The 57,671-nt window shown below is 60.1% G+C and carries 47 protein-coding genes and 7 pseudogenes (2 of these 54 running past the window's edge); 35 read left to right on the top strand and 19 right to left on the bottom strand.

The features are described from left to right. A protein-coding gene (locus WOC76_RS01655; RefSeq protein WP_341390108.1) for a PHA/PHB synthase family protein crosses the window boundary here: on the bottom strand, positions 1–1,661 show its 5' portion. The gene continues 133 nt to the left of window position 1, outside the view; the window shows 1,661 of its 1,794 coding nt (coding positions 1–1,661); it begins with the start codon at positions 1,659–1,661; the stop codon falls past the left edge of the window. Between the two features lie 249 nt (positions 1,662–1,910). On the opposite strand from WOC76_RS01655, the gene WOC76_RS01650 reads away from it, so the two are divergent. Then, a complete protein-coding gene (locus tag WOC76_RS01650) occupies positions 1,911–3,305 on the top strand; it encodes an MmgE/PrpD family protein (RefSeq protein WP_341102442.1) in 1,395 nt (464 codons plus the stop codon). Then, the gene (locus tag WOC76_RS01645; RefSeq protein ID WP_341102440.1) at positions 3,302–4,126 is read left to right on the top strand and encodes a phosphosulfolactate synthase; all 825 of its coding nucleotides are present in this window, start codon (positions 3,302–3,304) and stop codon (positions 4,124–4,126) included. Before WOC76_RS01650 ends, WOC76_RS01645 begins: the two co-directional genes overlap by 4 nt. Before the next feature lie 336 nt (positions 4,127–4,462). Here the strand turns inward: WOC76_RS01645 and WOC76_RS01640 are convergent, their stop codons facing one another. Continuing rightward, entirely contained in the window at positions 4,463–5,482 is a 1,020-nt protein-coding gene (locus WOC76_RS01640) for an AI-2E family transporter (RefSeq protein ID WP_341102437.1), read from the bottom strand. A 265-nt stretch (positions 5,483–5,747) separates the two neighbouring features. On the opposite strand from WOC76_RS01640, the gene WOC76_RS01635 reads away from it, so the two are divergent. The 6 genes from WOC76_RS01635 (at position 5,748) to WOC76_RS01610 (ending at position 10,196) form a co-directional block, all read left to right on the top strand. After that, on the top strand, positions 5,748–6,380 hold the full coding sequence (locus tag WOC76_RS01635) for a hypothetical protein (protein WP_341102434.1): 633 nt from the start codon (positions 5,748–5,750) through the stop codon (positions 6,378–6,380). A gap of 10 nt (positions 6,381–6,390) precedes the next feature. Beyond that, complete coding sequence (locus WOC76_RS01630) at positions 6,391–7,092, top strand: hypothetical protein (protein ID WP_341102432.1); 702 nt, start codon at positions 6,391–6,393, stop codon at positions 7,090–7,092. Positions 7,093–7,155: 63 nt separating this feature from the next. Beyond that, positions 7,156–7,800 (top strand): hypothetical protein, encoded by a 645-nt coding sequence (locus tag WOC76_RS01625; RefSeq protein WP_341102429.1) that lies wholly within the window; start codon positions 7,156–7,158, stop codon positions 7,798–7,800. A gap of 178 nt (positions 7,801–7,978) precedes the next feature. Further along, positions 7,979–9,136: a glycosyltransferase gene (locus WOC76_RS01620; protein ID WP_341102426.1), complete on the top strand. Its 1,158-nt coding sequence runs from the start codon at positions 7,979–7,981 to the stop codon at positions 9,134–9,136. Further along, complete coding sequence (locus tag WOC76_RS01615) at positions 9,133–9,606, top strand: AI-2E family transporter (RefSeq protein ID WP_341102424.1); 474 nt, start codon at positions 9,133–9,135, stop codon at positions 9,604–9,606. Before WOC76_RS01620 ends, WOC76_RS01615 begins: the two co-directional genes overlap by 4 nt. Further along, positions 9,603–10,196 (top strand): AI-2E family transporter, encoded by a 594-nt coding sequence (locus tag WOC76_RS01610; protein WP_341102421.1) that lies wholly within the window; start codon positions 9,603–9,605, stop codon positions 10,194–10,196. Before WOC76_RS01615 ends, WOC76_RS01610 begins: the two co-directional genes overlap by 4 nt. A gap of 17 nt (positions 10,197–10,213) precedes the next feature. Here WOC76_RS01610 and WOC76_RS01605 read toward each other — a convergent pair. Continuing rightward, positions 10,214–10,840, bottom strand: a pseudogene (locus WOC76_RS01605) (transposase); the annotation flags it as partial. A gap of 140 nt (positions 10,841–10,980) precedes the next feature. Beyond that, positions 10,981–11,202 (bottom strand): annotated as a pseudogene (locus tag WOC76_RS01600) (transposase domain-containing protein); the annotation flags it as partial. A 337-nt stretch (positions 11,203–11,539) separates the two neighbouring features. Between WOC76_RS01600 and WOC76_RS01595 the strand changes: the two are divergent. Both WOC76_RS01595 and WOC76_RS01590 read left to right on the top strand, forming a co-directional pair. Continuing rightward, entirely contained in the window at positions 11,540–11,689 is a 150-nt protein-coding gene (locus tag WOC76_RS01595; protein ID WP_341102418.1) for a hypothetical protein, read from the top strand. After that, positions 11,676–11,885 (top strand): annotated as a pseudogene (locus WOC76_RS01590) (recombinase family protein); the annotation flags it as partial. The gene WOC76_RS01595 and the pseudogene WOC76_RS01590, both read left to right, overlap by 14 nt. A 239-nt stretch (positions 11,886–12,124) precedes the next feature. On the opposite strand, the gene WOC76_RS01585 reads toward WOC76_RS01590, so the two are convergent. Beyond that, positions 12,125–12,469: a hypothetical protein gene (locus WOC76_RS01585; RefSeq protein WP_341431240.1), complete on the bottom strand. Its 345-nt coding sequence runs from the start codon at positions 12,467–12,469 to the stop codon at positions 12,125–12,127. 231 nt (positions 12,470–12,700) lie between these two features. Between WOC76_RS01585 and WOC76_RS01580 the strand changes: the two are divergent. The 3 genes and pseudogenes from WOC76_RS01580 to WOC76_RS01570 all read left to right on the top strand — a co-directional run. Continuing rightward, positions 12,701–13,473, top strand: a pseudogene (locus tag WOC76_RS01580) (IS630 family transposase); the annotation flags it as partial. A gap of 633 nt (positions 13,474–14,106) precedes the next feature. Then, complete coding sequence (locus WOC76_RS01575) at positions 14,107–14,772, top strand: hypothetical protein (RefSeq protein WP_341102413.1); 666 nt, start codon at positions 14,107–14,109, stop codon at positions 14,770–14,772. A gap of 381 nt (positions 14,773–15,153) precedes the next feature. After that, entirely contained in the window at positions 15,154–16,422 is a 1,269-nt protein-coding gene (locus WOC76_RS01570) for a family 1 glycosylhydrolase (protein ID WP_445928450.1), read from the top strand. Between the two features lie 50 nt (positions 16,423–16,472). On the opposite strand, the gene hpnK is transcribed toward WOC76_RS01570, so the two are convergent. Beyond that, positions 16,473–17,360 carry a hopanoid biosynthesis-associated protein HpnK gene (hpnK, locus tag WOC76_RS24200; protein WP_445928449.1) on the bottom strand — a complete coding sequence of 296 codons (888 nt, stop codon included), beginning with the start codon at positions 17,358–17,360 and terminating at the stop codon, positions 16,473–16,475. Positions 17,361–18,122: 762 nt separating this feature from the next. On the opposite strand from hpnK, the gene WOC76_RS01560 reads away from it, so the two are divergent. The 5 genes from WOC76_RS01560 (at position 18,123) to WOC76_RS01540 (ending at position 25,625) form a co-directional block, all read left to right on the top strand. Then, a complete protein-coding gene (locus WOC76_RS01560) occupies positions 18,123–20,366 on the top strand; it encodes an acyl-CoA dehydrogenase (protein WP_341389964.1) in 2,244 nt (747 codons plus the stop codon). After that, complete coding sequence (locus tag WOC76_RS01555; protein ID WP_341431245.1) at positions 20,363–21,646, top strand: acetyl-CoA C-acetyltransferase; 1,284 nt, start codon at positions 20,363–20,365, stop codon at positions 21,644–21,646. Before WOC76_RS01560 ends, WOC76_RS01555 begins: the two co-directional genes overlap by 4 nt. Before the next feature lie 13 nt (positions 21,647–21,659). Then, positions 21,660–23,762, top strand: a complete 2,103-nt coding sequence (locus tag WOC76_RS01550) for a 3-hydroxyacyl-CoA dehydrogenase NAD-binding domain-containing protein (RefSeq protein WP_341431238.1) — start codon at positions 21,660–21,662, stop codon at positions 23,760–23,762. A 264-nt stretch (positions 23,763–24,026) separates the two neighbouring features. Continuing rightward, entirely contained in the window at positions 24,027–24,695 is a 669-nt protein-coding gene (locus WOC76_RS01545; RefSeq protein WP_341102398.1) for an FAD-binding oxidoreductase, read from the top strand. A gap of 132 nt (positions 24,696–24,827) precedes the next feature. Beyond that, positions 24,828–25,625: an FAD-binding oxidoreductase gene (locus WOC76_RS01540; RefSeq protein ID WP_341102394.1), complete on the top strand. Its 798-nt coding sequence runs from the start codon at positions 24,828–24,830 to the stop codon at positions 25,623–25,625. A gap of 110 nt (positions 25,626–25,735) precedes the next feature. Here the strand turns inward: WOC76_RS01540 and WOC76_RS01535 are convergent, their stop codons facing one another. After that, positions 25,736–26,848 carry an IS5 family transposase gene (locus WOC76_RS01535; RefSeq protein ID WP_341102391.1) on the bottom strand — a complete coding sequence of 371 codons (1,113 nt, stop codon included), beginning with the start codon at positions 26,846–26,848 and terminating at the stop codon, positions 25,736–25,738. Here WOC76_RS01535 and WOC76_RS24195 point away from each other — a divergent pair. From WOC76_RS24195 to WOC76_RS01525, 3 genes are all read left to right on the top strand, one after another. Continuing rightward, complete coding sequence (locus WOC76_RS24195) at positions 26,811–27,416, top strand: 4Fe-4S dicluster domain-containing protein (protein WP_445928452.1); 606 nt, start codon at positions 26,811–26,813, stop codon at positions 27,414–27,416. The two genes, WOC76_RS01535 and WOC76_RS24195, sit on opposite strands and share 38 nt — an antisense overlap. Before the next feature lie 35 nt (positions 27,417–27,451). Next, a protein-coding gene (locus WOC76_RS01530; RefSeq protein WP_445928448.1) for an IS5 family transposase occupies positions 27,452–28,290 on the top strand; the annotation gives its coding sequence in 2 pieces (ribosomal slippage) (positions 27,452–27,863 and positions 27,863–28,290; 840 coding nt in all). A gap of 28 nt (positions 28,291–28,318) precedes the next feature. After that, positions 28,319–28,897 (top strand): (Fe-S)-binding protein, encoded by a 579-nt coding sequence (locus WOC76_RS01525; protein WP_341103012.1) that lies wholly within the window; start codon positions 28,319–28,321, stop codon positions 28,895–28,897. A gap of 46 nt (positions 28,898–28,943) precedes the next feature. Here the strand turns inward: WOC76_RS01525 and WOC76_RS01520 are convergent. Next, a pseudogene (locus WOC76_RS01520) lies at positions 28,944–30,236 on the bottom strand (IS701 family transposase). Between the two features lie 157 nt (positions 30,237–30,393). On the opposite strand from WOC76_RS01520, the gene WOC76_RS01515 reads away from it, so the two are divergent. Beyond that, positions 30,394–31,563 (top strand): IS110 family transposase, encoded by a 1,170-nt coding sequence (locus WOC76_RS01515; RefSeq protein ID WP_341103009.1) that lies wholly within the window; start codon positions 30,394–30,396, stop codon positions 31,561–31,563. Positions 31,564–32,162: 599 nt separating this feature from the next. On the opposite strand, the gene WOC76_RS01510 is transcribed toward WOC76_RS01515, so the two are convergent. After that, positions 32,163–33,347, bottom strand: coding sequence for an IS91 family transposase (locus WOC76_RS01510; protein WP_341103007.1), 1,185 nt, complete (start codon positions 33,345–33,347; stop codon positions 32,163–32,165). A gap of 6 nt (positions 33,348–33,353) precedes the next feature. Then, positions 33,354–34,204 (bottom strand): annotated as a pseudogene (locus WOC76_RS01505) (site-specific integrase). 404 nt (positions 34,205–34,608) lie between these two features. Here WOC76_RS01505 and smbP point away from each other — a divergent pair. Continuing rightward, a complete protein-coding gene (gene smbP / locus WOC76_RS01500; RefSeq protein WP_341103005.1) occupies positions 34,609–34,947 on the top strand; it encodes a small metal-binding protein SmbP in 339 nt (112 codons plus the stop codon). A gap of 414 nt (positions 34,948–35,361) precedes the next feature. Then, positions 35,362–36,471, top strand: a complete 1,110-nt coding sequence (locus WOC76_RS01495; protein WP_341389970.1) for an IS5 family transposase — start codon at positions 35,362–35,364, stop codon at positions 36,469–36,471. A 423-nt stretch (positions 36,472–36,894) separates the two neighbouring features. Here the strand turns inward: WOC76_RS01495 and WOC76_RS01490 are convergent, their stop codons facing one another. The 7 genes from WOC76_RS01490 to WOC76_RS01460 form a co-directional block, all read right to left on the bottom strand. Beyond that, the gene (locus tag WOC76_RS01490; protein WP_341103004.1) at positions 36,895–38,103 is read right to left on the bottom strand and encodes an NnrS family protein; all 1,209 of its coding nucleotides are present in this window, start codon (positions 38,101–38,103) and stop codon (positions 36,895–36,897) included. Between the two features lie 368 nt (positions 38,104–38,471). Beyond that, a complete protein-coding gene (locus WOC76_RS01485) occupies positions 38,472–40,034 on the bottom strand; it encodes a SulP family inorganic anion transporter (protein WP_341103002.1) in 1,563 nt (520 codons plus the stop codon). A gap of 27 nt (positions 40,035–40,061) precedes the next feature. Next, entirely contained in the window at positions 40,062–40,718 is a 657-nt protein-coding gene (locus tag WOC76_RS01480) for a carbonic anhydrase (RefSeq protein ID WP_341103000.1), read from the bottom strand. A gap of 439 nt (positions 40,719–41,157) precedes the next feature. Beyond that, positions 41,158–42,783 (bottom strand): sensor histidine kinase, encoded by a 1,626-nt coding sequence (locus tag WOC76_RS01475; protein ID WP_341102998.1) that lies wholly within the window; start codon positions 42,781–42,783, stop codon positions 41,158–41,160. A 318-nt stretch (positions 42,784–43,101) separates the two neighbouring features. Further along, positions 43,102–43,338 (bottom strand): thioredoxin family protein, encoded by a 237-nt coding sequence (locus WOC76_RS01470; protein WP_341102996.1) that lies wholly within the window; start codon positions 43,336–43,338, stop codon positions 43,102–43,104. Between the two features lie 6 nt (positions 43,339–43,344). Beyond that, positions 43,345–44,103 carry a MarR family winged helix-turn-helix transcriptional regulator gene (locus tag WOC76_RS01465; RefSeq protein WP_341431236.1) on the bottom strand — a complete coding sequence of 253 codons (759 nt, stop codon included), beginning with the start codon at positions 44,101–44,103 and terminating at the stop codon, positions 43,345–43,347. A gap of 122 nt (positions 44,104–44,225) precedes the next feature. Next, positions 44,226–45,137, bottom strand: coding sequence for a LysR family transcriptional regulator (locus WOC76_RS01460; RefSeq protein WP_341102992.1), 912 nt, complete (start codon positions 45,135–45,137; stop codon positions 44,226–44,228). 187 nt (positions 45,138–45,324) lie between these two features. On the opposite strand from WOC76_RS01460, the gene WOC76_RS01455 reads away from it, so the two are divergent. From WOC76_RS01455 to WOC76_RS24190, 8 genes are all read left to right on the top strand, one after another. Further along, on the top strand, positions 45,325–46,911 hold the full coding sequence (locus WOC76_RS01455) for a DHA2 family efflux MFS transporter permease subunit (protein WP_341102990.1): 1,587 nt from the start codon (positions 45,325–45,327) through the stop codon (positions 46,909–46,911). 316 nt (positions 46,912–47,227) lie between these two features. Beyond that, on the top strand, positions 47,228–47,479 hold the full coding sequence (locus WOC76_RS01450; protein ID WP_341102988.1) for a hypothetical protein: 252 nt from the start codon (positions 47,228–47,230) through the stop codon (positions 47,477–47,479). A gap of 203 nt (positions 47,480–47,682) precedes the next feature. Continuing rightward, positions 47,683–48,969 carry a 5-aminolevulinate synthase gene (hemA, locus tag WOC76_RS01445; protein ID WP_341102986.1) on the top strand — a complete coding sequence of 429 codons (1,287 nt, stop codon included), beginning with the start codon at positions 47,683–47,685 and terminating at the stop codon, positions 48,967–48,969. A 413-nt stretch (positions 48,970–49,382) separates the two neighbouring features. After that, on the top strand, positions 49,383–50,075 hold the full coding sequence (locus tag WOC76_RS01440) for an RNA polymerase sigma factor (RefSeq protein ID WP_341389978.1): 693 nt from the start codon (positions 49,383–49,385) through the stop codon (positions 50,073–50,075). A 22-nt stretch (positions 50,076–50,097) separates the two neighbouring features. After that, complete coding sequence (locus tag WOC76_RS01435; protein WP_341431235.1) at positions 50,098–50,346, top strand: hypothetical protein; 249 nt, start codon at positions 50,098–50,100, stop codon at positions 50,344–50,346. 85 nt (positions 50,347–50,431) lie between these two features. Next, a complete protein-coding gene (locus WOC76_RS01430) occupies positions 50,432–50,797 on the top strand; it encodes a group I truncated hemoglobin (RefSeq protein ID WP_341431244.1) in 366 nt (121 codons plus the stop codon). Positions 50,798–50,807: 10 nt separating this feature from the next. Continuing rightward, positions 50,808–51,776 (top strand): 2Fe-2S iron-sulfur cluster binding domain-containing protein, encoded by a 969-nt coding sequence (locus tag WOC76_RS01425; RefSeq protein ID WP_341102982.1) that lies wholly within the window; start codon positions 50,808–50,810, stop codon positions 51,774–51,776. A gap of 291 nt (positions 51,777–52,067) precedes the next feature. Next, complete coding sequence (locus WOC76_RS24190) at positions 52,068–52,634, top strand: HPP family protein (protein WP_445730572.1); 567 nt, start codon at positions 52,068–52,070, stop codon at positions 52,632–52,634. A 286-nt stretch (positions 52,635–52,920) separates the two neighbouring features. On the opposite strand, the gene mscL is transcribed toward WOC76_RS24190, so the two are convergent. After that, the gene (gene mscL, locus WOC76_RS01420; RefSeq protein WP_341102980.1) at positions 52,921–53,346 is read right to left on the bottom strand and encodes a large conductance mechanosensitive channel protein MscL; all 426 of its coding nucleotides are present in this window, start codon (positions 53,344–53,346) and stop codon (positions 52,921–52,923) included. A gap of 527 nt (positions 53,347–53,873) precedes the next feature. Here mscL and WOC76_RS01415 point away from each other — a divergent pair. Further along, entirely contained in the window at positions 53,874–54,125 is a 252-nt protein-coding gene (locus WOC76_RS01415) for a general stress protein (protein ID WP_341102978.1), read from the top strand. 344 nt (positions 54,126–54,469) lie between these two features. Here WOC76_RS01415 and WOC76_RS01410 read toward each other — a convergent pair whose 3' ends face one another. Then, complete coding sequence (locus WOC76_RS01410; protein WP_341431234.1) at positions 54,470–55,963, bottom strand: NAD(P)H-dependent oxidoreductase; 1,494 nt, start codon at positions 55,961–55,963, stop codon at positions 54,470–54,472. 197 nt (positions 55,964–56,160) lie between these two features. Between WOC76_RS01410 and WOC76_RS24185 the strand changes: the two are divergent. Both WOC76_RS24185 and WOC76_RS01395 read left to right on the top strand, forming a co-directional pair. After that, positions 56,161–57,134, top strand: a pseudogene (locus tag WOC76_RS24185) (LysR family transcriptional regulator). Between the two features lie 262 nt (positions 57,135–57,396). Then, on the top strand, positions 57,397–57,671 hold the 5' portion of the coding sequence (locus WOC76_RS01395; RefSeq protein WP_341102973.1) for a DMT family transporter. Its footprint extends 229 nt past the window's final position; the window shows 275 of its 504 coding nt (coding positions 1–275); it begins with the start codon at positions 57,397–57,399; its stop codon lies off the right edge, out of view.

Raw genomic sequence — 57,671 nt, 5'->3', positions numbered from 1 at the left:
GCGCCCTCTCTCGTCGCGGCGGCCTCCTGCCACGCATCCGGATCGATATAGTTTTGCCGCTCCTTATGGGTCGCAATTTGGTAATGCCGTCGAGGGTGGCCGGGCGGACTGACGATGCCGGCGTTGTGACCGCCATTCGACAAGACAAACGTTACGTCGGCGTCCGTAAGCATTTGTATTTTATAAACGGAACGCCAGGGTGCGATGTGATCAGACACGGTGCTCACTGCGAAGATTGGCGTGCGAATGTCGCGCAGAGAGATTGGATGGCCTTCGATCACGAAGCGACCCTCGGCGAGGTCATTATCGAGGAAGAGATTGCGTAGATACTCCGAGTGCATTCGATAGGGCAGGCGCGTCGGATCGGCGTTCCAAGCCATTAAGTCGACCATGCCCGGCCGCTCGCCCAGCATGTAGCTCCGAATGATCGCAGACCAAATCAGGTCGTTTGATCGGAGAAACTGAAAGGCGCCAGCAAGCTGCTTGGTGTCTAGGTAGCCGTTCTCGGCCATCATGTCTTCAAGGAGGCTGACTTGCGCCTCGTCAATGAACAACATGAGCTCGCCCGCCTCCGTGAAATCCACCTGCGCGGCAAAGAGGGTGATGCTGCGGATGCGACGGTCGCCCGTCCGCGCCATCGCCGCCGCCGCAAGCGCGAGCAAGGTTCCGCCAAGACAATAGCCGACGCAATGGACCCGCGCGGGAGTGATCTCCCCAATCGCCTTCATCGCAGCCATCAGCCCCAGGCGCCGGTAGTCGTCGAGCCCTAGATCGCGGTCTTCTTTCCCGGGGTTTTTCCAGGAAATCATAAACACGGTATATCCGTGCGAGACGAGATATCGGACAAGAGAGTTTTCGGGCGAGAGGTCCAGAATGTAATATTTCATGATCCATGCCGGCACGATCAAGATGGGTTCGGGATGGACTTCCTCCGTCATCGGCGCATATTGGATCAGTTCGATAAGCCGGTTGCGGTAAATCACCTTCCCCGGCGTCACGGCGACATCGCGTCCAACCTCGAACGCCTCGGACCCGGCCGGCTTGTCTCCGGCGGCGAAGCTCCTGGCGTCCTCCAAGAAATTCAGCGCGCCGCGCCAGAAGTTGCTCCCGCCATGATGGATCGTCGCGTCGATGACGTCAGGGTTCGCGAAGGGAAAGTTCGTCGGCGACATCACGTCCAGGATCTGGCGCGCGAGGAAAGAAAGGACGTCCTCGTGATGCTCGGAGACGCCGTAGACGTTCGTCATTGCCTTATGCCACCACTGCTGGGTCAGCAAAAAGCTTTGCTGGAACAGGTTGAACGGCCAATGTCGCCAGCCTTCGCCGGCGAATCGTCGGTCCTGTGGCAAGGGATCGATGCAGAACGCGGCGCCCGGGTCGATCGAGGCGCGCAGGCAATATTCGCTCAATCGAATCCATTGCCGTAAGGCTCTTTCGCTCAACTCGACCTGCTTGTCCGGCGAGAGCAAGAGGTGCAACGCCCAGTCGGTATAGGTTTGGATGAGCGCGGCGGGCGATATGCCCATGGTCGATTGCGCGATGGCCGCGTGAAAAGGTCGATCGAAGGAGAAAGGCTTGCGCTGCTCGGAGCGCAATGCAACCTGGCTCGACGGCAAACGCCTCTTTGCCTCCTTTAATTCCCAGGACGAAGGGCGGCGCATGTCTTGGGCCGTCACGGAAGAATTTATTCCAACGTTTTCGCCGACCCCGATTTCATCGCTTCGATGCGGCACGATCCATGCTCCGGCTTCACATTCGGTTTTTGCTTAACTGGAGGGTGACTCGTCGCGTGGAGAGATATCTTCCAAGCACTGCTCGCTAGAACACGCCCCTCGCCGTCCTAAATAGCGTCCCATCCATGCGAGTGGACAAGCTCAAAGCCATTTTATCAGCCTGGGAGGTGTCCGTCGGTGACCGAAGCTGGCGAACTTGCAGCCTTCGTCGAACGCGCGCAATTCAGCGACCTTAGCAATAAGGCAATCGCGCAGCTCAAGATACGCGTCCTCGACACCGTCGGCGTTGCTGTCGGGGCGCTCGGCGCGGCGCCCTTGCGGGCGATCCGCGACTTGACCGACAAGCTTGGCGGTTCGCCGCTTGCGACGCTGATCGGCGGCGGGATGACGGCGCCCGACCGAGCGGCTTTCTACAACGGCGCGCTCAGCCGCTATCTCGATTTCATGGACAGCTACATCGCCAGAGGCGAAACCTGCCATCCGTCGGATAATCTCGCGGCTGTGATGGCCGCCGGCGAAATGGCGCGCGCAAGCGGCGCCGAATTTCTGACCGCGCTGGCGATCGCCTACCAAATTCAAACACGCCTGAGCGACGTGGCCCCGGTGCGTCAGAAAGGCTTCGACCATACGACGCAAGGCGCCTATGCGGCGGCGGCAGGGGTCGCCAAGGCGTTGCGTCTGCCGCGCAATCAAATTGCGAACGCTATCGCCATCAGCGGCGCAGCCAATATTGCTCTCAGAGTCACGCGTACCGGGGCCTTGTCGAATTGGAAGGGGCTCGCTTATCCGAACATGGCCATGGCGGCGACCCACGCCGCGCTCCTCGCGGCCCATGGCGTCACCGGGCCGCGGGCTGTCTTCGAAGGAAACAAGGGCTTCAAGGAGACGATCAGCGGACCCTTCGAGATCCGTTGGCTCGAGGAAGATCTCGAAAACGTCAGACAAACGGCGCTGAAGAAGCACAACGCCGAGATCCATGCGCAAACCGCCATCGAGGCGGTGCTCGACCTTCGCGCCCCGCCCGGCTTCCACGCAGACGCCATAAAAGCCGTAAGGCTCGAAACCTTCGCCGTCGCCTATCAGATCATCGGCGGTGGCGAGGAGGGCGACCGGCATGCCGTCGGCACGAAGGAGGAGGCCGACCATAGTCTCCCCTATCTGCTCGCTGTCGCGCTCATCGACGGTAGGGTGCAGCCAGAGCAGTTTGAGCGGACGCGCATCGTCGCGCCGGATGTGCAACGGCTGCTGCGCAAGGTGACCGTGACGCCCGTTCCCGCCTTGTCGGCCCTGTTTCCCGCAAGGCTTCCCGCCCGGCTTGAGATCGAATTCGCGGACGGCGCGAGGCTGCGCGCGTCGCGCGACGATTATCGCGGTTACAACACCGATCCCTTCGACTGGGCCGACGCGCGCGCAAAGTTCGATTTCCTGGTGAAACCGTTCGCTCCACCACAATGGGCGGAAGAAGTCGTCGGTGTCGTTCATGGCCTCGACGAGCGGCCCCTCGACGATCTCACGAAGCTCCTGGCCTGCGCTGGCGCGGCCACCCTCCCGCAAAATGGTGAGCCATCATGACGGAAACGACCTTCTCCTTCATTCCGCGCGCCGCCCGCTCCGAAAAACCCCGGAAAACTGGCCTGACGGAAATTCGCGGGCCTTACTACAGCGCCTATGGGCCGCGCCATCTCGCCGATGTGCTCGAGACCATGGGCGCTTGGGTCGACGGCGTCAAATATGCGGGCGGCTCGTTCGCGCTCATGCCCCCTGAGGCCGTAAAGGCGATCAACAAGGTCGCCCATGATCACGAAGTCTACGTCTCGAGCGGGGGATGGATCGAGAATGTCCTGCGTTTCGGGCCGGAGGCAGTCGCCCACTACATCGAAGAGGCGAAGACACTTGGCTTTGACATAATTGAAATCTCGGCGGGCTTCATCAGCCTGCCAATGGACAGCATGTTGCGGCTCGTCGAGGCGGTCAAGAAGGCCGGATTGAAAGCGAAGCCGGAACTCGGGATTCAGTTCGGCGCGGGCGGCGCGACCGCGGCGGCCGAACTTGAAGCCGAGGGGACGAAAGACGTCGGCTGGCTGATCGCCCAGGGCAGAGCGCTGCTCGCCGCGGGCGCGGACATCCTCATGATCGAGAGCGAAGGCATCACCGAGAGCGTTACAGCTTGGCGCACGGGCGTGGCGGCCGCGATCATCGAGCAACTCGGACTCGATAAGGTGATGTTCGAAGCCGCAGATCCGCCTGTCTTCGAGTGGTACGTCAAGAACTACGGCAATGAGGTGAATCTCTTCGTGGACCACAGTCAGATCGTCCAGCTCGAGGCGCTTCGGTCCGGGATATGGGGAACCAAAAGCACCTGGGGGCGGATCCAGAATATTGGGCTTGTCTGATTGACAGCCAGCCGCTATATGCCTCCACCCTTCGAGGCTAAAATCACGCGAGCTTTAACATTCGCTTGCTCGTTAAGGCGTGAATGATTATGGCGCAAAACAGCCCTATTTGGTAACGGCGCGCGCAACGACGATACGACGAAGGTCGGCCACAAAATAAATTGAAAGTCCAATCGAATCGTATCCTGAAATCGACACCGTTGACGCTTGTGTTGGACAGCCGCGGAAAAAGCCGCGGTAGAAAGTCGCGCGCCGTTGCGACCCAAACCCATCCAAGGACCAGCCGCTGGACGCGTCATCATCACAAGAAACCGCGCGCCTCCCGATGAGGCTACGTCATTTTTCGCCGGGAAGCGACGTCCGCTCTCCGAGCATGTCGCGCACGTAAAGCTTACTGACGAGCACGAAGAGGATCACGGTGATCGGCGCCGCGAAGATTGCGCCGATCCACCCGAACAGCGCCGTTATCGTTGCAATGCTCAGCAGCATCACGGCAGGGGGGATATAGGTCATTTGCCTCTGGATCAGGGGCATGACCAGCTGGCCTTCGGCCTGGTGGATGAGAAGATAGGCGACGATCGTCCAGATGACTGCGGGAACATTCACCGTGACCGCGACCAGTATGGCCGGCAACGCCGAGAGGATCGGGCCGAGATAAGGAATGAACTCCAGGACGCCGGCAATTACGCCGAGCGCGAGCGGGGAGGGAAGCCCGATGAGCAGAACGGCCGTGCCGGTAAGAGCGCCGATAATGAACATTTGAACGAGCTGGCCAAGTAGCCAGAGGCGCAGCCCGTCCCCGAGGTGATCGAGGATGTCGTTCATTTGGTTCCGCCAGCCATGGGGAGAGAGCTTGAATATTCCCGCGCGATAGAGCGAGGGCTGCGCGGCGAGATAGACGCCAGCGAAAATCGTCACCAGAATCGCCAGGAAAAACGTCGCGCTGACGCGAAAAACGCCGCCGACAAGCTGGCCGACCGGAACATTTGCATTTTCAAGATGACGCATGATCGTCTGGCCGAAAGGCGACCCTTGCATTGCCGCCACGGCGCTGTGCCTCGCGTCCTCGATCCGGCCGAGCACCACGTCGAGATCAGAGATCACGCCGGAGCCGAACAGATAGCCGGCGCCGCCAATGACGCTGACGATCAGCAGTCCGGAGAGCATGAGCGCGAGGCTGTACGGGAGCTTTATCTTGCGGAACGGAGCCGCGCCCAAGCTCAACAGTGTGGCGACCAGCAAGGCGCCAACCGTGATCAAAATCACGTCGAAGAGATACCAGACCAGAACCGGCGCAAGCGCCAGGCAGATGAATATCGCCGCGCGTTTTTTAAATTCTGTGGCCGTCGTCGTCATCCCAGCAGCCTGATGCTCTGACTTGTTCGCGGCCCGCCACTTGCTGTGAACCTTTTCGTCGCGGGCCGGTTCCACGCGCACCGCTGCGCGCGAACGTTGCCGAACGTCAAGAGCGCTGCTCGGGGTCGTGTAGGCAGACTGCGCAATTGGAACCAATATTTTCCACCCGCCGCCTCGCTTGCCAGTGGGATTCATGGTCCCACACTAGTGATCAGCCGTTCCACGATGGGCCGGCGTCGCGCCCATTGGCAATGGAGTGAAGCCTATGTCTATCACCTTCCGCGAAACCCGATCATATAAGGGAGCGGCTGGGGTCGGGCTGTTGGACGCAGCGGCCGGCGTTGCGACGGTGGTCCTTGCGATCTGCGGCCTTGCGGGCGTTTATCCGCCGATACTGACGTCAGCCGCCGTGGTAGTGTTGGGCGTGGAGCTGGTCGCCCGCTCCGGGATGATCATATCGGGCATTTCCTTGGCGGCCAGGGACCCCAATGCGGATCTCGCCCTAGTGAGCGAATATGGCGGCGGCCTCGCGGCGCTGTTGCTGGCTGGCTTCGGGGGCGTCACCCTCGGGATTCTCGCGCTTCTCGGCATTGCCCCGCAAATTTCGGCGGCGGTCGCCGTCATCGCCTTCGGCGTCGCCTTCGTTTTGAGCAACGGCAGCGGTTCGCTTCTGCTCGACGCGGGTTCGGCGGAAGGGGCTGCCTCTGAGGAAAGCGTGCCGGCGATCGCCGGACTAGCGTCGCTCGTGCTCGGCGTTCTGGCGCTCGTGCAGATGGACAAGATGGCGAGCAGCCTCTCGCTCATTCTCGTGGCGCTGCTCATTCTCGGCGCCGGCGCCATGGTCTCGGGCGGCGGCCTCGGGCTGATGATGCAAAGCCTGACGCGGCCGAGGGCATAAGGGGGCATAAATGCGGCCTTCTCTTGATGATGCGCCAGGAGGCGTCGCCTCGGAAATCTTCGAAGCGATCGCGAGCCTCGGCGCGGCCGTGTTAGCGATCTGCGGACTCGTCGGAATTTATGCGCCAATCATGGCCGCAGTCGCCACCATCGTGTTCGGCGTGGCGCTAGCGGCGAATGGCGCGAGAAACCTGCGCGATTACGATCAAATTATCGCCGATGGCGTTGGGGCCTCGAGCGGCCCGCTGCGCTTCTCGGTTCTCGTCGCCGGTGTCATGGGCGCGGCGCTCGCGATTTTTGCGCTCTTTGGCGCCGATCCCGCGGTCCTGACGCCTCTCGCAAGCGTGATTTTTGGCGCGGGCGTCGTTTTGAAGAGCAATATCGCCTGGGAGCTCTCCTCGCTCAGACTCGTCGGCGCGACGCACGGCGCCGAACGATTGCGGCGACGCGGCGCCTTCAATTCGATCGGCAATTATGCGGCCGGAGTGGCGCTCTCCGGACTTGCCTCGGGCGCGCTTGGCGCTATCGCCATGGCCGGCGGGCCAAATGATCTTGCGCTCAATCTCATCGCTATTGTGGTCGCGGCGTTCACGCTCGCTTTGGGGAGCCGGATCGCGGTGACCGTGATGGCGCTGCTCGCGCGTCCAATTTCGCTCATGGGTAATCGTGCGTCAGTTGCGCGTAAGCTTTGGCGGGACGACGGACTGCGTTAGCTGTGTTCCGGGTCGGAAAATGCTGGAAGGATCGAAGAAATGTCAATCGCACCTGAAACTCCCATGCAAGAAAATACTACGGTCGCTCTCGGTGGATTGGTCGACGCCATTGGTGGACTCGCCACCGCGGTCCTGGCGATCTGTGGCCTGGTGAATATCAATCCGCCGGTCATGGTCGCCGCGGCGACGATCGTGTTCGGCGTGGCCTTGCTCCTCCAGGCTAGCGCCTGCGTGGCGGCATTCACGCAAATCGCGACAGCCAGCGGCAGCTCCTTTGCAATGGAGCCGGGCGGCAATGTAGCCGCCGTTCTTCTTATTGGCGCGGCAGGGATCGTGCTTGGCATTCTCGCTCTGCTGGGCATCGGCGCCGGCTCCATGCTCCCCGCCGCCGTGATCGCCTATGGGGTCGCCATGATCCTTGGAAGCAGCTTGCTTCCCCAACTCCATGCGATGCGACACACCGCGCAGGCGAGAGTTCTCGGTGCACGCGGTTTCGCGGGTAGCGACATTCTCGTGTCGCAGATCGCGACCGGATCGGCTGTTGGCCAGTCGCTCGCGGGCCTCGCGGCGATTGTGCTCGGAATCCTCGTGCTGGCCGGCCTTAATCACCCAGCGCTTATTCTCGTGACGCTGCTGGAACTCGGAGCAACGCTGGTCGTCACGGGCGGCGCGCTGACGGCGATGATCCTCGGCGCGATACAGCGCTGATCGTTCGCGCGATCATTTTTTTCGGGCCGCGCCGCTCGGCCCCATCGATGGCGAACGAGGCGATATTAGCAGGGGACATCGAGCGCCGCGGCGACCGAAAACGCCTTTGGGCTCGTTGTCCTCAACTCGCATGAATTGCGATGGATGCTTTCACTCTTTGTCCGAACGAGGAAGCGGAATGGAGCTTGTCATTACCTGCATTTGGGCGGCCGCCGTCGCCGTTTTGATCTGCCGAGCGATAGCGCAACGCCAGCTCCTTCCGGACGCGCGCGGAAATGTATCGTCGCCGCCGCCGTCGGATGCGAGCGTTCTCGTCGTCGTGCCGGCGCGAAACGAGTCCCTCAATATCGCTGCCTGCATCGATGGGCTATCGCGCCAGACCTATCCCAGATCGCGCCTTTTCGTTCGAGTCATCGACGACCATTCGAGCGACGACACTTGGCGTATCGCGCACGCGGTGACGTCTCGACACGAAGGCTTTTGCGCTTTTGCCAGTCCGCCGCTGCCACCGCGCTGGGTTGGGAAATCGCACGCATGCTGGATCGGCGCGACGCAGGATATCCCGCAATCGCCGGAATGGATATGTTTTATCGACGCCGACGTCGTGGCGGAGCCCGGGCTGTTGGCCACTGCGGTCAAGCAGGCCGAGGCGCGATCGCTGGATCTCCTCTCGCTCACGCCGAAGCAAATTTTGGGAACATGGACGGAGAGACTTGTGCTGCCCTGCGGGCTTTATTGCCTGGCCTTTTGTCAGGACATGAAGAGACTGCAATCGGAACAGTGCGAGGACACAGCTGTCACCGGCCAGTTTCTCCTCGTCCGGGCCGAAGCGTATTTTGCGATTGGCGGGCACCGAGCCGTCTCCAGCGCCATCTGCGAGGATGTCGCGCTTGCCCGGAGGCTGAAGCGGCACGGCGGGCGCGTCGCCCTTCTTGACGGGCGCGAGCTGCTCTCCGTGCGCATGTATCGCAACTGGGCTGCGCTGAGCGCAGGTCTCGCCAAGAATCTCGTCGAAACATTTGGGGGCCCTGTCCGCACAATTTGCACCGCGATTGGGCCCCTCCTTCTTGCCTGGGCGGCGTTCATCGTTCCACTTATAGACGCTTCCGCATGCGCGCAGCAGGCGCCGTTCGCCTGCGGCGCATTCGGCCTTGCGCTCGCGGCCTCCGCGGCCGCATTCGGACGCCACCTCACCGGGGCCCGCTTCTTGGGTATTCCCCTGTGGTACGGGCTTCTTTTTCCGCTCGGGTATTCGCTCGGCGCCTGGATCGCGGCACAAAGCCTACAGTGGTGGATTAATGGCGGGATTATCTGGAAAGACCGGGTCTATCGATGACACAGAAAAGAAGCGGGCTTTTTGGACTCCCGGCGCAAGGGAATGCGAGCGGCGCGGCGTTCATCGTTGCCTTTGCAATTTCTGTGATTGTCTTCCATGAGTTGCGATGGGCGCTTCTGCCTTTCGTCCTCGCTGGCCTGTTGGCCTATCTCTGCAATCCGTTTGTCGACTGGATTTCCTCCACATTTGGGTTCTCGAGGCTCCGAGCGGCGGTCGCCGTCTTCGTTGCGCTTTTGGCGATCGTGTTTGCGGCAGGGTGGCTGGGCTTTCCGCCGCTTTGGCGCGAGCTCGGGCGCCTCGTTACCGACCTGCGGTCGATACTGGAGAGTCTCGCGCATAGCCTTGTCGACGACCGGACGGTGGTGATTTTGGGAGAAAACATGGATGCGGCGCAGATTGCAGAGTCCGCGACGAGCAGTCTGCGCGACTGGGTTGGCCAAACCGGCCGCGCACTGAATTGGCCACAATGAGCTTCGCCGCCCTTTTCGGAGGAATTCTCGTCCTGGTGCTCTTATTTTACCTGCTGGCGCAAGGGCCGGAAATCGTGCGGGGCGTTCTCTGGCTCGCGCCGCCGGAGAAGCGACTGATGATCGAGCGAGTCTGGTCCCGGCTTGGGCCGTTGCTCTGGAGGTATGTCCTTGGCGTCCTTATTGTCGTCGCTTTTACGACACTCGCCGCTTACGTCGGACTCGGACTCGTGCTCGGCTTGAGGCACGCCCTCTTTCTCGTCTTGCTCACTGGTTTCCTCGAGATGATCCCCGTCCTAGGGCCGGGCGCATCGGCGCTCATCGGCGGTCTTGTCGCCATCCAAAACGCAACAGGACTTGGCCCCGTGGTCGCCTATGCCGTCTATGTGATTTTCCTGCGACTGACGATCGACCAGCTGCTTGGCCCATTGGTGCTCGGCGCCGCCGCGACGCTCAGTCCGGTGGTGATTATTTTCTGTTTCCTGGTGGGTGGAACGCTTTTTGGCGTTCCGGGGATTATCCTCGCGGCTCCCTTGGCCCTGACCATCAAGACCTCGATCGCCGTGTTGCGCGACGATACGCCGGGAGGATGAGTCCGATGTCTCTCCGGCAGAACGCGTTTCATGTTGATCAGCGGATTGCCGTCGGCGCGCGGCCGGCGGGTTCGCCAGCACGCGCAAATGCGCCGATAACCTTAGCTCGGGCGCTCGTCGACGAGAGCGCGGATCAGTGGCAAAAGCGCCGCATCCTCCTCTTTGCGGTATCGTCCGCGAGGCTTCGTCCGGCTCTTCTTGCGTTCGGCGAGATTGGAGCGCGCGACGCCTAGGATTCTGGCGACGGCGCTCATCGGGAAGTCTCCTCGTTCTACGACACGAGCCGCAAGATCGATTTTTTTGTGCGCGCCGCGTCGAGGGCCTCCCGAAGGATTTCGACCTCCATCGTCTTTTTGCCGAGTAACCGCTCCAGCTCGCGGACGTTCTTCTCGAGGTCGCGAAGCTTCGAGGCGCGCCGACGACATCCTCGTCCGCCCCCACGGCGGTCTGGCCGCCTTCGGCCATGCGGCGCTTCCAGGCGAAAAGCTGCGAGGGCACGATCCCAGCCCGGCGCGCGACGAAAGATACGCTCATCCCGGGGCGCGAGGCTTCCTCGACGAGACGGACTTTCTCGGCGGCTGAACAGCGTCGACGCCGCTGAATTGCAGTGATCACTTCTACGCGTGCGGTGGAGGTGTCCGGGGCGTTGCTCATAGTCGCATTCATAGGCTTACGCCTATGCCTTATCGGCTATGCCGCCTGTCCGGTCAAAACAGGGTGCACTCCACGAGGATATCGACTTGACGCATGAACAGAGTAAGCGTGATCTGATGACCACGGATCGCTATGCGGCGATGGCTTTCGTAGCCGCGCGCACCAATTTCCACGGCGGCAGATCATCGATCCGGTTGATTGGGTGATCGGCGATGACGTCGGCGAGCCAGGCTTCCGGGTCGATGTCGTTGAGGCGCGCGGTTTCGATGAGTGTGTAGATGATTGCGGCGCGGCGGCCGCCTTCATCGGAGCCGGCGAAGAGGTAGTTCTTGCGCCCGAGGGCCATCACCCGTTCATTCTGCCCATGTCGGTCAGCAATTGGAAGTCCACTACCGATTTTCATCCATATTGTGGCAGCAAGGTTTTGGTTCGTCGGGTTGAGCAGCGCGCAACTGGCTTATTCCTTCAAGCACGAGGGCCGAGCGGCGTCGTGATATCTATCGCCGGCTGGATGCTTGATCCCGTGGTTTGCGCCGGCATGGTGATCGGAGCGCCGCGCGTTGACGTGGCCGCGCTCGTTGAGCTGCAACGTCGGTTGAAAGGCGCGGTCAAGGCCGCAGACTCCCGGAGCGATGTCGCAATCGTTCCGGAGGAAAACAATGTAGTCTCTCGAGACGCCGTCGGCAGCAATGGGCCGGCAGATGAGTTTGTCATTGGAAGACAACAAGTTGGACGGCCTGCAATCCCCCGAACGGGACAAAGTCGCCACGACACTCGCACAAATCCTCATGCAGGCCGCGGGTCTCAGCGTCGCGGAGCTTGAAGATGACGAGCGGTGAGCTGATTCCGGCAGCCGTCCTCAAGAGGAAGGCCGTCATGTATGTGCGTCAGTCGACGCAATCTCAGGTCATGAGCAGCCTGGAGGGCAAGCGGCGCCAGTATGATCTGGTCGATGTCGCCCGCCAGCGCGGCTTCGTCGATGTCGAAATTATAGACGATGATCTCGGCCGGTCGGCGAGCGGGACAGTGGCGCGCCGGACCAAACCGGAATGAAACTAACTCAACAGAAACAAAAAAGCCGCCCAGCTACGGGGTAACCGGACGGCTTTTCATTCCCCAACCGAGTTGTGGAAGAAGGGGAATAGCGATGAACTCCAAAAACCATACTCGTTATACGAAATAAAGGAAGATCCACCCATGAGGCGACCAATGGCGCCACACCAAAACCCGACGAAAAGAGGCGAAGCGCGCACTTAGCTTATCAACGATTCTTATCATCGCGACGTCAAGAGGAAAATCGAGGCAACGGGCATCCCAGCGAGGCCGCATCCATCTTCGAGCTCGGGCGACGCACCGCGCGTCGCGACCCTGTCAGCCCGCTTTTTTTTGGCCGTTCGCGTGCGGTTGACCAAAAGCATCGTCGGATATACGATTAGGGCCACCGCCAGCAACAATATAATATAGAGCAACGTCGCCTCGTCGATCCAGGCGATGAGGGGGACGCCCAGCGCCAGAGGGGCGCCGATTAGACACATTCGCCACACGCCATTCAGGCCCGCGGTGAACGTGCCCAAGGCCAGGACCGTCAGCACCATCAGCGCGCTCGCGTCCGCGTTCATGATCCGTCGCACGTCTCCGATAAAGACAAGCAACATTGCGACGAGAACGGTGCCCCAGTGAAAAGGTCATTTCTGGACGATGCGGGAATCATAGGCGCTTCCTTTCGCCATTCTAGGAGAAAGGCTAGGCCAGACCTATCGCCACTTCTAGAGTGTCCCGTCTCTGAAATATCGACTATTATTGTCCTGCGAGTGATTTGCCGGAAGTCTTACTGAGATGGCACGACCAATCAAGTCACGCAGCCGCCGAAGGGACGCAAACGCTGGAGCGTGCGCAGCATGGCCGCCATGCCGGCGTCTCCCATAGCACAGTGCAGCGCATCTGGACGAAGAACGACTTGAAGCCGCACGTCACCAGGACGTTCAAGCTGTCGACCGACACGGACTTCGAGAAGAAGTTCTGGGACGTGATCGGCCTCTATCTCGAACCGCCGACGAATGCACTGGTGCTGTGTTGTGACGAGAAAAGCCAATGCCAAGCGCTGGAGCGCTCACAACCCAGTTTGCCGCTCGGTCCCGGCCATCCGCGCACTATCACGCATGGCTATAGACGCCACGGCACAACCACGCTGTTCGCGGCGCTCGACTATCTGCAGGCACCGAGCAACGCCACACGCATGTCGAATGGTTGCGCTTTCTCAAGCAGATAGACCGGGAGACACCAAAGAGCTTCGAATTGCACCTGATCGCTGACAACTACGCGACCCACAAGCATCCAAAGGTGAAGACATGGCTCGCCAAGCGCCCGCGCTTCGATATGCACTTCACCCCGACATCATCATCGTGGCTCAATTTGGTAGAACGGTTCTTCGTCGATCTGACCGAGGATGTCATCCGATCGGGCAGCTTTGCCTCGGTAAAGAAGCTGGTTGACGACATCAACGCCTATCTCGCCGAACGCAACGCCAATCCCCAGCCCTATAAATGGACCGCAAAAAGCGAGGCCATCCCTCGAAAAAGTCAGCCGCGCCCGCAAGGCTCTCAGGAAAGCAGAAGCCTCATGAGTTATTGGTCGCCAATTAAGAGTCGGGACACTCTTATGTTGGCCTTCCTGCATCCGCCGAACCATTTCCGCTCGACCAAGCGGCGTCATTCGCGCATTCTTATGGGGGTTGTTCATCCGAAGAAGTCCCGAGTGCATCGTGTGGCAACCACGACTCTCAAGCCTTCAGCTCGGGTGAACCCTCCTCAGAGACCACAGCTAGGCTGACCAGAAGCGTCGTGCTCATTGCAGCTGCCTTCCCGTGTTGCTTAGGTTGAAACCAAGCAGCAGGCTGGCAAGGACTGTGATGAGCAAGCGGAGAACCACGTCCGTCCAATGGAGATTTAGGATCATCGGCATCGCTGCCCCTCCCTTGAATCCGCTTGTGGTTCATAGTCCCCTATTTTCGAGGCAATTCGTCGCATCGGATCGAGGATTCGGTGAACGGATCCTTGACGCCAACGACTCTCCTGAAATCGACGTCTTGTAGGCTTGTGCTTCAAACAGTTTACCATCTGTTTTCTGAAGCAGGCATACAACCGCTTCGCGAACAATTTTCGAGATCCCTACGTCGTTGGCCCGACGTGGGACTTGTTGATTTTGATTCACCTCTAATTGAGCAAGCAACGGGGGCCACGCATAATAGGAGATCCGAATGTCGCTGATGTCACGAGAGGCCACTTATCGCGAAAGCGCCGCCTACGGCGGTCTGATTGACGCAATCGGCGGAATAGCCACTATCGTGCTCACTATCGTCGGCTTGGCAGGCGTTCATGTGCAGTTGATGGTGGCGATCGCAACCATCGTGTTCGGCGTCGCGCTTCTAATCCAAGGCGGCACGATGGTGTCGGAGTTTGCTCAAATCGTCTTCCCGTCCGAGTCGAAGGCAGATACAGTTGACGAATTCGGCGCCACTAGCCTGACCGCCGTGTTCATGGGCGGCGCCGCCGGCATTGTCCTCGGCGTCCTTGCTCTGCTAGGGATCAACCCGACAGTGTTGACGCCGATTGCGACAATTGTTTTTGGCACCGCTTTGGTGTTGAGCAGCAATGCTGTCTGGCGCCTCTACATGCTGAGGCGGTCGGTAAAGAGCGAGGGTCAGTATAGCGGCAGCGAGATTCTCGCGAGTGAGATTGCCTCAGGTTCGGCGGGCATGCAAGCACTGGCCGGGCTAACCGCGATCGTTCTTGGGGTTCTCGCAGTGGCGGGGGAAGCCGATCTTACCCTGAATCTGGTCGCGTTGCTGGCTCTTGGCTCCACGATCGTATTAACGGGCGGCGGCCTTGCCGCGACCGTCCTTGGCTTCATGCGTTCGGCGTGATGATCACCGAAACTTGGCCGACTGCCCGCGCTGCCGCTCAGGAGCGCGGGCATCTCTTGTTGTTCTGAAAGCAACGGAACCCTCGCCCTCCAGACGATTCCGGATCCAGCAGTGACGCTTGGTACGGGATCGCATTTACCTCCTCATGGCGGCAGCCCTCGTCCCATAAACCGCCGGGTCAGATATGACCCTCCCCAGGGGAACGGGGGTGTTGTTAGCAACCTCGCAACACATTTAGCGTTTCCGAACGAGCACAGACAGAATAAAAAATAACCTTCGTCGACAAGCGAAGTTCTCCGCCAACACCTGTAAATCGGGCTGGCGCTTCATAGGTAATTCTGTACGAGGGCCTATCGCGGAGTGGGGCGAGTGTCGCGATTCATGTTTAGCACGGGTATAGAAAACAGCAGCCCGACCATCGAAAATGGCCGCAAGCGTATCGATGAGATGGCGACGTGCAGACACTACGACTTCTGGCGTGAGGATTTTGCTCTCGTTCAAGAGGACCTGACGATCCGGACCCTTCGCTATGGGCCGCCACTCTATAAGACCTTTCTGGGACCGAACCACTTCGATTGGGATTTTACCGATTTGGCATTCGGCGACATCAAGGCGCGGAGAATAGTCCCTATCGTCGATTTGTGTCATTTCGGCGTACCGGACTGGATCGGGAATTTTCAAAACCCTGACTTCCCCAGACTCTTTGCATCGTATGCGAGAGCATTTGCGGAACGATTTCCTTGGGTGCAGCTTTATACGCCGGTAAATGAGATGTACGTCTGCGCAACCTTTTCGGCCGCCTACGGCTGGTGGAACGAACAGTTGCGAAGCGATATCGGATTTGTAACCGCGCTGAAGCACATGGTCAAAGCGAATATCCTCGCGATGCACGAGATCTTGACCATTCGACCAGATGCAATTTTCGTCCAAAGCGAGTCCTCGGAATATTTTCATGCCAATAATCCAAAAGCGATCGGGCCTGCCGAGATTTTAAACGAGCGTCGGTTCCTTTCTCTAGACCTGAATTACGGCCGGCGCGTCAACTCGGAAATGTACCGGTTCCTTATGGACAATGGCATGACGCCTCGGGAATATGATTTTTTCATGAGCGAGCATCTGAAAAGTCATTGCATCATGGGAAATGACTATTACGAGACGAGCGAACATAACGTCGATGCAGACGGGAGAACCGCATCTTCCGGTGAGATCTTCGGCTATAACGAAATCACCCGCCAATATTATGAACGCTACCGTCTGCCAGTCATGCATACGGAGACAAACACGTGGGAGGGGCCGCAAGGCGATGAGGCGGTTCGTTGGCTCCGCAAAGAATGGGCGAATGTTCTCAGAGTTCGCAATAGCGGGATGCCGGTGGTCGGCTTCACATGGTATTCCCTAACAGATCAGGTTGACTGGGACATTGCTTTGCGTGAGGACCATGGACGCACCAACCCTCTTGGCCTCTATGACCTCGAACGCAAACCTCGAGCCGTCGGAAAGGCCTATAAGCAACTGATTAAAGACTGGCGGGAGGTGCTGCCAGCCCAAAGCGTCTGCCTGACAGTCCCATTGGCGAATTACCAGTTTTCCCCGCTCCCTGCGCAGGAAGGAAATGTCACCAAAAAGCAAGAGCAATCTGAGGGTGAATGAATGAATGTTTCCAGGGATCGATCTCGCCGATTAGCCTCGCTCTCATTCGATCAGCAGCATCCAAAACTTCTGCTCTCATCCTTGGCGCCGCCTACTGGCGCGATGGCGACTTCGGACCAGTCTGGGGCCTCGATTTGATGCCATAAAGAGTAGCGTGACCGCGTTAGCGTGTCAGGTACAGAATGGCGCCCCTGTGTGTCCGGCCTGCAAACGTCGTTGTATGTGCATAGCGTAAAGCCGCTTTCTCCGAGCGCCGCCGCCACCCTGGCCGACAAAAGGGCGTCGAGTTCGATTCGATAGCCGTACCCCCGCGCGTGTCCTCGGAAATCATCCCTTATTGCAGGATGGCAATATATCTCGGTCAACGCCGGTCTCGGGATCTGAGAGAGAAGCCCAATCATGCGCCTTTCGTTCAAGGCGCCAGACCACGCCCAGCCGAAGACGGCGTCAGCGGTCATTAGCCCTGCCCGACGCGCCTGTCGCTTCAAAAACGCCACCGAGGGAGCGAGCATCCAGGACGAACGAATGTCCTGTTTGTCGATTGCCTCGAGAACGCTCCGCGGTTCGGATGGCGCCCGCAGCGATCGCATGCCAAACTCTCGCCCAATCGAAATGATGTCGGCGGCTACGTCTGGATGCAGGTGATAGTGCTTGTGAACATCGACGTGGCTGAGCGCCATGCCGCTCGCGGTAAAGGCCTCAAACTGCGCTCGGATCTCCTGTCTCAACTGCGATCGCACCTTCGGCCGGAAAGCGATGTCAAGGCCGAGCTTCGCGAGATCGTTGCGAAGCTGGCCTCTTTCGTCGACCAGATCTGGGATTTCGTGGGGCGGAAGCGTCGGGACCCCATCCACCAGGACGACATGAAGCCCGATGGCGAGTCGCGGCAGCGCCTGAGCCCGTCTGACGGCGTCTTCCGCCGCCGGGGCCCCGACCATAAGACTTGCAGCGCTAAGTATCCCGTTCCGGTGCGCCATTTCCTCGCGCGGCACGGCCGACGGCGAGCAAAGTCGGTTAGCAGATAGCTTCGCTAGTTGGTGGCGAACGCCGCTGCGGCGACCGCAATTAACACCTTTGCTATCCTGAGACCGAACAGCATAACGATAGCTACGCCCATGGCGTTCAATATGATCTGGCCGAAGGGATGCATGGTTGAAGGGTTCCCTCGGCCCCCCGTCAAAATATCACATGATAGAATCCCTCAAAAAGACAAGGGACGTCCCCGCGCACGCCGGAAGGTCCGTAGAGACCCGGCGTAGCTTGCTCGCGTTATGTTCGTTGCCTGCTATGCCGTAGGCAAGCAGCGCGCGCTGCCGAGGCGCTTCGCGCCACGGACGCGGTTCCAGGCGTCCCGCATGATAGTGCGCCCGTCGTAGCCCTTCTCTTGGCTGCCCCGCCCAGTGGTGTGAAGGCGCCAGGGAAGCTGGCTGCGCTAACCTGAAGGAACAAAGACGGTTTTCCTCGGCAGTTGTGTCTCAGAGGACAGCAGAATGAAAACGTCAGTGGCTTTGATCTGAGCTCGCGCTCCGTAAGTTCGAGGAAAAGGTTCTGCCCGCGTTGCCATAGAACGCGCTGGTTTTGCGTGGCAGCTTTTTGGTGATCGCCCTAAGTCTACCATAACGCGATGCCCGGGTTGTCGCGGCTGCGCTCGGGGCGGAATAATACACAATCGGGCATTCCAATCTGATGGGACGAAACGCTTGAGCTTAGAACACATCAGGCGGAAACTACTCTCAGAGCCCATTTACAGATGGGCCCGTGGCGCTCTGCCACAAATGTCCGCTACCGAGCGCGAGGCGATCGAGGCGGGTGACGTATGGTGGGACGCGGAGCTGTTCACCGGCGACCCAGATTGGAAAAAGCTTCTCGACACGCCGCCGGCGCGCTTGGGCCCTGCTGAGCAGGCGTTCCTCCTCGGGCCCGTGGAGGAACTGTGCGGGATGCTCGATGATTGGAAAATCCAGTTCGAATGGCGAGATCTTCCCGCTAACGTCTGGGACTTCCTGAAGCGGCACAAATTCTTCGGAATGATTATCCCAACCGAGTATGGCGGCTTGGGGTTTTCAGCCTACGCGCATTCGCAAGTGATCCGTAAGATCAGCACCCGTAGCGTGACCGCCGCCGTCACTGTCATGGTCCCCAATTCCCTCGGTCCGGGAGAGTTGCTGGTCCAATTCGGGACCGACGAACAAAAAGCCTATTGGCTTCCCCGCTTGGCGGACGGCCGCGAAATCCCGTGTTTTTGCCTTACCAGCCCGGAAGCAGGCTCGGACGCCGCCTCCATGACAGATAGCGGGGTCGTTTGCTACGCGGACCATAATGGCGCGCGCGCGCTCGGCCTGCGGCTTAATTGGCGCAAACGCTACATCACGCTTGGTCCGATAGCCACGGTGCTCGGGCTTGCCTTCATCGGCGGCGAGGAAGACCTCGGCATCACTGTTGCGCTTGTGCCGGCCAACGCCCCGGGCGTCGAAATCGGCAGACGCCACCTGCCGGCGTCTCAGGCGTTTCAGAATGGCCCAAACCAAGGACGCGACGTGTTCGCGCCGCTCGATTGGGTCGTTGGCGGAAGAGAGCAAATCGGCGCCGGTTGGAAGATGACGATGAGCGCGCTGGCCGCTGGGCGGGGAATTTCTCTACCAAGCCTCGCGGGCGCCGCCACCGCTTTCAGCGCGCGCTCAACTGGCGCTTATGCGCGAATTCGCGAACAGTTCGGCATCCCCATTGGCGACCTCGAAGGCGTGCAAGATCGCCTCGGCCATCTTGCCGCGACGACGTACCGCATCGACGCGGCACGACGATTGACCTGCGCCGCTTTGGATCAGGGTTATAAGCCAGCCGTCATATCGGCCATCATGAAGTCCGACGCCACCGAGCGCATGCGCGAGGCGGTGGAGGAGGCGATGGATCTCCATGGTGGGAAAGCGGTCATGGATGGACCGCGAAATTATTTGGGCAATTTACATCGAACAACACCCATCGCCGTCACTGTCGAAGGCGCAAACTTATTGACCCGCTGCCTCATCATCTTCGGGCAGGGCGCAATCCGTTGCCATCCCTATCTCCTCGAGGAAATGGGCGCGCTGGCCGACCCTGACAAAGGGATAGAACAATTCGATCGGGCGCTCTGGCGCCACGTCGGCCACTTCTTCGCCAATCTCGGCCGCGCCTTTGTCCGAAATTGGAGTGGCGGCCGTATTGGCCCCTCGCCCAAGGCAGGCCCGATGGCGGCGTATTACAAGCAACTGTCGCGCGATGCGGCGTCTTTCGCGCTGATTGCCGATTTGGCGCTGATCACGCTCGGCGGCCAGCTCAAACGGAGAGAAATGATATCGGCGCGGTTGGGCGATGTTCTATCCGAGCTCTATTTTCTTTCGGCTGTGCTCAAACGCTTCGAAGACGAAGGTCGGAATGAATCCGACGAGCCGCTCGTCGACTACTGCGTTGCGGCAGGACTCCGTCGGATCGAAACGCTTTTCGCCGAAACGCTCGCTAATTTTCCAAATAGGATCGTGGCGCTAATCGCCGGGGCGATTATCCAGCCATTTGGCCGGAGACAAATCGGACCGTCGGACGAACTGGCGCGGCGCTGTGCGGCGATCTTGGTGCAACCAGGCGAGGCGCGCGATCGGCTCACGGCCGATGTTTTCCGGGGGTGTAGCAATGATGCGGTCGCGCAACTGGAGCGGGCCTTCGGCCTCACCGTCGAAACGGCGCCGCTGCGTCGTCGGCTGCGCGAGGCAAAGATCGATTCTACTGAGGAGGGCCTGCGACAAAGCGTGATCGGCATAAGCGAGGCGGAGAGGCTACGCGCAACAGACGCCGAGGTTTCTTCTGTGATCGCGGTTGATGATTTCGATCCTCGTGAGCTCGCTCTGCTCGCAGAAAAGGACGAACTGCAATGGCGGGGGCGGCACAGCGCTTCCAGCGCAAAAATGGCGTGAAGCGGCCGGTCTATATCATCGACGGCGCGCGCACGCCCTTTATCAAGGCGCGCGGGCGGCCCGGGCCGTTCACGCCCGTCGATCTCGCAGTGCAATGCGGCCGGCCGTTGCTGTTGCGCCACCCGTCCGTGGCAGCGGCCATCGACTTGGTCATCCTCGGGTGCGTTAACGTGATCGCCGAGGAAGTGAACCCGGCCCGCGTCGCCGCGCTGCGTCTTGGCCTCGGCGAAGACATGGTCGCGTTCACGGTGCAGATCAACTGCGGCTCTGGCATGCAATCGATCGACACGGCCTATCGCTACATCCAGGACGGGGCCGCCGACGTCATTCTTGCTGGAGGCGCCGAAGCCCTCTCGCATTCGCCGCTGGTCCTGCGGCGGGAGGCTGTCGAATGGTTCGGTCGATTTTCGGCGGCAAAAACGATCTGGGACAAGGCCAAGCGGCTCGGCGAGCTGCGGCCACGTTTTATGAAGCCCATCATTGGGCTAGAGCGAGGGCTGACCGATCCGATCGTGGGTTTGAATATGGGGCAGACGGCTGAGCTTCTCGCGCATCTATTCGCCATCTCGCGCCAAGACGCGGATCGCTACGCGGTCGAGAGCCACAGGCGCTTGGCGCATGCCCAGGAGGCCGGCCTGCTCATGGGGGAGGTCGTCCCGATGGCGGACAGGGACGGGAAGCTCTACGAGAAGGACGACGGCGTGCGTCCCGACACCTCGGTCGAGAAGCTGGCCGGGCTTTCGCCAGCGTTTGAGAAGCCGTACGGAAAGGTCACTCCTGGCAATAGCTCGCAGATTACCGATGGCGCCTCCTGGATAATCCTTGCCTCCGAGACGGCAGTCGCGGAGCACAAGCTCGATGCGCTGGCGCGCATCGTCGATTCCGAATGGTCCGCGCTCGACCCGTCGATCATGGGACTGGCGCCGACGCTCTGCGCGACTGCGCTTCTCGAACGCAACGGTCTCGCCCGCGAAGATGTCGACCTCTGGGAGATCAATGAGGCGTTTGCGGCGCAGATCCTCGCCTGCCTCGCCGCATGGGAAGACGAGAGCTACTGCAAAACCGTGCTGGGCCTCCAAACGACCTTCGGCCGGATCGAGTGCGACCGTCTCAATGTCGACGGCGGAGCCATCAGCCTCGGTCACCCTGTTGGCGCCAGCGGCAACCGCATCACGCTGCACCTCGCCAAAGCGCTGAAGCGCCTCAACTTCAGGCGCGGGCTCGCGACGGAGTGCATCGGCGGCGGGCAGGGGGGAGCCATGTTGCTCGAAGCAGCCTGAGATGGAGAAACCGATGGCTGGCACGGTCTGGTCTGCGCTTCAAGGGCGAGAATTGGAGATGGGGCCGGGGATCGCGCCGTCCTGGAAAGGCAAGAACTGGCTGTTGAAGCGAGACGCGGACGACGTCGCCTGGCTGATCTTGGACCGCGCGGGGGAGAGCGTAAACACGCTCTCCGAGGCCGTCCTGTCGGAACTCGATGAATGTCTCGGCCAGCTCGAGGCCCGGCCAGCTAAGGGGCTTGTCTTGCGATCTGGCAAGCGCTCCGGCTTCATCGCCGGCGCCGACATCGCTGATTTACGTGGGATGCGAGACGCGAAGAAAATAAAGGTCCGCCTCAATCGGGCCGCAGCTGTCGTCAACAGGCTGGACGCCCTCGCATTTCCGACCGTCGCCGTGATCCATGGGTTTTGCCTAGGCGGCGGACTGGAGCTCGCGCTCGCCTGCGACTATCGCCTGGCCCTGAGGGGAGCATCCTTCGTATTTCCGGAAATCAAGCTCGGCCTTCACCCAGGCCTTGGCGGCACGGCGCGCCTCACGCGGTTGATCGATCCTTTGGAAGCGATGACGATGATGCTCACGGGCAGATCGATCTCACCCCCCAAGGCGAAAGCGGTCGGGCTCGTTGATCTCGTCACCGAGGAGCGTCACATCCTGGCGGCCGCGCGGGCGGCGGTCGCCGGCAAAATCAAACGGTCGGGCGGAGGATTGAGAGCGCGTGCGCTTTCATTGGCGCCAGTCCGAAAATACGCCGCTGAAAAGATGCGCGCCAAAACTCAAGAGAAAGCGCGGCAGGAGCACTATCCCGCGCCTTACGCGCTCATCGATCTCTGGGCGCGGCACGGCGGAGCGGCGGATCTGTTCCAAAAGGAGCGCGAATCATTTGCCGATCTCCTCGTTGGCGATACCGCACAAAATCTCATCCGCGTTTTTTTCTTGCACGAGAAACTGAAGAAGCTTGCGGCAGACCACTCTGATTTGCGTCATGTGCACGTCATCGGAGCCGGCGTGATGGGGGGCGATATCGCCGCATGGTGCGCGCTGAAAGGATTAGAAGTTTCGATCAGCGACCTGGATCATACTGGTCTCGCCAAGATCGCCAAGCGAGCGAGCGACCTTTTCTCGCGCAAGCTCGACGCCCCCGCCGAGAGACGGCACGCGCTTGATCGTCTCATCCTTGATTTCAATAATCTTGGAGTAGAGCGCGCCGATATCGTCATCGAGGCCGTGCCAGAGCGTCTCGACATCAAGCATGATGTGTTCCGGGCCATGGAGCCGCGCATGAGGCGCGAGGCGGTATTAGCGACGAACACGTCGAGCATTCCTCTCGAGGAACTGCGGCAAGGGCTCCAGCGGCCCGACCGCTTGGTCGGTCTGCATTTCTTCAATCCGGTCGCCAGCCTCGAACTGGTTGAACTTGTCCGCCACGATCAATCGAGCGACGACGCGGTCGCTAGAGCACGGTCTTTCTGCGGGCGCATCGACCGCCTCCCGGCGTCGGTTGCGAGCGCGCCCGGTTTTCTCGTCAACCGTGCGCTCACACCCTACCTTCTCGAGGCGCTCACCATGTTAGACGAAGACGTATGGCCTGAAACCATCGACGAAGCCGCCTTGCGTTTCGGCATGCCCATGGGGCCAGCCGAGGTCGCCGACCGTGTCGGACTGGATATTTGTCTCGAGGTCGCCGACAGACTGAAAGAGTCCGTTGATCTCTTGCCGGAGGTCCCGACCTGGTTGCGCGACAAGGTAAAAAAAGGCGAGCTCGGGCTCAAATCTGGCAAGGGCCTTTACGAATATTCGGCCGGCAAGCCGAAAAAGCGCGACGCCGCGCCAGAGCCCGACGACGCCATGACCGACCGGCTCGTTTTGCCTCTTGTGAATGCTTGCGTCGAGTGTCTTCGAAAGGGAATCGTAGCTGATCAGGATCTCATCGACGTGGCGATGATCTTTGCAACTGGCTTTGCGCCTTTCCGAGGCGGGCCTTTGCACTATGCCAAAACACGCGGTGCAGAGGCCGTTGTCACCGCTTTGCAAGGATTATCGCAAAAGCACGGCTCTCGGTTTGCCCCAGATGCGGGTTGGGCGGCTCTGGGCGAGTCCTTTGACCCTATATCATGAGAGCGTCCGTGCGACCGCTTTCATTGACGTCCCTTTGACCTGCCAAAAGATAACGGACGATCCCCGAGCCCGGTTCCAGTTTGGGGTAGGGTCCACCGACAATGCGTGGTCAAAGCCATGCAAGGTTCAAAACCGGCATACGATCACTACTCAAGGCGCCGTTACGTTAATTGCATGGATGTCCGTGCGGCGCTTCTTTGAGCGTCTCCATCCCCTAACTAATTTGGCTAATTCCTCAGCCATGACGAGTCGCAGGAGGAGAGAGTGAAAGCTGCCGACGTTTCACGCGCAATCAGCCGTGGCAGTGTGCGGGAGCTTGCCCACCGCTTGCAATCTTCCGTCGAAGGAGAAGTGCTATTTGACGATGCAAGTCGCGCGCTCTACACACACGACCTTTCCATTTATCGCCATGTGCCGGTCGGGGTGGTGATCCCTCGGCATAAGGATGATGTGGTTGCGACTGTTGACGCATGCCACGAACATGACGTTCCGATCCTCGGCCGCGGCTGCGGCACCAGCCTATCCGGCCAAGCCTGCAATGTCGCCGTTGTCATCGACTTTTCGAAATATATGAACAGGGTGCTTGATATTGACCCGCACAGTCGCACGGCGCGGGTTGAGCCGGGGGTTATTCTCGATGATCTCCGCAACGCCGCCGAACAGCACGGTCTGACATTCGCGCCGGATCCAGCCACCCACGAATATTGCACGCTGGGCGGGATGATCGGAAATAACAGCTGCGGAGCCCACTCGGTCATGGGCGGCAAAACCGTCGATAACACCTGCGAGCTTGAAATCATAACCTATGGCGGCGAACGGCTAAGGGTTGGAGAAACGGCTCAGGATGCATTTGCCCAAATCGTCCGCGCTGGCGGCCGAAAGAGCGAGATCTACGCGAAACTCAAGGCTCTGATAGATGCCGTGTCCGAGTAGGTCAGACAGCAATACCCTCAAATCCCCGAGAATGGTTTCCACGTCGCTCGGGCCCTGGTTGGATCGGAAGGCACCTGCGCCTTAACTCTCGAAGCCACCCTAAGGCTTTTACCAAATCCCGGTTTTCGGGCGTTGCTGCTCATCGGCTACCCGGATTGGGGCACGGCGGGAGACCACGCACCCGAAATTCTGCAAACCGGGCCAATTGCGCTCGAAGGGTTCGATATCAGGGTTCTCGAAAATCTCAAGCGCAAAGACGAGGATCCTCCGGGACGCAGGCTGCTGCCCGAGGGCAGGCTGAAGCTGCTTGCCGAGTTTGGCGGAGAAACCCAAGGTGAGGCGACAGCCCGGGCCCATGCTGCGCTGGGCGAGCTGAAGAGAGGCAGCGACAAAGCGGACATGCGCGCCTTCAGCGATCCCGCCGACCAACGAGCGATCTGGATCATTCGCGAAGCAGACCTCGGCGCGAGCCGCCTGCCGGGGAAGGAAGATACGTGGCCTTCTTGGGAAGATACGGCGGTCTCCGTTGAAAAGCTTGGAGCCTATCTGAGAGACTTCCAAAAACTGATCAATCGCTATCAGTATCGATGCACGCTGTACGGCCATTTCGGGCAAGGCTGCGTTCACACGAGATTCAACTTTGATCTGAAGAGCGAGCCGGGCGTTGCGAAGTTTCGTCGGTTCATGCAGGACGGAGCCGATCTCGTTTCGGCCTATGGCGGTTCGCTGTCCGGGGAGCATGGCGACGGCCAATTAAAAGCGGAACTCCTTGATCGAATGTATGGGCCGGACCTTTTGCAGGCGTTCCGAGACTTCAAAGCGATCTGGGACCCTGATTGGAAACTCAACCCCGGCAAAGTTGTGGATCCTTATCCGCTCGATGACAATCTCCGCACGGGCCCCGATTACCAACCCTTAGCAGGCTGTTGAAAAAAGGGGCTACTCGCCGCCTTCCGCTCTGGAGCGGATTTTCGGGGGGAGGTGGGCGCGGTTGATAGGGCTCGGAAGCGCGCGCGCTTTGCGCGCTTCGGTCTCTCATCTCACGCTGCGGCGAGCAGCTTCGGTAGCCTGACCAGATTATAGGCGGCTGCCGCGAAGGTGAAAGCGAAGCCCACCCTGTCGCAGCCTCGAAACTTGGTTTTCTCCTGCCCGGCGACTGTCTTGATCCAGCCGAAGCCCTCCTCAATCTGCTTGCGGATGCGCTGGCTGAGCCCGTAGCCGCCATGCCGCGTCGTGCGCCCATCGATCGCAGATGACCGGCCGCTCACATTCTGCGCCACATGCGGCGTAACCCGCATCGAGCGCAACTCGTTGACGAAGTCCTCGGCGTCGTAGCCCTTGTCGGCCGCGAGTGTGATCCGCCTCGGCCGGTCGGCCCGCGGCTCGATCATATGCAGCGCAGCGACGCGTTCGGCGTGGCCGTCGGCTTTCGTCAGGCAGGCATCGACGAAAAGAGCGTTACGGTTCTCCATCAGCGCATGACCGATGAAACACAGCTTCGCCTCCTTGCCAGCGCCCTTGCGATAAAGCCGTGCGTCCGGATCGCTCGTTGAAGCATGTGTGTCGTTCGAACGCTTCTCGCCATGGAAATCCGCTTCGCGGTTGCGCGATCCGCCGTCGCCCGAAGGTGGATCGTCCGTTTGGTTCGCCTCGCCTTCGCCCGCGCTCTTCGGCGTGAAGCTCTTCATGGACGCCCAAGCCTCGATCAGCGTGCCATCGACAGAGAAATGATCGTTGCTCAAAAGCCGCTTCACACGCGGCTGCGCCAGCACGGCGGCAAGAAACTTCGCCGCGATGTCGCCATCGAGCAGCCGGTCGCGATTCTTGGAGAAGGTCGAATGATCCCAGACGGAATCGTCGATCCCGAGCCCCACGAACCAGCGAAACAATAAGTCGAAATCGAGCCGCTCCATGAGCTGGCGCTCCGAGCGGATCGAGTAGAAGGCTTGCAGCAGCATCGCGCGCAGCAGCTTCTCCGGCGGGATGGAGGGCCGGCCTGTCGAGGCGTAGAGCGCCGAAAATTCCCCGGCAAGAGCGGCGAGTGCCTGGTTCGCTAGGTCGCGGATGACTCGCAAGGGATGCGCTTGCGGAACGCGCGCCTCCATGTCCACATAGCTGAATAGCGCCCCAGACCGCTCGTCCCCGCCGCGCATTCCAAGCCCCCCTTGCCTGAAGCGAAGGGAATCACAACAGCGTCGTCAGTGCGAGGGGTTTTTCAACAGCCTGTTAGAGCTGAAGACGCATTTCGCCTTTCCAGAGGATGCAGGCTCCATCGCACAAGCGGTCGAGCGCTGCTTTGGCGTCGGACTCTGCCGAAGCCTATCGGACAAGCGGACCATGTGCCCGAGCTTTATCGCGACGCGCGATGAAAGACATACCACCAGGGGGCGCGCCCATTTGTTGTTCGAGCTCTTCCGAGCCGGCGCGCTCGGCGGCGGTTGGTTCAACAACAATGTGAAAGAAGCTCTGGATCTCTGTTTGCAATGCAAAGGCTGCAAGGGAGATTGTCCCGCAAAGGTTGACATGGCGACCTACAAGGCGGAATTCCTTTCTCACTATTACGAGGCGAATTGGCGCCCGCGCGCCGCTTATTTCGCTGGCTATGTGCATCGTTGGGGCGCCCTATGCGTCACCCCTAGCGCCAATCCTGAATTTTGCGACGCAGGCGCCCGGCCTCAGTGTCCGTCCGGAGAAAAGTTGAGTCGAATGAGTCGGTTATGATTCAAAAGGCGATCTGATTCTTTGGGGATCGCCGAATGTGGACGCACGAAACTCGCTGCCGTTATGATCGTAGCAAATTGCGCTATCCTAGCGATCTGACGGACGCGGAATGGCGATTTGTCAGACCTCTGATACCGCCTGCAAGGCGTGGCGGCGGCAAGCGCACGGTGAACATACGCGAGGTGGTCAATGGCCTGATGTATGTCCTATCAACCGGCTGTCAGTGGCGCGCGATCCCGAAGGACTTCCCACCGAGAAGCACAGTTTACGGCTATTTTGATCTCTGGACATATGACGGAACGTTGGAGCGTATCCACCACGCGCTTTACGTCAGGTGTCGGGAAGCAGAAGGGCGCGAAGCCAGTCCGACTGCCGCGGTCATCGACAGCCAAAGCGTGAAGAGCGCTGAAAAAGGGGGAGCTATATCGATCCGCATGGCTATGATGCGGGCAAGAAGGTCAAAGGCAAAAAGCGGCATATTCTCGTCGATACGATAGGCTTGCTGCTTCACGCCGTCGTTCACAGCGCGGACATTCAAGACCGCGATGGCGGCATTCTCGTCTTGAGCACGTTATTTGGAAAATTTCCATTTCTTCAAAAGATGTTCGCCGATGGCGGCTATCAGGGTCCACAATTTCGCGAGGCGCAGAAGAAAGCCTTGCCGGGTCTTGTGACAGAAATCGTCAAGCGTTCTGATAGAGCCAAAGGATTCGAGATCTTGCCCAGGCGTTGGGTTGTTGAGCGAACTTTATCCTGGCTGGGCCGCTGCCGCCGATTGGCCAAGGATTGGGAAAATCTCAATCGAAAGGCGCTCGCTTTCTTGCACCTCGCCTCCATTCGCCTCATGCTCAGAAGGCTCTGTAATCAATCATGAAGTCTCCGGACCGACTCTCAGGCGCCTTGTGAATGTTATTGCCCGGTTTCACGCCAAAGCCACGCTTCCAAAGCTGGCGCCCGCTTCGTTCGAGGCCTGGTTTAAGAGGCGTAAACCTACCGTGAGAGGAGCAAATCGGCGCGTCTTACTGTGGCCCGACACGCTCAGCAATTATTTCGCGCCACAAACCGCTCAAGCAGCGGTGCGTGTGCTCGAAGCCGCCGGCTATGAAGTGGAAATCCCGACGGAAAGATTGTGTTGTGGTCGACCCCTCTACGAGTCCGGCCTTCTCGATCAGGCCAAAGAGGTGTTATGCAAAACCCTGAAGTCCATTGAGAACGATATAGAAGCAGGCATACCGGTGATTGGGTTGGAGCCAAGCTGTGTCTCCGTTTTTCGAGACGAACTGACGAATCTTCTTCCGAACGATCCGCTTGCCACGCGCCTCGCCTCGCAAACTAAATTACTTTGCGAGTTCCTGGCCGACGACGCCAGTTTCACTCCGTCGAATCTCCACGGAAAAGCGGTGATTCATCGCGCCGAAATCGCGATGGAGCGGGCGCTAACACTACTTTGGCAGTTTAGGTTTGACGGTTTGGGTGAGTAGCCAATTGCAATGAGGACATCGCGTGGTTGGTTGCCGAGCGAAGAGGTCAAGGATGGCTTGCCGAATGGCCGGCATGGACGGTTGTGGCGGCGGTCCTCCGACTCTTTTTTTCCGTCCCACAGCCTTGAGGCGGCGGGATTGAAGGAAGGCGTAGGCGATCATCGTCATCAAGGCGTGTCGATGTAAGCAAATCCAGGACCGACCTTCAAAGTGATCGAGGCCGAGTTCTTCCTTGAGCTGCTGATGGGCCTGCTCACAGACCCATCTGGCTTTGATTGTGGCGGCGAGCTGTCTCAGACTCGCGTTGGCTGGTAAGTTCGACACATAATATTTTTGCTCGCCCGTCGATCGGCGTTCGCCGACAAGCCAGACCTCGTCGCCCGGCATGCACTGCACGCGATTGTCGCGCATGCGGTGCTTATGGCCATCGGCGACGCGAACGCGGCGAGCCGCGAAGAGACACGTCAAGCGGCCTTTCGTGCCCCGCCGCCAACTGGCCTTTTGCCAATTCGCGTCACCCAAAGCGGCTTCAGCAGAGACAGGCGGCTGTTCAGGGATGTGGTATTTACGCGGCTTCCCCGTTTTTGCGACAGGAAAGGCCAGCGTGACATCTGCCGGGTAGACGTTCTGGCGCCGTGACAGCCCCACCGCCCACAGCAGACCGCGCGCGCTCAGCGCCTGACGAAACGACCCGCTAGAGCCGTAACCTGAATCTGCAAGGACGCAGCCGAAGCGCACCCCAGAGGCGATGACGCGGTCGATCTCCTCGATCGCAATTTCCGGCTTGCTCAGGGCGACCTGCCTGTTCTCCGGAATGCGCGCCTGCGCCATGCGCTGGGGATCGCTTGTCCAGCTTTCGGGCAGGAAGAGCCGCAGTCCCACCATTACCGGAACTTCGCGCGACGCTAGGGTAAGCGAGACCAATGACTGACAGTTGGCCGTCTTTCCGAGGGACGAGGCGTATTGTGGCGCCACGCCAACCGAGTGCGCGCCCTTTTTCGGCAAAGCCGTATCATCGACGATCAGCCATGCATCTGGGCCGCCGACCATCCTGTCGGCTTCGGCGAGCAGCGCCTTTTCCAGCGGTTCTGCGTCCCATACGCCGCTGGCGATGAAGTGATGGAGCTGGTCATAGCCGACGTCGCCGTCCCGCGCCGCCATGGGCTGCACGCTCTTGCGATCACCCGCGCCGATCAACCCCGCAACATAGACCGGGCACATGCGCGCCCGCGTCTTGTGCCGAAATGCGCCGATGAAAGGCGCGAGCCACCGCTCGAGATCGGACTTCCAGCTCTCGTCCATGGTCGGCCCTCCAAAACGCCGACCACTCATGAATCACGCAAAACGATCCTAGGGAATCTGGAGGGTTATGTGAGGTCCGGGGCGCGATGCTGCGACTTGCGAGATGCGGACCTCACATAAGATCCCATGGGGAGGTGGAGAGCGACCGGCGCTCTGGCAGAGTGAGGTTGCGAACACCGACTCTGGAGACGACCATGCAAGTTGGAGCTAATCGACACGAAACGCCGAACGCTATCCGCATCGATATTGGCGCGATTTTCATCTCAATGGAATTGAGCCGTTCAACCTGGTTGATCACATCGCTGTCGCCGGGCAGTGACGAGAAGATGTCGAAGCACGCTGTGCCTGCTGGGGACATCGTCGCGCTGTTGGCGCGCTTTTCGGACCTCAGACAGAAGGCGCCGGCGCGAACTGGAAAATCCTTCCCGATCGTCGTCATTCAGGAAGCCGGGTTGGACGGCTTCTGGATTCATCGAGTGCTGGAGAGAGAAGGGATTGAAAGCCATGTCGTCGATCCGGCCTCGATCGCGACATCACGTCGGCGCCGACGGGCGAAAACCGACAGGATCGATGGCGAGGCGCCGCTTCGCGCGCTGCTGGCGCACAAGCGCGGCGAGCCTCGGGTGTGCGCGATGATCAACGCGCCGACCCCCGAGGACGAAGACCGCCGACGTCTTTGTCGCGAGCGCAAGGTGCTAACCAACGAGCGCGTTTCGCACATCAACAGGATCAAAGGATTGCTGTTCTCGCAGGGCGTATCCGGTTACGAGCCGCTGCGTCGCGATCGACGACGACGGGTCGAAGAGCTGAAGACGGGCGATGGCCGTCCATTGCCGCCGCATCTCAAGGCTCAAATCACTCGTGAACTTGATCGGCTCGAGCTCCTGCTTGAGCAGATCAAGGCGGTGGAGACCGAGCGGGATACGCTGCTTGCCACGCAAAAACGAGTCGCGGCGCCAGAACCGGCGGCAATGTTGCTCACCATCAAAGGTATCGGTCCAGAGTTCGCCGCCGTCCTCTGGTCGGAAGGGCTATTCCGGCATTTCGACAATCGACGCCAGGTCGCTTCTTATGCGGGCTTAGCGCCGACACCCTGGCAGAGTGGATCGGTCGATCACGAACAAGGCGTGTCTAAAGCCGGCAATCCGCGATTGCGAACAACGCTCATTCAGTTGTCCTGGCTATGGCTTCGGCATCAGCCATATTCGGCGCTGGCCGTGTGGTTCAAAGAGCGGGTCAGGCGCAACAGTGGCCGCCTCAAAAAAACGACTATCGTGGCATTGGCGCGAAAACTGCTGGTGGCGCTGTGGAAATGTGTGACCTCCGGCGTCGTCATTGAGGGAGCCGTGATGAAAGCCGCCTGATGACGTACACCAGCCAAATCCTCAATCGTCCAGGAATCTGATCAGTCCTGGCGGATCCGGGCAGACGAACCGAAATCCGGCATGGCCTGAACCGCCGAACTTAAGAATGGTCTCGTCTTCCTGAGCCCACCCGCCGCAAGCGGGATATTGGCGCAGCCGTCACGAACGGCGACCGAATGTGAGTTTGATCTGGCGAGGAAAAACCAGGTCGCGGAAGCTGGCTCAGACCTTGGATACCGAAACCGCAATAGGAGTCTTACTTATGCGCCACTAAATCTAACCCCCTTGACGCGAACCTCCCCATGTGAGCCGGATTGAACGAAGGCGCGGGTCGTTAGCCACTATGGGGAAAGCGCGTCTCGTTGTCGTTGGTAGCAGGGCCGCGGTGGGCGCCGGTGCTTGCGGCGGGAGACGAGAAGTCCGCGCATGGGCGGGAAGCGCTCGAGCGGGCCGACATTCGTGGCCGTCTGTCGCGGTATCGGCGGCATGTGGATGAAGATTTTCGCGCTCGCGGCGCGAGGCGGCGCCCCGTCGGCGCATCGTGCGATGAGCGAAACGGGGGAGTTGTGCCGGGTTCCGAGCGGGGGTGATGGCCGGGCTCATGACGTGTCGCATCGGAACGGTCGAGGCCTCGCGGGCGGAACGACGCCGATGCGGCGCATGAGTCCGCCGCAGTCGGGGCATGGGAAGGCGGCGCCAATTGCGGTGGTCGCCGGATCCTCGCGGGTGCCGACCTTCGGCTCGACCGGATGTTCGGCGGCGGCGAGCCGACGACAGAGCGCGAGCCGCTCCTCGCGGTCGCCCCTGGCCAGAAGGCCATAATGGCGGATGCGGTGAAAGCCGTCGGGGAGCACATGCAGCAGAAAGCGGCGAATAAACTCGTCGGGCGAAAGGCGCATGATCCGACGGCGCCCCTGGCGGCGATAGTCCTTGTAAGAGAAAGCGACGTTGTCGTCGCCAGCTGCGACCAGCCTCGAATTGGCGATCGCTGCGCGGTGAGTGTAGCGCGCGAGATAGGCGAGCACCTGCTCAGGGCCGCCGAAAGGCGGCTTGGCGTAGACGATCCAATCGGTCTTGCGCAGCGCAACGATGCGCTCGGCGAAAGCGCGTGGATCGCAAAGCGGCGCCAACTCGCCGAAAAAGCCAAGCTCGCCTTTGTCGAACGCCGCCTCCAGGGTGGCGAGGAACAATCGGCGGAACAAGCGCGCCAGCGCCTTCACCGGCAGGAAGAAGCCCGGCTTGCAAACGATCCAGCGCTCGCCGTCGAGCGAGACGCCGCCGCCGGGGACGACGCAATGGACATGGGGATGATGGGTGAGCGTCTGCCCCCAGGTGTGGAGAACCGCGAGCAGGCCGATCCTGGCGCCGAGCCGCTTCGGATTTGCGGCGAGGGTCATGGTCGCCTCGGCGGCGGCGCGCATCAGCGCGGCGTAGAGAAGCCTCTTGTTCTGGAAGGCGACCTCGGCCGCCGCCGGCGGCAGGGTGAAGACAAGATGGAAATAAGGCGCCGGCAGCAGCTCGGCCTTGCGCGCGTCGAGCCAGGCGGCGCGCGCCGCGCCCTGGCATTTTGGGCAATGCCGGTTCCGGCAGGAGTTGTAGGCGATGCGTCTGGCGCCGCAATCGCCGCATTGCTCGACATGGCCGCCGAGCGCCGCCGTCCGGCACGCCGCGATCGCGCCCATGACGCGTCGCTCGCCGCGGCCGAGACGCCCGGCGTGATCGCGACGATAGGCATCGCCATGGCGGCGGAAGATGTCGGCGAGCTCGATCGCCGGCCTCTCCACGCCCGGTCACTCGGGCGGCGTCACCTCCAGGGAAAGGCGGTCCAGGGGGCTCTTCGTCCCGCTGATCAGATGCGTCGAGACCTGCGTGTTGCGCGCCGTCGTCGACAGATGCTCGTGGCCGAGCAGCACCTGGATGATGCGAATGTCGACGCCGCTCTCCAGGAGATGCGTCGCGAAGCTGTGTCGCAGGATATGGACGCTCACGCGCTTGTCGATGCCAGCCGCCGCACGCGCCGAACGGCAGGCGGCGTGCAGGACGGTTTGCTCGATCGGCTTATTCTTGTCGCGACCGGGAAACAAGAAGCTCTCTGGCCGCGCGAGACGCCAATAGCTGCGCAGAATGCTGAGCAATTGCTCAGACAGCATGACGTTTGCCGCCCTTGCCGCGCTCGATCCGGATGACCATGCGGTCGCTGTCGATGTCGGCTACCCTCAGGCCGATCACCTCCGACACGCGCAGTCCCGCGGCATAGGCTGTGGTGAGCGCGATGCGCGCTTTGAGGCTGGAGACGGATTCGAGAAAACGGACCACTTCGTCGGTGCTCAGCACGGACGGGAGCTTGCGCGGCTCGCGGGCATAGGCGATCCGCTCCGGGATCGTCGCAGCCGAGCGTCACCCCGTAGAAAAAGCGGAGCGCGCAGACGATCTGGTTGAGCGACGCCCAGGATATGCTCTTCGAGATCAAATGCACCTGGTAGGCGCGGACGTCCTCCAGCCCGAGGCGATCAGGGGAACGCCCGAAATATTGGCTGAACCTCGCGACGGCGTGGATGTAGGATTGCTGGGTCGCCGGCGAAAGATTGCGGACCGTCATGTCTTCGATCATGCGACGACGCAGAGGGCTGATCTCGGCCATCTGGAAACCTCCTGTCTGAGGTGGGTTGCAACGCCCAAATCCTCTCAGACAGGAGGCCAATCACGCGACCTCGCCCCTCCCGCCGCGATAGCGGCTTCGTTCAATCCCAAAAGTGCAGGACCTCTCAAAAATCTGCCAAAGTAGTGCTAATGTATCTAAACGTGCGTTTGGGCGATCCTGCGCCGTCTGCCGATGCGAGGTCGGTTAGCAGAAGCAATGAACCGCGACTTAACCATGGCGGCGATTATCTGGATGCCAGACTTGGAACAAAAGTAGCGGCTTCGCTTATTGCGCGTCGTCGGTTTTGTTTTAACCCCGCTTCTTGCCAGCCAGCGTGAACTAGCTCATGCTCCAGATGCGCTCCTCTAAAAGGGGAGGGAGACTCGTCATCGGGGAGGATTTCAATGACTCGTAGAATTTTCATTCTCGTGCTGGGCCTGGGCCTCGCTGCGTTTTTTGCTCCACGCTTGGCTCTCGCGGAAGACCATCTTGGGGAAGCGATCAAGCATACGAAGGAAGCGATCGAACATGGCAAGGCAGGCCACGCTGACGTACTGGTGACGCACGCCGAGGCGGCGCTTACTCACGCCGACGCCGCGGAAAAAGAGAAGGCCAACCCTCACACGAAGGAAGGCATCACGCACCTGAACGCCGCCATTTCCGAGGGCAAGAAGAAGGACGCCGCTAGCGCGACGAAGCATGCCGAGGAAGCGCTGACGCATCTTGAGGCCGCCAAGAAATAAGTGGCCGGGCATTACGGCTGCCTTATCATTGGGGAGAGCAGCCTCAAGCCGCTGTTCTCCCGCCATCTGATCTGCCAGGGGCTGTCCAGGAGAAGACAGAGACACGAGTTCTATTTCCAGCCGTTCGACGCGGCGCGGCTCTTGCGCAGCGGCTTGCGCGAACTGCTCCCTCCATTTGGAGCGGTGTTGGCGCACCCATGAAACTTTTAGATGACTGCGGCGACGGGTTTGCCGGAGCCAGCGCTACGATTCCGTTCGAACGGCGGACCTCCAGGAAAAAATGGATCTTCCGCTACTCCGCAGCTTTTCTCGGCCGGCCAGATGGGCACAGAGAGGGCTAGCAGGCTGTTGAAAAACCCCTCGCCTGAGCGTCGCTGATATGATTCCCTTGTTTTTGGACAGGGGAGGCTTGGGATGCGGGGTGAGGACGCGCGCTCGGGGGCGTTGTTCAGCTACGTGGACCTGGAGTCGCGCGTTTCGAAAGCGCATCCGCTACGGGTCATCCGCGATCTGGCGAACGAGGCTCTGGCTGCTTTGGCCGGGGAGTTTTCGGCGCTTTACGCCGCGACCGGGCGGCCCTCCATCCCGCCGGAGAAGCTGCTGCGCGCCATGCTGCTGCAAGCCTTCTATTCAATCCGCTCCGAGCGCCAGCTCATGGAGCGGCTGGATTTCGACCTTTTGTTTCGCTGGTTCGTGGGGCTCGGGGTGGACGATCCCGTCTGGGATCATTCGACATTCTCGAAGAATCGCGACCGGCTGCTCGACGGCGACGTCGCGGCGAAATTTCTTTCCGCCGTGCTGGCGCAGCCGCGCGTGAAGCGACTCCTGAGCAACGATCATTTCTCAGTCGACGGCACGCTGATCGAAGCCTGGGCGTCGATGAAGAGCTTCACGCCGAAAGACGCCGGCGAAAGCTCGAAGGACGGGACGGACGATCCGCCTCCAGGCAGCGGCGGGCGCAACCGCGAAGCGGATTTCCATGGCGAGAAGCGTTCGAACGAGACGCACGCCTCGACGAGCGACCCGGAGGCGCGGCTTTACCGCAAGGGCGCCGGCAAGGAGGCGAAGCTGTGTTTTATCGGCCATGCGCTGATGGAGAACCGTAACGCGCTGTTCGTCGACGCGTGCCTGACCAAAGCCGACGGCCAGGCCGAACGCGTCGCCGCGCTGCACATGATCGAGCCGCGCGCCGACCGCGCGACGCGGATCACCCTCGCGGCCGACAAGGGCTATGACGCCAAGGACTTCGTCAACGAACTGCGCTCGATGCGGGTGACGCCGCATGTGGCGCAAAACATCAGCGGCCGATCGTCGGCCATCGATGGACGCACGACGCGGCACGAGGGTTACGGGCTCAGCCAGCGCATCCGCAAGCGAATCGAGGAGGGGTTCGGCTGGATCAAGACGGTCGCCGGGCAGGAGAAGACGAAGTTTCGGGGATGCGACCGAGTGGGCTTCGCTTTCACCTTCGCGGCCGCCGCCTATAATCTGATCCGGCTGCCAAAGCTGCTCGCCGCGGCGTGAGGCAAGAGGACGAGAGGAAGCGCGCCCCGCGCCTCCGAGCCAGGTAAGCCGGCTCGGACATGACCTGAAAACACCGCGCGAAGCGGAATGAAGCCGACGCAGACCCCTTTTTCAACGGCCTGCTAGAGAACTCTCAGCTACATGAAAAATGCCGGATATTTGTCTCGATGATTGAATGTCGGCGTCATGCGCGGGTTTCGAGACGATGCCCCGGGAGGCGGATCCAGAATTCGAAAGGTTGCACAGAATTTCCGTCACCAATTCGACCGCGATTGCAAGCGGCTCCATCGATCCCAAGCCATCGGAGCGCGAGGCGATAGGTTCCGCCGATGATTCTGACGCGTTTGTCCTTGGCGGCTGCGCTGAGCAGCGGCATCGGGCGTTTTGAGCGCCTCCACGCCGAGACGGACATGACGCCGGCGCCTATGCGTCGGCCCGCGCGCGTGGTCCCGTCAGCATCCCGAAATACAGCAGCACGAAGAGCCCATAAGCTAGACTCCAAAGCCCAGCTGCGACCGCGAGGGCGACAAAGTAATATTCGCCCGTAAAAGGCGCGCCGACGCGAAGGGCCGCCGCGAGCGTCACGGCGATGTAGATGGCCACCGTTCCACGATCCGCGACGAGCGGGCGGCCAGTGTGGCCACGCGTTGCGCGGGTCATCACGGCGAGCGTCATGGTCCCAATGGCGCCGGCAGTAAGCGTATGCAGCGACGTCGTCGCATCCGTGAGAGGGAAAAGTTTGTTGACGCCCATGAACAACAGGCCCAGCGCAAGCCAGCCATAGCCCAGATGCAGCACAAAGAGGAGCGGCTCCGCTCCCGTGCGGGCGCCGCGCCAGCGCGCCAGCCGCAGAAGCAGCGCGGCGCCAGCGAGGATTTGAAGAACAGCGGTCGGCGTGGTGTCCGGGAGCGCCACCCAGGCGATGAGCGCCACGAGCGTCGCCGCGAGCGCGACGCGGTCGAGCGCGCCGAAAGGGGCGGGCACGCCGGCGCCGGGCAAGGCTCTCGCCAGCCAGTTGCGGGTGAAGCTCGGCGTGATGCGTCCCCCGACGAGCGCAACGAGCATGGCGAGTGTCGCTATACCCAACCGCACTCCAAGGGCGCCCGTCTCAGCGACATCCATCGCATCGAGATGCGTGAGCATATTGCCGACAAAGAGAAGGGCGAGCGCGACCACCATGGGAAGGTTGCGCCAGTTCCGCCCGGTCACAATCTCGCGCGCGACGACGACGAAGAACGCGGCCGGAAAAGCGAGATCGAGCACTGCCGCGACGGGCGCCGGCGCACTCGCGGAGAAGAAGACGGCAATGCGGCCGAGAAGCCATAGCGCGACAAGACCCGCGAGCGGCGCGCCTTGCAAGGGCATTCGCCCTGTCCAATTGGGGATCGCCGTGAGTAGAAATCCCGCCACAACCGCGCCACCGAAACCGAAGGCCATCTCGTGCGGGTGCCAGATGCTGGGTGAGAATCGCGTCGGCAGTTCAGCGGCCATCTCGAAATAAGCGATCGAAAGGGGCAGCGCGACGGCGGCCCAGAGCGCCGCGAAGAGAAAAAAGGGGCGGAACCCTGCCGAGAGGAAAGTTGCGAGGAAGGCTTGGCTCTGTTGGGCGCGGTAGCGCGGAATGGGGGGCATGATTCGCCTCGCTTAGGGTCATGGAGCGTTTCAGAATGGCGTGCCGCCGACCAGGCTGCAATACAGGCGAGATCGAGGGGCGTCTCGCTCGCGCCTCCCAGTTGTGATGTCGGCCGGATTGCCGTTCACTGGCAAAGGTCAAGGCGTCACCAGCAATGGAGCCTTAGCGAGTCGCGTCATCCGCTGGAATTTCGGAAAGGCGGAGGTCTCGCTGGCCATCAGGCCCTCCAGTTGGCGCGCCCAGGGGTTGAGAGGAGCGGCGGTATGAAATCCGAGCCCCGAACGACCTCGCCAAGCCTTTTTTGAGCTCCTTTTCGTCGCAAGACAGAGCGTCCGACCCCCACCAAACCCCCAACAGCGCCCTTCATTCAGGCGACCACCGCCAGCGCCGCAGTCTTCTCGAATCTCGGCAAGTCCTTCAAGATGACACGGATGTTGTTGTCGCTTGCGGCTTTCATGAAATCCTCGAGGGTTTCCATGATGTCGCGATCGATAAATGTCGCCCGGGTTCCGTCGATGACGACGAAACTGTCTCCGTCTATCTCCTCGAGAATAGTGCGTAGAGGCGCCTTGTTGAGAAACGAGACATCTTTCTGCAGCCGCAACAGGTAATGGTTGCCGTCCCGGGTAAGCGTGAATGCCGAATGGTAATTCGTGCGAAGCACGAAGAACAGACCGACCGCCATGCCGATCGCCATCCCCTTGAGCAGGTCAGTCAAAAGGATGGCCGCGATTGTGACTGCGAAAGGCGCAAATTGCTCGAAGCCCTTTTCGAACTGTTCAGCCACGAGTTTCGGCTTGGCCAGCTTGTAACCGGTGAGCAGAAGCACTGCCGCAAGGCAAGCGAGCGGGATCATGTTCAGGACACTGGCGAGGAACATGACGCTCAAAAGCAAAAGCACTCCATGCACAAGGCAAGCAACCTTGGTGTGCGCCCCGGCGTTGATGCTGGCGGAGCTACGCACGATTACCGCTGTTATAGGCAGACCACCCATCATACCGCTTACGAAATTGCCAACGCCTTGCGCCTTGAGCTCCTGATTGGTGGGGGCCGTGCGCTTGAGTGGATCGAGCTTGTCGACTGCCTCGAGACTGAGCAACGTCTCGAGACTACCGACAAGGGCAAGGGTCGCCGCCGTCACGTAGATATGGTAGTCCGTCAGCAATCGAAGATCCGGCAAGCGGATCTGTCCCGCGAACTGAAGGGGCCCGAAGATTTGCGGCAGCGTCACAAGGTGCTGTGGGGAAATCGCGAAGAAAGGCGCCACGGCCTGCGCGGCCAGGTTGAAGAGAATGCCGAAGATCACCGCGACGAGCGGGCCCGGCACAAGGGCGAGGATTCGGTTTCCCCGTATCCTGTCCGTGTCCCATAGCAGCAAGATTGCGAGCGAGACCAAAGCGACGATTGTGGAGCCGGGCGAGATGGAGTTCCGCGACGACCAGACAAAGGAAAACGTCGCATTGGCCCCGCCTTCGAGGAAGGACAGATCGCGGTCTGCGTCTGCGTCATAGCCGATCGCATGGGGCAACTGCTTTACGATCAGGATCAGGCCGATTGCGGCCAGCATGCCCTTGATGACGGCGGAAGGAAAATAGGCGCCGATCACGCCCGCGCGGGCATAGCCCATGCCGATCTGGAAGAGGCCGGAGAGCGCGACTGCCAGCACGGTGCCGCCGAGACCAAATTTCTCCACCGCCGCCGCGACGATGACGGTGAGGCCCGCAGCCGGGCCGGAAACGCTGAGTTGCGAACCGCTGACGACGGAAACGACGAGACCGCCGACAATGCCGGCGATAACGCCGGAAAACGGCGGCGCTCCGGAGGCGACCGCGATGCCGAGGCAGAGCGGCAGCGCCACGAGAAACACGACCACCCCCGCGGGGATATCGTGGTCCAGATAACGCGTGTAATAGTCGAGATGCTTACGCATGATGTCCGACATCTCCTGTTTGATCGTTTAGTGCGCTGGCTGTGCGGGTTCATCATCCCATCGGTAGATTGCGTCTATTTCGCTCTCTGGCCCCAGCGAGATGAGCTGTTTCAAAAGCCCGTCATCGAGCGCATAGACCCACCCATGAACCATGGGGCGTTGCTCGCTTCGCCATTCGTCTTGAACGAGCGACGAAAAGACGAGGTTGTTAACCTGCTCGATGACGTTAAGCTCGACGAGCCGGTTGGTCTTGGCGTCGACGCAATTAATCGCGTCGAGCTCACCGCGATGCAAGCGATAAACATTTTTCACATGTGCCAGCCATTTGTTCAGCAGCGTGAAACCCGATTGCTGGCGCGACAACGCCGCTTTCACGCCGCCACAATTGTAATGGCCGCACACGATGATGTGTTTCACTTTTAAAATCTGAACAGCATATTGCACGACGCTGAGGCAATTAAGATCCGTCGCGATGACTTGATTGGCGATATTGCGGTGCGCGAAAATCAGGCCGGGATCGGCGTTGACGATGATATCCGCCGGGACGCGGCTGTCGGCGCAACCGATCCAAAGGAATTCGGGCTGCTGTCCGTGTACCAGCTTTTCGAAAAACTCGGGCTTATGGCGCTTCTTCTCTTCGGCCCAAGCCTTGTTTTCAAGGAGAAGCTTCTCGTGCGATTTCATTTGAATGCCTGTGTGCTTCGCGGCCAAACACGAATTTGGCTTGCTTTACCTGCAAACCCTCGTCCCTATTCACGTCTCGAACGACGGGAACGGAGGTTGCGACTGGCAAAATTATATTGGAGATTTATGGAAGATCATCGATCCACGAGGATCTTAGTTTATGATGCCAGGATATGTTTTTTAACGAATCCTGCTTCGCCCTACTCATCGGCGCGACGATAGCTCTTGGAAACCTGCCGACGATCGAGAAGTGCAAGCCAGGCGGTGCTTCGATGGCAGATGCGTAATTGTTGCGTCGTCGAGTATCGGCCTTAGACGAGCTAGATGCCGGCTTGATCGGCTCGCGGTCGTGACAAGAAAAAATGATTGACACGTTGATCGACGCTTCCCGCAAGCCCTTGCCTTAGGGAGCCCCTACGAGAAAAGGTTGAAAGTTACTTCAGGCTTTTCCGCCATGCGAGTGCGTGCGACTAGCAGGCTCTCCCGGAAAGGACTGAATTACGATGTTAGAAGACGCGAGCGGCGCCTCGACCCTGAAGCGCGACCCGTGATCAGGAACGGAGCAAGCGGATAGCTCGTGGCCGAGCGTATCAGCCGCAATTCTCGCGATCCACAGACCAAGACCGAGGCCGCTGGTGTCGGAATTTAGGCGGCGGAATTTTCCGAATACCGTCTCGATTTTATCCTTTGGAATTCCGATCCCGGTGTCGTAAATCTCGATCCAAACGCGGCCGGTGCGTCGTCGGCAGGAGATTAAAATTCCGCCTTTAACCGTGTAGTTGATCGCGTTGCCAATCAGATTGCGGATGATCGCCTCAAGAAGAACAGGGTCGCTTAAGACGTCCGCTTCGCATGACCGTAACCGAATTCTTAGGCCTTTCTGATCAGCCTTCGAGGCCCACTGATCCACGACAGATCGGAGCAAGGGTCCGATCGAGACTGGTTGGCGCTCGCGAGGCCCTTCGTCGAGCCGCGTCGCGGTAACCAGGGCCTCAAGCTGGCTGTTCAGGCGTTCGACCGCTTCGTCAGCCGCCGCCAAATATCGATTTTCGTCCTCCTTATCCTGCGCCCGGCTGCGTAACCTGGACACAGCCATGAGTATCTGCAGCGGCTGTCTCAAGTCGTGCCCGGCGATAGCAAGGATCAAGCCCTTAAATCGATTGGCGTCGGAGAGTTCTTTCTCGTGCGCGTGTAGGGCATTCATCAGCTGGTTAAACGACTCGCCGAGCTCGCGGAACTCGGGGGCTTCGAGGGCTCGCGGGACATAGACTTGGTAATCATCCCGCTGCCACCCTCTGATCACCTTTAGCAGCCTCTCGATGGGCCGTCGGATGGCGTTCGCGCCTACCACCCACGCGAGCGCCAAGGCGGCGCTAAGGCTCAGGAGGCCAAGCGCAAAGCTCCGCCATTGTTCGGCGTAGAGCGGGGCAAATGCGTGCTCGCGATCGACTCCAAAAAGGATGTAGAGATCCGGCGGCGGCACCGTGATGGGAACATAGCCGTAAATGACATCTTTGCCGTGCTCGTCCTTTAGCTCCGCGGTTGCGGGCGAATCGGCGCGGATCATCGCCAGCTGTTCGGGAGTCGCGTTCTTTCCGACGCGGCCGGCGCTGTTGGGCAGCTCGGCCAAGATTGTCCCGTGCCGATCCGTGATTAAAAGGGACTCGCCGGGTTGGAATGGAACCCGACGCAAATTACCGGCGAGCCAGTCCAAGCTGAGATAGGCGACAGCGATCGCTATCGTTTCGGCTTTGTCATTCCGAATCGGATAGGCGAACGGGATCGTCTTTTCATTGTTGATTCGGCTTATGGTGAAATCGCCGGTTGAAAACGTTCCCGATTTCAGCGCCTCGGCAAAAAAGCTGCGATCGCCGATCATAGCTCCCGAAAAGCCGGGTACGCTGGCGCACAGGATCGCGCCGTCGCGGTCGGCGACGGCGAGCACCAGATCTTTTCGATACTGCCTGGCAAGTTCTCCGAGGGTTTCCGTACACTCTGCAGGGTTTTCCGATTTGGAGATCGGTAGTTCAGCGACGGCTCCCAATAGGCGTTCGATGCCGTTCACAATTCCATCTAGCTCGGCGTTTCGATGTTCGGCTGTCGACAGGGCCGAGGCGCGAATCTCCTGCTCTCGCGCGTTGTTTCGCAAAATTTCGTTTATCCCCTGCACAGCGAGAGTAGGAAGCAATGCGAATAGCGTCACTGTGAAAATGCGAACTGATATATTCACGGCCTAACCCCGGTAAGGATTTTAACGGAGGACAGGCTCCGTGTAATCGCCTCCCATCGCGCTAGATTCTCCACTGCAGTCAATGTCGTTGCTTTCAGGTTTATTGCAACGCGGGCCATTAAGCGAGGCCCGCGCGCAGTAGGGACGCTCACTTTATTTAAGGGCGGCCAGATCGGCTCCGAAATTGATGTGATACGCCTGACCGTCGATGACGAAGGCTGGAACTGACTTCACGCCCGCCGCTTCCGCCTCGGCTATCCGATTTTTCGTTTGGCCGAGGTGAACGATCTCAATCTTGTATTGATTCGGATCGAGTTTCTCGGCGAACTGACGCTCCGCGTCGACGCAGACTGGGCAGCCAGCGTGATAGAAAATCGCTTTGCGGGTCATAGCACTTCACTCCTTCTTGCGTGCGTCGCCTGTTGAGGAAAGGCGACTCTCTTCGAGCGGCTGAATATTTGAGCCAGACGCAAAATCCATTGCGTCATATCCTGTGCTAAGTTCTGGGAGCGTTGTCGTGTAGCTTCTCCAGAGAACCTCTGCGTCGGATAGAGATGATGCATCATGGTCGCGGCAATCGAGACGCAGACTCTGAGGTCCGAAAGCCGCTCCGACATAATCGCAATGGTGGGGCGCCGTCGGTTCTTTATGCACATTGGGACGGAAATATCGGCAGGTGACGCACATGCGTTGCGGCGAAAGAGCCCCGGCGATTTGAAGCGCGCGGATCGTTTTGATGACCAGTTGCAGTAACTCGGTTTGTTCCTGATTTGACAATGTTTCAAGGGCGCGCTCGGTCGCGGTTACGACGAGACCGATCCCGCGCACGATGTCGCGTCCGGCTTGGGTGATGCGCATGGTTACGGCACGAGCATCTTCTGGGTCAGACGTCTTTGTCAGCAAGCCTTTGCGAACCAGCGCCGCGATCGAGTCCGTCGCCGTAGGCTGAGACACGCCAAGCTGCGCGGCGATCGCGCCGACGCGTACGCCTTTTTCCGCTCGGCCGGCTATAAAAATCAGAACATGCGACTGCGTCGGATTAAGCCCAGCCGTCCCTGCGATCGCCCATTGATCCGCGCGCATAACGGCGCAAATGCGATCGAGGCCATCGCGAATCCGGCGGGTCAAGTCGGGATCTGACGGAACGCAGGTCATGCCACATACATAGGACACCTATGTAATTTGGTCAAGCGGCATTTGAAGCGGGGACTTCAGCGGAAACGCGAGCGCAGAGGATTTGGGCGTTCTGCTGCCGGCCATCGTCGCCGCCTTGCGCGCTATCGGGACGCGGTGGATCGTTTGTTTAGGCGTTTCCGTGATTCAATGACTGTCGAGAGGCTTGGCTTTTCGCGGCCGGAGGCCGCGAATCTCAGGCCTTCTCTGACGCGCGCAAGCGCCTCATCGGCTCGGCCGGCGGCGTAGACGGCGTGAGTGGAGTAGGAGAATTCAGGAGCTCCTCGCACCCGACGCAATCGTCCATCGTCGATGAAGGGTTGCGCCGTGCCAATGCGGAAGTAGCCAGAACCGCCGACCGACAGGAGGAAGGTCAAAGCAAGGGGCCCAAGCGAGATCGACGTAGCGGGACTGCCAAGCTCAGGGAAGGCCGCCTGATGATTAGCTTGGAAGGCGTTGCCCCAATCTACGAAAATGTAACTGCTTGGATCGACGCTTCCGTCAGGCGAACTCGTCACCTGGACGAGTTTTTCTTCCATGAGCAACTCGCAAACGAGGCCAGACCGCTGAGGCGGGCTATAGACGACCGCCAAGTCTAGAGATCCCTCTTCGACTCGTTCGACGAGGCGCGTCGCAGCGTCGACTTCCGCTCGGACCGCGATGTCAGGACACTCCAGGCGCATCCAAATTAGCCAATCCGCAAGTAACGGATGCCAAAGGCTCAGTTCGCCTCCAAGGGTGATTTTGTCGGCTTTGTTGGCGGGAAGAGCGACCTGTTGCCGGGCCCTCTCCCATATCTGCACAAGCGTCTCGGCATAGCGCTTGAAGCGTTCACCAGCTGGCGTCAGCCGGGCGCCTGCCTTGTTTCGAATGAAAAGCACCCGGTCGAGTTCCATTTCCAGCGCTCGAATTCGAGCGCTGACGGCGGTTTGGGTCAGGTGCAGGCGCTCTGCGGCCGCAATGAAGCTTCCGCTTTCAGCCACTACCAGAAAGGTCCGAGCAAGGTTGATGTCCATGAGTTAGTATGAAAAAGTTCGATATTAAAATCAATAAAACACATTTGTCTGTTCGTAAATCAAATGCGAACCTGTTTCCGACCGGCGCCCCTTGCGGAGGCCGAAACTGTTCGTGCGAGCGCCATGCTGCAGAGATTGTTGTCCCATCAGTCGCCATTTCCCGAGCGCGCCGGTCTTGGAACGCACCATGGTCGTTGACAACAGGCCATTACGCGGCTGGCGTCTGTGGCTGTTCACCGCCACGCTAGCGCTTGGTACGATTGTTGTCCTCTCCAACGTCCCCGGTTACACGATAACCGTTCCCTATGTCGCCGGCAGTCTCGGCGGCGTCACCCCGAGTTTCGGCACGTGGGGGACGACCGACCATATGGTTGGCCTGGCGCTTGGGCTGCCGTTTGCGCGTTGGTTCTCGGGCCGCTTCGGCGACTATCGCGTCTATGTCGTGGCGTTCGTCCTTTACGCCTGCGCCGCATCGGTTTGTGCGGCGAGCGAAACCCTTTGGATGTTTCTGCCGGCCCGCATTGCGCTTGGCTTCGTAGGCGGTGTGACCCTCCCGCTCGCACAATCGCTGACGCTTAAAGAGTTTCCCGAGCGCCGGCGCACCTGGGCCGTCGGATTGTGGGGGGTATTGAGCATGACGCCCTTAACGATCGGCGTGTTTCTCGGTGGATGGTACGCCGAATTTTTAGGTTGGCGCTGGTTGTTTTACACCGACGTTGTCGTCGGCGTGCTTGTGGCCGCCCTTGTGGGCGCGCTGCTCTATGGCCGTGGTTTCAATGTGAGGATCGTGCGCTTCGACTTCGTAGGCGTCGCCCTGCTTACCGTCATCGTCTACGGCGCTCAGACGGTGTTTAACATGGGTAACGATTTTGACTGGTTCGCCTCGCCGATCCTTGTGACGGCGCTAATCGCTGTTGAAATCGCGGTGCCGGCATTTGTGATATGGGAGCTCGGCGAGCGCAATCCCGTGCTTGACTTGCGCTTGTTCGGGAATCGCAACTATGCGATTGCGACCTTCTGCTCCGTTTTCGGATTCCTGATCATCCAGGGGCTATTGTCGGTATTCGTCTTTCAGCTGCAGCTGCTCATGGGCTATACCGCATCCCTTGCGGGAATGGTTTACCTATCGATGTTTGTCGTCGCAGGGCCGGCGGTCGCCGTTCTCCATGAACTCAACAAAACGGTCGACGTGCGCCTGATCAGCTTCTTCGATTTTGTCGGTCTCGCTGGGACACTTACTTGGTTGGGGCTGTTCGACCGACTTGCCTGGTTCGACCAGCTCTTCTGGCCGATGCTGATCTTCGGCTTTTTCATTGCCCTCTTCTTTGCCCCGCTTGCGAGCCTGGCCATGCACGGGCTCTCTGGAGCGAAACTTATTCGCGCCGCCGAGGAACTGGCGTTGCTGCGCACCGTGGCGGGCTCTTACGGCATCTCGTTGCTCGCTGTTGTGCAGTTCCGCCGGTTGCCGTTCCACCAGCTCGATCTTGCCGATCACCTCGGTGGGCGGCGGTTCGCGTCACTGGATCTTTTCGCGCAAACGACTGCAAAACTTGAAGGTGCTGGCCTCAGCTCCTCGACGGTGATGCGCCGGCTTGCAAACCTCATACGTGAGCAATCAGCTCTGCTCGCGTTGAACGACGTGTTTCTAGTCGGTGCTGTCGTCTTCGTGTTGCTGGCCGTCCTCCTCTGGTTCGCACATCCGACAATGATCGCCTTCTGGCGGCGTGGGGATGCGGCGCATCTGCGCGCGGAGGAGCTCATGGAGTCGCCATGACGCGGAGCTACGGCGTCTCGCGCAGGCCATTTTTGCAGCGCCGCGCGCGGGCTGCGTCGCGGAAGAGGCCAGAGAATCAGCGCGGCGCGAGCCGGCTAAAAAAACTTGTTGGTCGGGGGTAAGAACCTCCTATGCAGATGCATCTAACAGGCGACGTCACGAGAAAGATGATCATGCATGCTGGATAAGTGACCACGTTGTGATTTTAGAGGCTCACGCTAACGCAAAGGCGTCAGTCGAGCGGGACGTGGCAGGAAACTCTGTAACGGAATTGACGATGCCTTCAGTCGCTCGATCCGTCAAAGGAGACACATCGATGAAACATCTTCTTCTTACGCTGCTGATCCTATCCACTACAGCGCAACTTGCGGCCGCTTCGCCTCGGCACGAATTCGCTGAGCGTCGCCACCTGCATACATCGACCGTCTTGTCCTCCACACAGGATGTCAAAACGCATCACCAAGACGGACAAGCATTAATTCCAATCGCGAATCAAGACCTGCGAGGACTTCTTTTCGTGCTTGCCGGATTGGCTGGCCCCGCAGCGTTTTTGTTCGCAACGCCATAGCTCAGAAGCTACGGCCAATCCTCGACTTCATGCGCCTCGAAAATCGATGTGGACTTAGCATCTAATGTCGATGATCAAGAATCGCGCCATCGACCCCCAAATACCTCTCGATGGCGCGACAAAGGGGGCGCGGCGTTTGTCGCGCCCCCGCCCTTATCCTGATTGTCGGATGCGCATGAGCGAGAAAATCGAGGGACACAGAGATGCTACATCGGCGATATTTCGAGGCGGCCGTCTCCCGTCTGAAGGACGAGCGCCGTTACCGCGTCTTCGTCCACCTCGAGCGCGAAGTCGACAGCTTCCCCTTCGCCCGCTGGCATCGCGACGACGGCTCTGTCCAGGACGTGACCGTCTGGTGCTCCAACGACTATCTCGGCATGGGCCAGCACCCCGAGGCGGTCACGGCCATGGTCGAGACCGCGAGCAAGGTCGGCGCCGGCGCCGGTGGCACGCGCAATATTTCCGGCACCAGCCACGCCATTGTCGAACTCGAGCGCGAGCTTGCCGATCTGCGCGGCAAGGAGGCGGCTCTCGTCTTCACCTCGGGCTGGATCTCCAATCTCGCGGCGATCTCGACCATCGCCGATCTGCTGCCGAATGGCCTCATCCTTTCCGACGCCTCAAATCACAATTCGATGATCGAGGGCGTGAAGCGTTCGCGCGCGGAGCGGAAAATCTTCCGTCACAACGACCTCGCCCATCTCGAAGAGCTTTTGATCGAAGCCGGCGACCGGCCGAAACTGATCGTCTTCGAGAGCCTCTATTCGATGAACGGCAACATCGCCCCGGTCAAGGAGATCGCGGCGCTGGCCGAGCGTTACGGCGCCATGACCTATGTGGACGAGGTCCATGCGGTCGGCATGTATGGCGCGCGTGGCGGCGGCATCTGCGAGCGCGAAGGCGTCATGGACCGGATCGACGTGATCGAGGGCACGCTCGCCAAGGGTTTCGGGGCCATGGGCGGCTATGTCGCGGGCGACGCCGTGGTGATCGATGCGATCCGCTCCTATGCGGGCGCCTTCATTTTCTCGACCGCTCTTCCGCCGCCGGTGGCCGCCGCCGCCTGCGCTGCGGTGCGGCTGCTGAAACGCCGTCCCGACCTGCGCGCCGCCCATCAGCGCGCCGCGCATATCACCAAACATGCGCTCGCCGCCGCCGGCCTGCCGGTGCTCGAGAACGGCTCTCATATCGTGCCGGTGATGGTGCGCGACGCGGAACTGTGCAAGGCCGCGAGCGATCTGCTGCTGACGCGCCACAACATCTACATTCAGCCGATCAACTATCCGACGGTCGCCAAGGGCTCGGAGCGCCTGCGCATCACGCCGACCCCACGCCACACGCAGGAGCACATTGCGCATCTCGTCGAGGCGATGGTCGATGTCTGGCCGACGCTCGGCATCCGATTCATCGAGCCGCCGTCGCATCTGCATGTGGATGAGAACAGCAAGGAACATTGCACCTATCCGGAGATCAAGCTCGCGGCCCAGTAGCGGAAAAAGTCAATGTCGCCGTCTCTACGGCGTCGGGGGGCCGACCGACCTTGTCGTTGGCTGGTTCGCCCATACTGGGAATTGGCGCTGTAAAATCCGCCACCAGGGTGGCATGGGTCTACTGATTGACTCCCGGCCGGGCTTCCGATGCAGGGCCGGCGTGGTGGTTTCGAAACCAGGCGTTCCAAATGAGTGAAGGAAAACATCCCGGTGCGACCGGCAGCTGGTCTGCGATAAGACGCCAAATCAGACTTGCGCCTGACCGGTTGAGCTTTGTAAATTCCAGCAACCATCGACAGCAGGGGAACTTCGCCTCCGGGCTGCAGACTAGAGATGATCTGGCGTCCTTTGGACATCGTCGAGGGCCTGTGAGGGATCGAGCGTGTGGCTAATCGTCAACTCCAGGGGCGTCGGTGACGACAAGATCCAACACTGAGTGGCTAGCGGCTCTGCGCCAGAGGGGGCAGAGTCATGAGAACGCCGTCAAGGAGCTGCGGCAATTGTTGCGCCGCGCCATTTTCAGTTTCCTATCCCGCAAAGGCTCCACCAACGCCGCCGGCCCTGGCTACGATCATGAGGACCTGGCGGAAGACTGCGCACAGGAGACGGTGCTCCTCATTCAGTCTAAGCTGGATCAATTCCGCGGCGACAGCCAATTCACGACATGGGCTTATTCGATCGCTATCCGCGTCACCCTTAATGAACTGCGGCGTCGCCGCTGGCGAACCTCGGCCATCGAAGTCGCGCGTCTTGGCGACGCCATGCCGCATTGGCCGATCGACAATCCCGGGCCCGAGCGAAGCCTCGAGCAACAACAAGCTTGGGCGATGCTGAGCGAGCTAATCGAAACAGCGCTGACTCCCTTGCAGCGCAAGGCGTTGATTGCCCATGCATTCCAGGAAATGCCGCTCGATCTCGTGGCGGAATGGCTGGGAACCAATCGAAATAGCCTCTATAAGCTCATCCACGATGCGCGCAAGCGGCTCCAGGCGGCTCTCCTCTCTAGGGGAGTCACACATCGCGAGCTCATCGCCATTTTTGATACGCCTCGGCCCGAGCGGCCCTATTTTGAAGACGGTAAGGAATCATTGTTTCACCGCGTCTAATGATTAGCGACGAGAATCCAGCATGAAACGGACCGAGTTCGGACGCCTGATCGACACTATCTTCGCCTCGAAAGCCGGCGAGGAGCTGTCGTGCAGCGATTATTTCGAGCGATTGCCGCGTTATGCCGAGCTGGAGGCTACAGGAGAGGACGCCGCGGCGCGCCTCCCAGACGTGCGCCATCACATGCATCAGTGCCCGGAGTGCGAAGAGGTTTACCTGGGTCTCCTTGAAGTCGTCCTGGCTGAAAAAAAATCCGACGCCTCAAGGTAAGAATCCTCCCTCACCTCCCTCTAAAGGAGCGTTCGAAGAAAACTGGCCGCCGTCGAAACGCAGCTGGCCTGAGGGAGGGATACGCATGTCTAGTCTTTATGAGCGTCTCGGTGGCGAAAAGGCGGTGGACGCCGCGGTCGACCTTTTTTATCGTACGGTTCTCGCCGACGGCCGCATCGCACGCTTCTTCGAAGGCGTGGATATGGAAGATCAGCTCGCAAAGCAAAAATCCTTTTTGACCATGGCGTTTGGCGGCCCCAATAAATATACCGGCAAAGACATGCGAAAGGCGCATGAGAGGCTTGTCGCCAAGGGCTTGAACGATTCACATGTCGACGCGGTGATCGAAGACCTGTCGAGAACGCTTCGGCAGCTCGGCGTCGCTGAAAAGGAAGTGCAAGAAGTTGCGGCGTTGGCCAATTCGGTTCGCAGCGACGTATTGAACCACTGAGGCCCAAGCGATGACGCTGCTCACCTATCGAGAGGCAGCCATCGAGATCGAGCCGGGGGAGGACGTTCTTTCCGCGCTGCTACGCGCTGAAATCGACGCGCCTCACTCCTGCCGATCCGGGGTCTGCCAAAGTTGCCTGCATCGCGTGGTCGAAGGCAGTCCGCCGGCCGCCGCGCAGAAGGGGCTCAGCGACGCGCAGAAGGCGCTGGGTTATTTCTTGCCCTGCGTCTGCGTGCCCGATGCGCCTCTGACCATCGTGCCGGCGCAAGAAACCGGGACCCGATCGGAGGCTGTCGTTCACTCGATGGACCGCCTTTCTGGCGACGTGGTGCGGCTGCGGCTGGAACATGATTCGAACTTTGCCTATCGCCCCGGGCAGTTTCTGGAGCTCATCACCGACGACGGACTTGGACGGCACTATTCAATTGCGAGTGTGCCCGAGGAAGATGCCTTCATCGAGCTCCATATCCGTCTTCATCCGGGTGGGAGAATGAGCAGATTCATCTCCGACGAGCTTGCGCATGGCCGTCGGCTTCATATCGCCGGTCCTCTCGGAACGTGCATTTATGAAGGCGTCGATGCCGATCAGCCGATGGCGCTGATCGGCTCGGGGACTGGCCTAGCGCCTCTGATCGGCGTCCTGCGAGACGCTCTGAGGCGCGGACATCGTGGTCCAATCCGCCTGTATCACGGAGCGCGAGAGCGCAACGGATTGTACCTGCACCGTCATCTAAAGGAGCTGACGGAGAGGCACGCGAATCTGAACTATGTCCCGCGCGTCCTTAGCGATCCCGATCGTCACGGCGGCGACGTGGCGGCGGCGGCGCTAGAGCATGAGAACGAGCTCTCCCAAACGGCGTTCTTCCTCTGTGGGGGCGAGAGGCTGGTAGGCCGCCTCAAACGCGATCTCTATATGAAGGGCGCCAGCCTTAAGCAAATGCGTTCCGACACGTTTCTTCCCGCGAGGTCAGGTCGTTGAGAATTCTCGACTTGCCGTCAAGCGATTCCTTTTGGTTCGCGCGATGGTTCAGCCCCCGCGTCTCCGGCGACGCTGCTGGCAAATCGGGAAAGATTTTCGAACGCACAGAGTAACCATCAGCTCTTCAGCGTCCACTCTCAATGGACTTGAGCACGGGCCCTGCTCTTAGGGCCATTGCGGTGTTTCACTAAAAGGTGCCTTGCGACGCTGGATAAAGGATGAATCGGTAGAGAAAGCACGGTGCGATCTCAACCGGTTCATTTCGATACTTCCATCCCAGGTGCTTGAAAGATGAGTCCTATTTCCACAGACGACTCCCGAACTGCCGAGGTCGTTGATTACGGAAATTACCGTATCCGCATCGTCGTATCGCGGCTCTATGCTGCGCTTGCGTCCGGATTGGCTATCGGGGCTATTGGTGCCCTGGCGTTAGCAGCCGACCAACCCTGGGTTTTCCCTAGCCTTGGGCCAACCGTTTTTATACAGGCTGTCACGCCACACGAGCCTGGCGCAAGGATCTGGAATACAATCGTCGGTCACGCCATGGGCCTTGGGGCTGGGCTTGTGGCGTTGTTTGCATTCGGCGCTCAGAACACACCGGCGGTCATGAGCGGTGAAATTCTGTCAATGCAGCGGGCGGCGGCAACGGCTCTTGCGGTCTCTGTAACGGTTGGCCTGCAATCGGTTTTGAATGCTCAGCACCCGCCTGCCGCGGCGACCACCATGCTTGTCACGCTCGGTAGCCTGAAGCCGAACTGGAACACGGTTTCTATCGTCACAGCCGGGGTCCTATTCGCTACCGCTGTCGGCTTGATCGTTAGAATATGCCATCCCGCAATCTCTCGAAGAGACCAATGACGACGGCATCTGTAGCGCAGAGGGAGTGCCGCCAAATTTGTGGATTCTTGGGTCAACTAACCGGAAGCGGGTCGGGAAGGGATAGAATGATTGTTAGCTCGAAGGTGAACATCGCCGCGTCCTACGGTCATCCCTGTCCTGAAAAATTCCGCGGCGGGAAAATCAGCTTTCCCAAAACCCGAACGGGGGCGCGCGTTTGGATAACGTCGCCTGGGGCCCGAACATCTCACAAAACGCCTAAACACGGGAGGCAACCACCGTGAGACGGCCTCCCGTGGTTGAAAGATCAAAGAGTTCCCGAGCGCCCGCGAATGGCGTCCCGAATTTCTTCGAGCAACAGTTCGTTGCGAGGCGGCGCAATTGGAGCGGCCGGAGGAGCCTGCTTCTTCAGCCTTTCGAACTGACGGATGACGATAAAGAGGACAAAAGCGACAATAAGGAAATTGACAGTGATCGTCACGAATTGTCCGTAGCCGATCGTCGCGCCGAGTTTCTTCGCTTCGTCATATGTCATGTCGGAATGCGCCGCGGTCGAAAACGAGTAATAATAGTTGGAGAAGTCCAACCCGCCCGTCAGCTTGCCGATGATCGGCATGATGATGTCGTCAACAAGCGAGGAGACGATCTTGCCAAAAGCGGCGCCAATGATGACGCCGACCGCGAGATCGACCACGTTGCCTCGCATAACGAAATTCTTGAAATCCTGTAGCATGCTGGTCTCCTTAGATATCATGAAGCCGAAGCCAGAGGTTCGCCGCGTGTCCCACTCTTACAACGAGTGCCGCGCTAGCGGATGCAGGAAAGAAGAGAACAGGGCCACGCCCGTGGATTCTGCGTCGATGCGTAGGGTGGCGCAAACTCGATTATTTAAGATGATCTCAAAAAAGCGGAAGCCGCGGGTCTTTCCCGCGGGATCTCGTAAACGGGCGCTGCTCCCAGAACTTCACACGCCCGCGAATAGAATGGTGGCGCTCACGGCAGACTCGCCCTCGTAAGGGCGCCGCTTCCGATCCCACGATCTCACGCCCAGCGCTTCCACATCCAAATGTGGAGAGGCCGGAAAGTTTTTCCCCGTATCCCTCGAAGCGAACTTGCCGCACGACAGGCGGAGCTCGTCTCCCCCACTCGGGGGGGATCACCTCATCCCCGCCCCCGCGACGTCGCTCGGCTCGCCGTAGCCTTGTCACCGCCTGAGCCTGACCTACGTAACCTGCCAAGTTCAAACTTAGGGAGGCGCTCATGGCTAACTCGAAGCGAGGCTTTGCTTCTATGGACCCCGAGAAACAGCGCGAGATTGCCCGTAAGGGCGGGCAAAGCGTGCCGAATGAAAAACGCAGCTTCTCGCAGAACCCTGAACTCGCGGCGCGCGCCGGACGAAAGGGCGGACAGAGTGTCGATCCGACTAAACGGAGCTTCGCCAAGAACCACGCTCTCGCATCAGAAGCGGGCCGCAAGGGTGGGCATGCGTCGCACGGTTCGCATAGAGCTTGATACGCATTCGCCTGAGCGCGGGCCAGTGCGCTCAGGCCGCTTAAGCTGATAAAGAGGCGACAATCAGCGAAATGGTTATTGCGCTGCGTAGGTGGCGTGGCAAGCTTTGCCACGTCACTCCATGTTCGAGCGGCTTTATGCGAGTGTGGAGTTCCAGTGTAAGCAGCTTGTCCCTAATCCCGATTAACATGCAAGAAGAGCCTTCGATCTTCCCGGTCGACCGCGAGGTTGGAACGCGGATCTCGGTCAAAACAGTCTCGAGCAGCTAGCCGCGTGGCGCAGGTCGCGCGCCTGAACCGCCCCAAACCGCGTTGGGCGTTGCAAACGCCCACGCCGCTCAATAATCAAGCGCGTTGAATTGCCGCGATGACAGTCAACAAGGCTGCGCCTAACTTCTCGGCCAGCGCTACATCAGACACCATGGAATTCGCGTCCAGGGCTCTTGCTTTTCCTTCGATTGGGATAGTGAGGGACCCCGCCTCAATAAGCCTGGCGGACATTGTGGCGAGGGTCTCCCGAAGTTGGGCGTCTGCATGGACCGCGCGTGGCGAGGTGTGGAGCAGCGCTACGGGCTTTTCGGGAAATTCAATGCTGCCGACGAGCCAGTCGAGCGCGTTTTTCAAGGAGCCGGGAACGCCATGCGCGTATTCCGGGGAGCAGATCACCACGCCGTCGCTGTGACCGATGTTTTGACGTAACGCGCCAACTTCGCGGGGAAGAAGATGAGGCGCATCGGCGCGATCGAGATCGGGATTGAAATGCGGCAGGCTTGCAAGCCGATCGTAGAGAACAAATTCGACGCCGGGAGGTGCAAGCAAGGCGATCGCCTTTAGCGTCGCCGTGTTCGTGGACGCCGATCGCAAGCTGCCAGAAATCGCCAATAAGCGCATGGCAGCCTCTATGCGTCGCTTGCAAAAGATCGAGCCGTGGCGGGGGCTCCGACCTCCAGCGGCGTCGGGCCGGACCAAAAGCGAGAAGAGAACTTGCGCGCATCGACCCGATAGGGACGATCCCAAAAAAAAACGCATCTCGGCCATTTCACGCATTAAGGACGAACCGATCCCAAGGATCGGCAGGAACGCAAGCGGCAAAGCGAAAATGCGTGTCGCGCTACCGAGCGCCTGGGCGCCGAGGGATAGAATTTCGCGCGGCGTGCGCGTCGGCGCGCAAGGGAGTTGCCAAGCGTGGCCGTAAGCGTTGTCCGGCGCATCGAGCAGGGTGACGACGCCGCGTGCGACATCCGTGACAAAAGCAAAATCATGCTGCGTGTCAGGCGGCACCAGCAAAAAGGCGCGCTTCCTTTTCGCGATTGCGCCGAAGGCGTACGCGCCCAAATGAGATAAAGTTACGCCGGGTCCGTAGAAATCCGAGGCGCGGAGCGCCGTTGCGCGGATTCGTCCGGCTTCCGCCGCCGCCATCCAGATGCGCGTCGCCGCGACGCGAGCCACCGGTTTTACGCCGATGGGCACGAGTGGCATGTCTTCCCGCAATGGCGCATCCTGCGGTCCATACATGTAAAGATTGTCCACAAACACCATGCGTGCACGGGTCTTCTCGCAGGCGCTGACGAAGTTCGTCATTGCGCGTGGCCAGGCGACACGCCAGAAATCGCCCGCATAAGGAAATCCTACCGCGACGACGATCTGCCGCGCGTCTTCGGTTGCCCGACGCACAGCTTCGGCGTCTAGGACGTCGCAAGCCATGAAACTCACGCCTTGCGGCAAATCAGCGGGCGCGTGGCGCTGTGCAACACGAACGGAGACCCCTTGCGCGAGAAGCCGCCGCGTTGTCTCCCGCCCCACCGGACCGAAGCCGAATATAGTAACATTGATGCTCATCTGCCTCTACTTTGAGTCTTACTACATTTGCAACGCGGCGCGCGCCCTCGTGGGCGAGGTTAAGACTCCACGCCCACCAATCGTGAGCTGTTCCGGCCCGGTAAAAACTCAAATCGGGGCGGCGGCGGTAGCTCTCTTCCCCATCGAGATGCTGTGCGAGCGTATCGCCGTGCCTTGCATATCCAAAATGCATTGTTATGATCCGCCCTATGCGCGAAACGAATTTAGCCGGCGTCGATCTCAATCTTTTACCGGCGCTCGACGCCATGCTGCGGCGGCGCAACGTCACGCGCGCCGCTGAAGATGTTGGCCTCAGCCAACCGGCTATGAGTCGCGCGCTCGCGCGGTTGCGGGACCTGCTCGGGGACCCGCTCCTCGTTCGCACGCGCGAAGGCTTCGCGTTAACTCCGAAAGCGCAAGCGCTGGCGCCGCGCGTCATCGCAGCGCTCGATGGTCTGAAGCCAGTATTCAGTAAGACGCCATTCGATCCCACAAAAGAGCGCCGAGTTTTGCGCGTCGCCGCAGCCGATACGCAGTCGATCTTGCTCGGCCCAGCGATCATGAGACGCCTGTCCCGCGAGGCGCCCCTGGTTGATCTTTGCTTCGAACCCTACGGCGACGTTCTCAAGCGATTGGAGCGAGGCGCGCTCGATCTCGCTTTCGCGTTGGCGAGCACGCCTCTCCCGCCTGGGGCCGTGAGCGAGACCGTCGCGCGCGATGAACTTGCGCTTATTTTGCGCCGAGGTCATCCGGCCGCGAAGCGCAAATGGAAACTCGGAGACTACGGTCGCTTCGATCATGTCGGCGTCGCGCTGCTTGGCGACGGAACATCCGACATTGACGCCATGCTCGCTCGGAAGGCGTTTCCCGCCGCATGGCCCTTACCGCGCCGCATTTTACAGCCGCGCTCGCTTGCGTTGCGGCGACGGATTTGGTCACGACTCTCTCGGCCACGTTCGCTCGCCGCTTTGTCGATCATTTCGGTCTCGTTCTGTTGAAGCCGCCTTTTAAGAACACAGCATTGCCGATGACCCTCGTTTCCACTCAAGTTCAGGCTACCGACCCCCTGCTAAAGTGGTTTTGCGCGCTTGTGCGTGATGAGGCCAAGGAAATCTACGAAGGAAAAATCGCGTGGCGTAGACAGTCAGAAACGCCAAGGACAACAGGATAAGCTGGCAACTTGGCGAAGGCCGTCGCAGTCCCCGCCAGGAATCGGCAGAATCTTAGAGGCGTTAGTCGTTCGGCTTACATTCGCTGTTTGCTGATGTAGCTGATGAAGGCGCACAACCGTCACCGTCAAATTTCACGCGGCCATTTCGTTGACGGACGAGCGCAGACTATTTCTGCGAACAACCCGGCGGATTTCGGTTTGATTGAGGGCAATTGCCTCATATATCCGTTGGTAAGCCGGGATAGGAGCCGCGGCGTTGGAGGTGCGCAGTAGTACGCACTGGGGGTCAGCGTCGCTGCTCGACCGCGCGAAGGCCGCCGCAGCGTCGCGCTGGGGAGAAGGCGTGTTGCTAGTACTTTTGAGCGCCGTCGCCTATGCGGTCTATCTCATTGGTAGTCAGACGATCATTGGGCGTCTCGGCGCCAAGCGCTATACCGCGCTCGCCATGCTGGCGGCGACGGGCGGTGTGTATTTGCATTACGGCCTTTCAAATCCCCGCTTCGATCTGCTGGAGCAACCTGCGGCCGTCTATGGCTA

It is taken from the genome of Methylocystis sp. IM3 (assembly GCF_038070105.1).
Classification (GTDB): domain Bacteria; phylum Pseudomonadota; class Alphaproteobacteria; order Rhizobiales; family Beijerinckiaceae; genus Methylocystis.
The sequence above is the reverse complement of the archived record's forward strand: the minus strand, read 5'-3'. Positions and strand labels throughout refer to the sequence as shown.

What these genes read in the sequence shown, in the direction of transcription:
- WOC76_RS01585 (WP_341431240.1), bottom strand. Translation starts at nt 12,469, where the DNA reads ATGAACGCGGACGCGAGCGCGCTGATGGTGCTGACGGTCCTGGCCTTG.
- WOC76_RS01535 (WP_341102391.1), bottom strand. Translation starts at nt 26,848, where the DNA reads ATGCGCGGCGGGGACGAGCGGTCTGGGGCGCTATTCAGCTATGTGGAC.
- WOC76_RS01515 (WP_341103009.1), top strand. Translation starts at nt 30,394, where the DNA reads ATGCAAGTTGGAGCTAATCGACACGAAACGCCGAACGCTATCCGCATC.
- WOC76_RS01460 (WP_341102992.1), bottom strand. Translation starts at nt 45,137, where the DNA reads ATGGACATCAACCTTGCTCGGACCTTTCTGGTAGTGGCTGAAAGCGGA.
- WOC76_RS01630 (WP_341102432.1), top strand. Translation starts at nt 6,391, where the DNA reads ATGCGGCCTTCTCTTGATGATGCGCCAGGAGGCGTCGCCTCGGAAATC.
- WOC76_RS01550 (WP_341431238.1), top strand. Translation starts at nt 21,660, where the DNA reads ATGGCTGGCACGGTCTGGTCTGCGCTTCAAGGGCGAGAATTGGAGATG.
- WOC76_RS01480 (WP_341103000.1), bottom strand. Translation starts at nt 40,718, where the DNA reads ATGAAATCGCACGAGAAGCTTCTCCTTGAAAACAAGGCTTGGGCCGAA.
- WOC76_RS01485 (WP_341103002.1), bottom strand. Translation starts at nt 40,034, where the DNA reads ATGCGTAAGCATCTCGACTATTACACGCGTTATCTGGACCACGATATC.
- WOC76_RS01490 (WP_341103004.1), bottom strand. Translation starts at nt 38,103, where the DNA reads ATGCCCCCCATTCCGCGCTACCGCGCCCAACAGAGCCAAGCCTTCCTC.
- WOC76_RS01645 (WP_341102440.1), top strand. Translation starts at nt 3,302, where the DNA reads ATGACGGAAACGACCTTCTCCTTCATTCCGCGCGCCGCCCGCTCCGAA.
- WOC76_RS01495 (WP_341389970.1), top strand. Translation starts at nt 35,362, where the DNA reads ATGCGGGGTGAGGACGCGCGCTCGGGGGCGTTGTTCAGCTACGTGGAC.
- WOC76_RS24190 (WP_445730572.1), top strand. Translation starts at nt 52,068, where the DNA reads ATGAGTCCTATTTCCACAGACGACTCCCGAACTGCCGAGGTCGTTGAT.
- WOC76_RS01610 (WP_341102421.1), top strand. Translation starts at nt 9,603, where the DNA reads ATGAGCTTCGCCGCCCTTTTCGGAGGAATTCTCGTCCTGGTGCTCTTA.
- WOC76_RS01595 (WP_341102418.1), top strand. Translation starts at nt 11,540, where the DNA reads ATGGGCCGGCAGATGAGTTTGTCATTGGAAGACAACAAGTTGGACGGC.
- WOC76_RS01410 (WP_341431234.1), bottom strand. Translation starts at nt 55,963, where the DNA reads ATGAGCATCAATGTTACTATATTCGGCTTCGGTCCGGTGGGGCGGGAG.
- WOC76_RS01625 (WP_341102429.1), top strand. Translation starts at nt 7,156, where the DNA reads ATGCAAGAAAATACTACGGTCGCTCTCGGTGGATTGGTCGACGCCATT.
- mscL (WP_341102980.1), bottom strand. Translation starts at nt 53,346, where the DNA reads ATGCTACAGGATTTCAAGAATTTCGTTATGCGAGGCAACGTGGTCGAT.
- smbP (WP_341103005.1), top strand. Translation starts at nt 34,609, where the DNA reads ATGACTCGTAGAATTTTCATTCTCGTGCTGGGCCTGGGCCTCGCTGCG.
- WOC76_RS01430 (WP_341431244.1), top strand. Translation starts at nt 50,432, where the DNA reads ATGTCTAGTCTTTATGAGCGTCTCGGTGGCGAAAAGGCGGTGGACGCC.
- WOC76_RS01425 (WP_341102982.1), top strand. Translation starts at nt 50,808, where the DNA reads ATGACGCTGCTCACCTATCGAGAGGCAGCCATCGAGATCGAGCCGGGG.
- WOC76_RS01455 (WP_341102990.1), top strand. Translation starts at nt 45,325, where the DNA reads ATGGTCGTTGACAACAGGCCATTACGCGGCTGGCGTCTGTGGCTGTTC.
- WOC76_RS01465 (WP_341431236.1), bottom strand. Translation starts at nt 44,103, where the DNA reads ATGACCTGCGTTCCGTCAGATCCCGACTTGACCCGCCGGATTCGCGAT.
- WOC76_RS01450 (WP_341102988.1), top strand. Translation starts at nt 47,228, where the DNA reads ATGAAACATCTTCTTCTTACGCTGCTGATCCTATCCACTACAGCGCAA.
- hpnK (WP_445928449.1), bottom strand. Translation starts at nt 17,360, where the DNA reads ATGGTCGGGGCCCCGGCGGCGGAAGACGCCGTCAGACGGGCTCAGGCG.
- WOC76_RS01415 (WP_341102978.1), top strand. Translation starts at nt 53,874, where the DNA reads ATGGCTAACTCGAAGCGAGGCTTTGCTTCTATGGACCCCGAGAAACAG.
- WOC76_RS01635 (WP_341102434.1), top strand. Translation starts at nt 5,748, where the DNA reads ATGTCTATCACCTTCCGCGAAACCCGATCATATAAGGGAGCGGCTGGG.
- WOC76_RS01435 (WP_341431235.1), top strand. Translation starts at nt 50,098, where the DNA reads ATGAAACGGACCGAGTTCGGACGCCTGATCGACACTATCTTCGCCTCG.
- WOC76_RS01470 (WP_341102996.1), bottom strand. Translation starts at nt 43,338, where the DNA reads ATGACCCGCAAAGCGATTTTCTATCACGCTGGCTGCCCAGTCTGCGTC.
- hemA (WP_341102986.1), top strand. Translation starts at nt 47,683, where the DNA reads ATGCTACATCGGCGATATTTCGAGGCGGCCGTCTCCCGTCTGAAGGAC.
- WOC76_RS01575 (WP_341102413.1), top strand. Translation starts at nt 14,107, where the DNA reads ATGTCGCTGATGTCACGAGAGGCCACTTATCGCGAAAGCGCCGCCTAC.
- WOC76_RS01640 (WP_341102437.1), bottom strand. Translation starts at nt 5,482, where the DNA reads ATGACGACGACGGCCACAGAATTTAAAAAACGCGCGGCGATATTCATC.
- WOC76_RS01570 (WP_445928450.1), top strand. Translation starts at nt 15,154, where the DNA reads ATGTTTAGCACGGGTATAGAAAACAGCAGCCCGACCATCGAAAATGGC.
- WOC76_RS01620 (WP_341102426.1), top strand. Translation starts at nt 7,979, where the DNA reads ATGGAGCTTGTCATTACCTGCATTTGGGCGGCCGCCGTCGCCGTTTTG.
- WOC76_RS01615 (WP_341102424.1), top strand. Translation starts at nt 9,133, where the DNA reads ATGACACAGAAAAGAAGCGGGCTTTTTGGACTCCCGGCGCAAGGGAAT.